Below are 57,671 nucleotides of genomic sequence, written 5' to 3'. Positions count from 1 at the left end.
GGTGCGGTTGCCTTGCTGCGACGCGCTGTCCGGTGACAGGCGATCGTAGGTCGGGTCCAGCCAGGTCGCGCCGCCGCCGACGGTCAGTGTGTCGGTCAGGTGCAGGTCGGCGCTGGCCTCGACGCCTTCGTACAGGGTGATGCCGTCCTGCACCAGGCGCTTGCCGGCGGGGGTGAGCGCATCGATGGTGGCGCCACGCTCCAGCCGGAACGCGGCTAGGTTGGCGTTCCAGCGCGACGCCTCCACCTTGGCGCCGATTTCGTACTGCTTGCTGAGGGTCGGGTCCAGCACGTCGCCGGCATTGATGTAGCCGGTGCCGACGCGGCTGCCGGCTTCCAGCGATTCGATGTAGCTGGCATACAAGGTCACGTCCTCGCGCGGCTTGAACATCAGCGCGTAGGTCGGGGTCACCGGATAGGTGTGGTAGCGGCCCTTGGTTTCGTAGTCGTTGTAGCGCCAGCCGGCCAACAGCGACCAACCGCCGCCGAGGTCGACGGTGTCGCTGGCGAACACGGCCGTCTGCACGGTTTTGTCGCCACGGCTCATCACCCGCGAGCCCACTGCATCGTGGCGCAGTGGCGAAGGCTGGTAGAGGTTGGCGCGGCCGATCAGGTTCCATTCGTACGGGCGGTCCCAGCCCAGCCCGGTCTGGTGACTGAGCCCTGCCACCAGCTGGTGCGCGAGCCGGCCGGTGCGGAAGCTGCCCTGGACCTGCGCCTGTGCCAGCTTCCACTCGCTCTTGCCGCCCAGCTCGTAGACATTGACGTCGTAGTCACCGTTGGGCGAGTCGATGTAGGCGAAGATCTTGTTGACGTCATTCCACGAGGTGGTGACGCCATAGCTGAGGCTGGCCTTCCAGGCGCTGTTGATCTGCCAGTTCAGCGCGGTCGAGAGCAGGCTGGAGCGGGTGTCGTAGTAGGTGCCGGGAACGCCGTTGTCGACGTCGCCGGCGATCGGCCGCGGTACCGAGGTCAGGCCGCGGAAGTAATACTGCGGCGCTTCGCCGCTGAGGTCACGGGCCTGGAACACGCCGTCGAAGGTCCAGGTGAGCGCGTCGCTCAGGCGCGCATCCAGCGACAGCGCACCGACCTTGCGGTCGACATGGCCACCGTTGAAGGTTTCGCCCTTTTCCCGGTACGCATTGAAGCGGTAGCCGAACATCTGCTCGTTGCCGAAGCGGCCGCCGGCATCGATGCCGCCACTGATGATGCCCTGCTCGCGCCAACCCAGTTGCGCCGAGAACGTGGGGCTGTCGGTCGGCTTCCTGGTCACGTAGTTGACGAGGCCGCCGGGGGCACCAAAGCCATACAGGAAGCCGGCGGGCCCCTTCAGCAGCTCGACCTGTTCCATCACTTCCAGCGGCCACTCGGTGCCCCACGAAGACACCTGCAGGCCGTTGACCCGATAGCTGTCGAAGTTCAGGTCGATGCCACGGTTGCGGATCGGCGAGCTCCAGCCACTGGCGTAGGCACTGACCTGGGTGGTCACCGACGGGTCGAGCGCGAACGCTTCGCCCAACGACACCACCTGGCGCTGCTCGATCTGCTCACGGCCCACTGCGGTGATGGCGAACGGCGTATCGCGCAGGGCGCGATCGCCGAGGGCGCCGGTATCGGCATGGGTGCGTTCGGCGGTGACCTTGACCGCATCCAGCTCGGTGGCGCTGCGGCCGCGGGCGCTGCGTTCGGGAGCGGACTGGGCCTGTGCGGCGCAGGCCACGGACAGGGAAACGGCAAGCAGGGCCGGGCGGCACAGCGGATGCAGGGACATGGTGGGCTGATCCTCGGCGGACGGCCACGGGCCATCCGCCCACACGTGGGGGAAAGGTCGGTGGCTGGGATCACGCAGGCTGGCCGGAGGTGGCAGCGGGGCGCCGCTCGCGGGCGCAGGACCATGGCTGGATGCGGATTGTTCTCTTTTCGCTGGGGCGCGTCAAACCTGTCGGCGTGCAGGGTGCGGACCAACGGTCCGCACCCACCAGCTCCCACCGACCATATCCACGGTAGTGCCGGCCGCTGGCCGGCGGATCCGATCAGGCCCGCTGCGCGCGCTTGAGCAGCTTCGCTTCGCGCCTGCGCGCGCGCCGTGCCCGCCAGCGTTCGGCCAGGCAGGAGAAGATCACGTACAGCGCCGGCGTGCTGAGCAGGGTCAGGCTCTGCGAGAACAGCAGACCACCGATCATCGCGATGCCCAGCGGGCGCCTCAGCTCGGAGCCCTCGCCCAGGCCGATCGCCAGCGGCACCGCCGCCAGGATCGCCACCATCGTGGTCATCATGATCGGGCGGAAGCGCACGATGCTGGCTTCGCGCGCGGCATCGCGTGGTGCCAGGCCGTGCTCGCGCTGTGCCACCAGCGCGAAGTCGATCATCATGATCGCGTTCTTCTTGACGATGCCGATCAGCAGCACCAGCGCGATCATCGAGATCACCGACAGCTCGGTGTTGGTACCGAACAAGGCCAGCAGCGCGCCCACACCCGCTGCCGGCAGCGTCGACAGGATGGTGACCGGGTGGATCAGGCTCTCGTAGAGCATGCCCAACACCAGGTACACGGTCAGGATCGCCGCCAGCACCAGGATCAGCATGTCGCTGGGGTCGGAGTTGAAGCCGAAGCCGGCATCGTCGGCCAGGCGGATGTCACCGGGCATGCGCATGCCGGCCACGGTCGCGTCGATGATCGCCTTGGCCTCGCCCATGCTCACGTCCGGGGCCAGGTTGTAGCTCAGGTCCATCGTCGTGTACTGGTTTTCATGGGTGATCTGCGACGGCGCCAGGCCCGGAACCTGGGTGGCCACCGTGGTGATCGGCACCATGTCGCCATTGCGCGCACGCACGTACACCTCGTCCAGCGCTGCCGGCGTGGCAGTCTGCGAGGGCAGGGCGTTGACCACCACGCTGTACTGGTTGATATCCGAGTAGATGGTCGAGATCTGGCGCTGGCCGAACGCACCGTACAGCGCACCGTCGATGGCGCCGACGGTGATGCCCAGGCGCGCGGCCTTGGCGCGGTCGATCTGGATGTTCTGGCGCAGGCCGGCGTTGTCCACGTCGGTGCCGACGTCGCGCAGCTTCGGGTTCTTCTTCAGTTCCGCCTGCAGCTTGGGCAGCCATTCCTGCAATGCGGCCAGGTCGTTGCCCTGCAGGGAAATGCGGTACTGCGCGCCCTGGCTGGAACCGCCGCCATCGTTGCTGGGCAGATCCTGGATCGCGCGCAGGCGCAGCTGCAGGTCGGGGTAGCGGTCGGCCTTGGCACTGAGCCGCGCCAGTGCATGCGCGGTGGTTTCGCGGCGGCCGTCGCTGCGCGACTTCAGCTCGATGTTGAACTGTGCGCTGGAGCCCTGGCGGCCACTGCCCAGGCGCACGCCCACGGTCTTCACTGCCGGGTCGGCCATCAGCATGTCGGTGATGCGGCGCTGGCGGGCGACCATGTCCTCAAAGGAAACGGTGGCGCTGGAATTGGCGCGGCCCCAGATCAGGCCGGTGTCCTGCGGCGGGAATGCACCCTTCTTCACCGCACCGAACAGGAACACGGTGACGCCGATCAGGATCAGCGGAGTCAACGACATCAGCAGTGCATGGCGCAGCGAGAAGTCGAGGAACACGGTGTACACGCGCAGCATGCGTTCGTGGCCGGCATCGAGCCAGCGCCCGAAGCGCGACGGCGGTGCGGCGTGATCGTGGGCGCTGAGGAAGCGGCTGCACAGCGCCGGGGTCAGTGTCAGCGAGACGATCATCGACACCACGATCGCCGCCACCAGGGTCACGGTGAATTCGCGGAAGAACGCGCCCATCATGCCGCTGGCGAACAGCAGCGGGATGAACACCGCCACCAGCGAGGCGGTGATCGAAACGATGGTGAAGCCGATCTCGCGTGCGCCGGTCAGCGCCGCCTGCATGCGCGGCATGCCCTCGTCGAGGTGGCGCATGATGTTCTCGATCACCACGATCGCATCGTCGACCACAAAACCAATCGCGATCACCAGCGCCAGCAGGCTCAGGTTGTTCAGGGTGAAACCCATCACGTACATCACCAGCGCGGCACCGGCCAGCGACAGCGGTACGGTCACCGCGGCGATCAGCGTCGGTGCCAGCCGGCGCAGGAACAGCGCCATGGTCAGCACCACCATCGCCAGGCTGATCAGCAGGGTGATCTGCACTTCATGCAGCGACGAGCGGATGGTCGGCGTACGGTCGAAGTACGGCGTCATCGTGGTGCCCGGCTGCAGGTAGTCGCGCAGGGTCGGGATCTGCGCCTTGACCCGGTCCACGGTCTCCACGATGTTGGCGCCGGCACGGGTGAACACGTACATCACCACGGCCGGTTTGTGGTCGAACCACGCCGCCTGGTAGGCGTCCTGCTGGCCGTCGTAGACGTTGGCGATGTCCTTCAGGCGGATCACCCGGCCATCGCCCTGGGTCTTGACCACCAGCTCGGCGAAGTCGGCGGCGCGCGCCACCGAGTCGTTGGCGATGATCGCGGTGGTGGTGTTGCCGTCGCTGAGGAAACCGGTGGGCGAGGTAACGTTGGCGGCGCGCACTGCATTGCGCAGGTCGTCGGCGGTCAGCCCCAGCGCGTTCATCAGGCGCAGGTTGACGTCCACGCGCACGGCCGGCGTCGAGGCGCCGGCGATGTCGACCGAGGCGACGCCGCTGATCTGGCGGATGCGCTGGGCCAGCAGCGAATCGGCCACGTTGTACAGCTCGTCGGCCGACTGCGTCTGCGAGGTCAGCGCGATGGCGATCACCGGGTCGTCGTTCGGGTTCGCCTTCTGGTACATCGGCGAGCCCATGCCCGAAGGCAGGTCGGCCTGCGCCGAGTTGATCGCGGTCTGTACGTCCAGTGCGGCCGAATCGATGTTGTGGCCGCTCTGGAAGATCATGAACACCAGCGAGCTGCCTTCCGAGCTCGACGAGCGCATGCGGTCGATGCCCGGAAGCTGGCCCAGATGGCGTTCCAGCGGCGCGGTGACCGTGCTGGCCATGGTCGCCGCGTCTGCACCGGACTGGCTGGCGTGCACGAAGATCACCGGGATCTCGATGTTCGGCAACGCCGATACGCCCAGGCGCAGATAGCAGATCAGGCCGACCATGAACAGGCCGATGGCCAGCAGGGCGGTGCCGATCGGGCGGCGGATGAAGGGGCCGGACAGGTTCATCGTGCGGCCCCCCGCAGCAGCGGGGCGCGGATCATGCCTGCGGCTCCTGCAGCGAACCGTTGCGCAGTGCTCGCTGTTCGCGGCGGCGCGCCAGCCACTCGGAGAAGCGCTCCATGTACAGGTAGATCACCGGCGTGGTGTACAGCGTGACCAGCTGCGACAGCAGCAGGCCGCCGACGATGGCGATGCCCAGCGGGCGGCGCAGTTCCGAACCGATGCCGGTGCCCAGTGCCAGCGGCAGTGCGCCGAGCATGGCCGCGGCGGTGGTCATCATGATCGGGCGGAAGCGCAGCAGGCAGGCGCGGCGGATCGCTTCGTGCGCGTTGGCACCGGCACGACGCGCCTCGATCGCGAAGTCCACCATCATGATGCCGTTCTTCTTGACGATGCCGATCAGCAGCACGATGCCGACGATGCCATCCACCGACAGGCTCAGACCGCACACCATCAGCGCCAGCAGCGCACCCACACCAGCCGGCGGCAGCGTCGAGATGATCGTGATCGGGTGGATGTAGCTCTCATAGAGCACGCCCAGCACGATGTAGATCACCACCAGCGAGGCCAGCAACAGCCACACCACATCGGTCTGGCTGCCGGTGAACTCGGCGGCCTTGCCGATGAACTCGGCATGCAGATGGGTCGGCATGTCCAGGCTGTCCTTGGTCTCCTGGATCGCACGCACGGCTTCGGACAGCGAATAGCCCGGCGCCACGTTGAACGAGACCGTCACCGCCGGCAGCTGCTGCTGGTGGCTGACCACCAGCGGCGCGCTGCTGACCTTGCCTTCGGCCAGCGCCGACAGCGGGATGATGTTGCCGGCGCCGACGGTGATGCCGGTGTTCTGCGCGCCGATGCCTGTGGCGGTGGACGAGTTGGACGAGGTGACCTGGCCGAAGCTGGTGGCGTTGGTGCCGGTCAGTGCGCCGGCACCGTTGGACGCGACCGCCAGCTGCTCCATCAGTGCGGTGCTGGTGCGGAACTCCGGTGCCACTTCCAGCACCACCCGGTACTGGTTGAGCTCGGTGAAAATGGTCGAGATCTGGCGCTGGCCGAACGCATCGTAGAGCGTGTCATCGATGGTCTGCATCGGCACGCCGAGCACGCTGGCCTTGTCGCGGTCGATGTTCAGCTCCAGGGCGCGGCCCTGGTTGGACAGGTTGTTGTCGACGTCGGCCAGTTCCGGGCGCTTGCGCAGCGCTTCGGTCAGGCGCGTGGCCTGGGTCGCGACCGTCGCCGAATCCGCGTCCGACAGCGAGTACTGGTACTCGGTGGCGGCCACGCGGGTATCCAGGGTCACGTCCTGCACCGGCTTGAGGTACAGGGCCACGCCCGGAATGCCGGCCACTGCCTTCTGCAGGCGCGGCAGGATCTCCTCCAGGCCATCGCGCTGGCTGCGCTCCTTCAGCACGATCGACAGCTGGCCCTGGTTGAGCGTGGGGTTCATGCTGCCGGCGCCGATGAAGGCCGATACGCCGGTCACGTCCGGGTCCTGACGCAGCGCTTCGGCCACCTGCTTGGTGCGCTGTTCCATCTGTGGGAAGGCGATGTTCTGGTCGGCCTGCACCACGCCGGTGATCAGGCCGGTGTCCTGTTCGGGCAGCAGACCCTTGGGAATCAGCACATACAGCAGTACGGTCAGCACCAGCGCGCCGCCGGCCACGGCCAGGGTGGCGCGCTGGTGGTCCAGCACCCAGTCCAGGCTGCGCTCGTACAGGCCCACGGTGCGCGTCCACAGGTTCTGCTTGCCGGCCGCCGCTGCGCGCTCGTGCGCGTCTTCGCCCTCGGGCAGCGCGTCGGGCTTGAGCAGGTAGGCGCACATCATCGGGGTGAGCGTCAGCGAGATCAGCATCGACAGCACCACGGCGATGCTCAGCACCCAGGCGAACTCGTGGAACAGGCGGCCGGTGACACCGGGCATCAGCAGCAGCGGCAGGAACACCGCCACCAGCGACACGGTCAGCGACAGCACGGTGAAGCCGATCTGGCGCGCGCCGATCTCGGCCGCTTCCTTGCCGCTCTTGCCCTGCTCGATGTAACGCACGATGTTCTCGATCATCACGATCGCATCGTCGACCACGAAGCCGGTGGCCACCACCAGCGCCATCAGCGAGAGGTTGTCCAGCGACATGCCGGCGAAGGCCATCACCGCGAAGGTGCCGGCCAGCGACAGCGGTACTGCCACCGAGGGAATGATCGTGGCCCACAGCCGGCGCAGGAACACGAAGATCACCGCCACCACCAGGCCGATGGTGAGGATCAGGGTGAACTGCACTTCATGCACCGAGGCGCGGATGGTCTCGGTGCGGTCGTTGAAGATCTCCAGGTGCACGTCGGCCGGCAGCACGCCCTGCAGCTGCGGCAGGATCGCGCGGATGCGCTCGACGGTCTGCACGATGTTGGCGCCCGGCTGGCGGCGCACTTCCAGCAGCACCGCCGGCTTGCCATCGGCCCACGCGGCCAGCTGGTCGTTCTCCACGCCATCGACCACCTGCGCCACGTCGGACAGCCGCACCGGGCGGCCGTTCTTGTAGCTGATGATGGTGTCGCGGTACTCGGCGGCGCTGGCCAGCTGGTCGTTGGTGCCGATGCTGTAGGACTGGGTCTTGCCGTTCAACGAACCCTTCGGCGCATTGACGTTGGCCTGGGTCAGCGCGCTGCGCAGCTCCTCCAGGGTCAGGCCCATGTTCGACAGCTGCGCCGGATTGACCTGGATGCGCACGGCCGGGCGCACGTTGCCGGCAATCGAGACCAGGCCCACGCCCTGCACCTGCGACAGGCGCTGGGCCAGGATCGAATCGGCGTAGTTGTTGACGTCACGCAGCGGGCGCGTGTCGGAGGTCAGCTTCAGGGTGACGATGGCCGCGTCGGCCGGATTCACCCGGTTGTAGACCGGCTGGTAGGGCAGCGACGAGGGCAGGGTGGCCTGGCGGATCGCCGCCTGCACGTCCTGCGCGGCGATGTCGATGTTCCGGTCCATCGAGAACTGCAGGATGATCGTCGACAACCCGGCCGACGAATCGGAGGTCATCAGCTCCAGTCCGGAGATCTGCCCGAACTGGCGCTCCAGCGGCGTGGTGACCAGCGAGGCCATGGTGGTGGCGTTGGCACCGGGGTACTGGGTGGTGACCACCAGGCTGGGCGCATCGATTTCCGGCAGCGCCGACACCGGCAACTGGCGGTAACCGAGGATGCCCAGCAGCAACAGCCCCGCCATCAACAGCGAGGTGGCGATCGGGCGGCGGATGAAGATCGTCGAAAAGCCCACGGACTGATCCTTGCTGGCACTTCAATGTCGGCGCCGGCAGGTGCGCCGGCGCGAGGGAGATCAGTGGCCTGCGCTCAGCGCGGGCCACCACCGCGACGGCCACCGCCGCCGGCGTTCTTCTGCTCGGCCGCCTTCAGTTCGGCCTCGGTCGGTGCGGCCGGGGTCTCGCCCGGCTTCAGCGCGGTGACCTTGCTGCCCGGCTTCAGGCGGAACTGGCCTTCGCTGACCACCCGCTCGCCGCCCTTCAGGCCTTCGGCGATCTGCACCTGGCTGTCGCCCACTTCCACGCCGCTGCGCACGGTCTGCATCTTCACCGTGTTGTCGCCCTGCACCACATAGACGTACTCGCCGTCCGGGCCACGCAGCACGGCCTGGGTCGGGATGACCACACCGCCGCCGATGGTGCGCAGCTGCATGCGCACGTTGACGAACTGGCCCGGCCACAGGCCGTTGTCGGTGTTGTCGAACAGGGCGCGTGCCTTGAACGTGCCAGTGTCGGCACTGATCAGGTTGTCGACCACATCCAGCTTGCCGTCGCCGGACAACACGTGCGAGTCGGCACGGTCCAGCGCCGCCACCGGTACCGTGCCGGCGGCCTGCGCCTGGCGCACGTCGCCGAGCTGGCGTTCGGGCAGGTTGAACAGCACGTGGATCGGATGGATCTGGGTGAGCGTGACCAGTGCAGTACCGGCGTTGACCACGTTGCCGGCATCGACCGCGCGGATGCCGGCAATACCGGTGATCGGTGCGGTGACCTTGGTGTACTGCAGCTGCACTTGTGCCGAGCGCATGCTGGCCTCGTTGGCGGCCACCGCGCTTTCGTACTGTGCCACTTGGTTTCGCTGTGTATCCAGATCGGTCTTGGCCACGAACTGGCGATACTCCGGCGCGTTCGAGCGCTGGTAGTTGGAGCGCGCTGTGGCCAGCAGCGCTTCGTTCTGGCGCTTGGCGGCCGCGGCCTGGTCGTAGCTGGCCTGTGCGGTGCGCGGATCGATCACCGCCAGCACGTCACCCTGCTTCACTTCCTGGCCTTCACGGAAATTGAGGCTCATCAGCTGGCCGCCGACCTGCGGGCTGACCGTGACGGTGTTCATCGCGGTCACCGTGCCCAGTGCGCTGGCATACACCGGCACGTCCTGGCGCGTGGCATCGACCACGGTGACCGGCACCGGGCCGGCATCCGGATCTTCACCGCCCTGGCGCGCACCCGCTGCGGGTTTTCCAGCCTTGTCCTTGCCGCCGCCCATGACGCGCAGGCCGACCACGGCCAGCACCAGCACCGCCACGACCAGCAGCACGATCTTCCAAACACGTGACATTACGAGGACTCCGAGAGGACTGGACCGGGCGGGGCGCCGGCGGCAATGCGCAAAGCATACCTGTGCCACATCGCGTTTCCTGCATGACGGATGGGACGGGCGCTAAGACCGGATCCAGCGCCGGAGGTTCCCGTGGCCGCAGTGTTGCCCTACATTCAGCTGGAACCCCCTTGCTGTGGAGATCGCGATGCGCCGTTCGTTGCTGCTGTCCGCCCTGCTGCTGGCCCTGCCGGCCCTTGCCCACGCCCAGGACGGGCAGCGCCCGGAAGTCACCGCCGCCGCACAACGGCTGCAGGCCCAGGTGGTCGAATGGCGCCGTGACTTCCACCAGCACCCGGAGCTGTCCAACCGCGAGGCGCGCACTTCGGCCGAGGTCGCCAAGCGCCTGCGTGCGATGGGCCTGAAGCCGAAGACCGGCATTGCCCATCACGGCGTGGTGGCGATCATCGAGGGCGGCAAGCCGGGCCCGAAGATCGCCCTGCGTGCGGACATGGACGCGCTGCCGGTGACCGAGCAGACCGGACTGCCGTTCGCGTCAAAGGCGACCGACCAATACCGCGGCCAGACCGTGGGCGTGATGCATGCCTGCGGCCATGACGCGCACACCGCCACGCTGCTGGGCGTGGCCCAGGCGCTGGTATCGATGAAGAAGGATCTGCCCGGCCAGGTGATGCTGATCTTCCAGCCGGCCGAGGAAGGCGCGCCGCCGCCGGAAGAGGGCGGTGCCGCGCTGATGCTGAAGGAAGGCCTGTTCGCCGACTTCAAGCCGGAGGCGGTGTTCGGCCTGCATGTGTTCTCCAGCGTGCAGGCCGGGCAGATCGCGGTGCGCGGTGGCCCGTTGATGGCCGCCTCCGACCGCTTCGGGATCAAGGTGATCGGCCGCCAGACCCACGGTTCGGCGCCGTGGAACGGCGTTGATCCGATCGTGGCCACCGCCGATCTGGTGGGGACCGCGCAGACCATCGTCAGCCGTCGCGCCAACCTGTCCAAGCAGCCGGCGGTGCTGACATTCGGCGCGATCAACGGTGGCATCCGCTACAACATCATTCCCGATGAGGTGGAGATGGTCGGCACCATCCGCACCTTCGATGAAGGCATGCGCCAGCAGATCTTCGCCGACCTGCGCAACGTGGCCGAACACACCGCCGCCGCGCACGGTGCGAAGGCGGTGACCGACATCTACGAATCGGAAGGCAACCCGGCGACGGTGAACGACCCGGCGCTGACCGCGAAGATGCTGCCGAGCCTGCAGGCGGTAGTCGGCAAGGACAACGTGTACGAGCCGCCGCTGCAGATGGGGGCGGAGGATTTCTCGCTGTACGCCAAGGAAGTGCCGGGCATGTTCTTCTTCGTCGGTTCCACCAGCGTGGGCATCGACCCGGCGACGGCGCCGGCGAATCATTCGCCGAAGTTCCTGCTGGATGAGAAGGCGCTGGATGTGGGGTTCCGGGCGTTGATGCAGGTGAGCCTGGATTACCTGCACGGTGCCGGCACCCCGGCGGGGTGAGGGGTGTTGGCAGGGCTTGCAGCCCTGCACCCGCTGCAATCAAAGGCAACATCAACGTCAACGTCAAAAGCGGGCATTCCGTGGGATGGCGGGGTGGGTCCGGTGGCAGGGGACGCTGCAAGTACGTCCATGTAAGCTCGGTCGCCGCATCCATGCGGCTCACGCCCCTGCCACCGGACCCACCCCGCCTTCGACAGTTTCCCGCGGCTGTCGGAACGGCACGGGGTCGGATCCCGTTGCTTGGCAACGGGCTCTGACCCCGGATTCGTTTCGTGGATGGCGGACGTCATGAACGTCTGAAGCATGGGTTTTTGATTTTGATTCTCCTGATCTTTCCCGTGGTGGCGACCGCGTGCAGCGAACTGTCAGAGGCCGGGTGGGTAGGCGGGGCGGGGGTGTCCGCGGCATGGATGCCGCGGCCAAGCCCCCAGGGATGGGTTTACGGCGTCCCCCGACCCGCCTACCCACCCGGCCAAGCCGATCGACCGCATTCCGCGACCAACCCAACCCCACCACGGAGGGGCTCCGCCGTTGGCCGGCCCGGCCGAAGGCCCGCCCTGCGCGCGATACAATGCCCACCATGAACACCCCCCAGGACTCCAGCCTCGGTCGCGAGGTCAGTTACCCGTCGCAGTACGATCCCGGCCTGCTGTTTCCCATCCCCCGCAGTGGCGCCCGCGCCGAGATCGGCCTGGATGACGCCGCGCTGCCGTTCGTCGGCCATGACCGCTGGCACGCCTTCGAGCTGAGCTGGCTCGACCCGCGCGGCAAGCCGCAGGTCGCCGTCGCCACCGTGCAGGTGCCGTGCACCTCGCCGCGGCTGATCGAATCGAAATCGTTCAAGCTCTACCTGAACTCCCTCAACAGCACCCGCATCGACAGCGCCGAAGCACTGCGCGCGCGCATCGCTGCCGATCTGTCAGCCTGTGCCGGTGCGCCGGTGCAGGTCGAATTCGGCCTGCCGGAACTGCGCCAGGCGCCGCTGGGCGAATCCATCGATGGGCTGGAACTGGAGATCGACTGCTACGGCCCGCCGCAGGCCGATTTCCTTGCTGCCGTTGCGGGCGAGGTAGTGGAGGAGACCCTGGTCTCGGCGCTGCTGAAGTCCAACTGCCCGGTCACCGGCCAGCCGGACTGGGCCACGGTCAGCCTGCGTTACCGTGGGCCGAAGATCGACCGTGCCGGCCTGCTGCGTTATCTGGTCAGCTACCGCGAGCACGCCGAGTTCCACGAGCAGTGCGTTGAGCGCATCTTCAGCGAGGTGTCCGCGCGCTGCCAGCCGCAGTGGCTGGAAGTGGAGGCCCGCTACACCCGCCGTGGTGGCCTGGATATCAATCCCTGGCGTGCCAGCCCCGGCATCGCCGTCCCGGCCGCGACCTACCGCGAACTGCGTCAATAACCGGTAGTGCCGGCCGCTGGCCGGCAACCGCGTGGAACCCCCATCCTGGGCAAGCCGGCCAGCGGCCGGCACTACCGGGCACCGGCTCTCCCGATTGTTCAGCCGCCCCCGGGGGCGGCTTCACATCTGCACCATCCCCATTTAACAACCGCCATGGCACCGTGCAAGCCACGTAGTCATGCAGACGGGAGTTGTGGATGAGTACCGAGAAGAAAGCCGATTTCTCCGGCGTCAGTGGCAGCGTCGACAGCACCGCCCAGCAGGTACCGAAGGCGGACTTCTCCGGCGTCAGCGCTTCGGTGGACAGTACCGCCGACGTTGTGAGCGGCGGCACCTACACCGTGCAGAAGGGCGATTCGCTGTCGAAGATCGCCAAGCAGCACCTGGGTGACGCCAATGCCTGGAAGAAGATCTTCGAAGCCAACCGCGATGTGCTCGATGACCCGGACAAGATCTTCCCGGGCCAGACCCTGAAGCTGCCGCCGAAGTAAGCCGGCGATCGAACGCCGTCCGACAATCCCTGGGAGGAACCCCGAATGATCAAGACCACCCCGCTCCAGACCGCCCTGATCGCCGCCCTGCTGGGCAGTGTTGCCCTGGTCGGTTGCAAGAAGAAGGAAGAGTCGTCCACTGACAGCACCGCTGCTCCGGCCGCGACCGCCCCGGCCGAGCCGGCGCCGGCACCGATGACCGGTGCGCCGCCGCCGATGGCTGCAGCTGTCACCGTCTCCACCGTGACCGTTGGCAAGACCGCTGCGGCTGACAAGTCGGTGGCACCGGTTGCCCTGTTCGCGCCGAAGGACGACGTGGTCGTGTCCGTACGGACCGACGGCAGTGCCAACAATGTCGCGGTTGGCGCCAAGCTGACCTTCCAGGACGGCCAGGTGGCCGGCGAGCAGAACGCCACGCTGAACACCAGTGGCGCCGAGACCACCAACATCACCTTCAAGAATGCCAATGGCTGGCCGGCGGGCAAGTACCGCGCTGAAGTCATGGTCGATGGTAAGGCGGCTGGAACGCCGCAGGAGTTCGAGGTCAAGTAAGTTCTGCCGACTCTCTCCTGGCAGGGCTCACGATGGACGCAGCCGCGAGGCTGCGTCCTTTTTATTGGGCGATGGCCAGGCCCCATCCACGCATGGCGTGGATCTACCAGGGCATGGCAGGTGGATGCACACCAGGCCGCCTCCTGTAGATCCACGCCACGCGTGGATGGATCACAGCGTTGCCGCCGTGCAGTACCGCCGCGTATGGCGCGGCTTTGCCCCGCGCGGCTGAAAACGCGACAATGCATGGGTTTCCCCGCCGCGCGCCCACCCTGACCGCGGCGGGGGAAAGCGACACGGTTGCACGTGGCCCGGCGCTGGCGCCGGCCTTCCCCTGAGCATTGCTACAGAGTCCAAGTCCCCCATGTCCAAGATTCTCTACACGCTGACCGACGAAGCCCCGTTCCTGGCGACCCAGTCGCTGCTGCCGATCGTCGACGCCTACACCGCCACCGCCGGCATCGTGGTGGAAACCCGTGACATCTCGCTGTCCGGCCGCATCCTCTCGCAGTTCCCGGAACTGCTGTCCGATGCGCAGAAGGTCAGCGACGACCTTGCCGAACTGGGCCAGCTGGCGACCACCCCGGACGCCAACATCATCAAGCTGCCGAACATCTCCGCCTCGGTGCCGCAGCTGAAGGCGGCCATCAAGGAACTGCAGGACCAGGGCTACCCGCTGCCGGATTACCCGGAAACCCCGGCCGACGACCAGCAGCGCGACTACAAGGCGCGCTACGACAAGGTCAAGGGCAGTGCGGTGAACCCGGTGCTGCGCGAAGGCAACTCCGACCGCCGCGCACCGCTGTCGGTGAAGAACTACGCACGCAAGCACCCGCACCGCATGGGCACCTGGGCGTCGGATTCGAAGTCGCACGTCGCGCACATGGCCGCCGGTGATTTCTACGGCAGCGAGAAGTCGGCCACCCTGGCCAACGCCGGTTCGCTGAAGATCACCTTCCACGGCAACGACGGCAGTACCGTCGTGCTGAAGGAAAAGACCGCGGTCAAGGCTGGCGAGATCGTCGATGCCGCGGTGATGAGCCGCAAGGCGCTGGCCGCGTTCATCGGTGAGCAGATTGCCGATGCCAAGGCGCAGGGCGTGCTGTTCTCGCTGCACCTGAAGGCGACCATGATGAAGGTCTCCGACCCGATCATGTTCGGTGTGGCGGTCAACGAGTTCTACAAGGACGTGCTGGCCAAGCACGCCGACGTGCTCAAGCAGGCCGGTTTCGATGCCAACAACGGTATCGGCGACCTGGCCGCGCGCCTGCCGTCGCTGCCGGAAGCCACCCGCGCCGCGATCGAAGCCGATCTGGCCGCCGAGTACGCACAACGTCCGGGCGTGGCCATGGTCAATTCGGACAAGGGCATCACCAACCTGCACGTGCCGAGCGATGTGATCGTCGACGCCTCGATGCCGGCGATGATCCGCGACTCCGGCAAGATGTGGAACGCCGAAGGCAAGCTGCAGGACACCAAGGCGGTGATCCCGGACCGCTGCTACGCCGGCGTGTACCAGGCCGTCATCGACGACTGCAAGGCGCACGGCGCCTTCGACCCGGCCACCATGGGCTCGGTGCCGAACGTCGGCCTGATGGCGCAGAAGGCCGAGGAATACGGCTCGCACGACAAGACCTTCCAGATCGCCGCCGACGGCGTGGTCAAGGTCACCGACGAGGCCGGCACCGTGGTGTTCGAACACGCGGTGGAAGCCGGAGACATCTGGCGCATGTGCCAGACCAAGGACGCGCCGATCCAGGACTGGGTGAAGCTGGCGGTCGAACGTGCGCGCCTGAGCAGCACCCCGGCGGTGTTCTGGCTGGATGCCGCGCGCGCCCACGACGCGCAGGTCATCGCCAAGGTCGAGACCTACCTGAAGAACCACGACACCACCGGCCTGGACATCCGCATCCTGCCGCCGGTGGAAGCCACCGCGTTCTCGCTGGACCGCATCCGCAAGGGCGAGGACACCATCTCGGTGACCGGCAACGTGCTGCGCGACTACCTGACCGACCTGTTCCCGATCATGGAACTGGGCACCAGCGCCAAGATGCTGTCGATCGTGCCGCTGATGGCCGGTGGTGGCCTGTTCGAGACCGGCGCCGGTGGTTCGGCCCCCAAGCACGTGCAGCAGTTCGTGGAAGAGGACTACCTGCGCTGGGATTCGCTGGGTGAGTTCCTGGCTCTGGCCGCGTCGCTGGAACACCTCGGCAACCGCTACGACAACGCCGCCGCCCGCGTGCTGGCCAAGGCGCTGGACGAAGCCAACGGCCAGTTCCTGGACAACGACAAGTCGCCGTCGCGCAAGCTGGGCGGCATCGACAACCGTGGCAGCCACTTCTACATCGCGCTGTACTGGGCCCAGGCCCTGGCCGCGCAGGACGAAGATGCCGCGCTGAAGGCACGTTTCGCGCCGCTGGCCAAGGCACTGACCGACAACGAGCAGAAGATCGTTGACGAGCTGATTGCGGTGCAGGGCAAGGCCGTGGACATCGGTGGCTACTACCGTCCGGACGTGGCCAAGGCGAGCAAGGCGATGCGCCCGAGCGCGACCTTCAACGCCGCGCTGGAGCAGCTGCGCGGCTGACCCATCGCCGTCCGCATGTGACTTCGGAACCCGCGCTTCGGCGCGGGTTTCTTTTTGCCTCCGGGGTCAGATCCCTTTCGCACCGCGAAAGGGATCTGACCCCGATTTTCTGGGGGTCGGACCCCTCTGCCCGCAGAGGGCTCCGACCCCATCCCCTCAGCGACCAGAACCGTGAAATCCGTCAACCGTGGTAATGCCGTCAAGAGGGCATGAAACTTGCCCATGATGGCTGTCGCAGAACGGACATGCGCGGGTTCGTAACGGCCTTCAATCTGAGCAGTCGATCACGACGACCTTCGTCGGCAATGCCCTAGCCTTGGCGACGCGAGACCACCGGGGAGGTGGTCGCTCGGGGAACACGGATGGCACGCGTGCTGGTAGTGGGAACCGACATCCAGGGCGAGCACGCCCTGCTGCAGCGGCTGCGCCTGGCCTCGGCCCTGCCGGATGGCCAGATCCGTCGCAGCCAGGATCTGGACGACTGCGATCTGCTGGTCATCCGCGATACGCCCGCGCTGCGCAATGCGGCCCAGCGCATGCGCCAGCAGCGCCCGCGCCTGCACTGCTGGATCGAGGACATCGGTGGCCAGCTGCGCGACGGCGATGGCCACCAGGATGTACTCGACGATGGTGCCATCGGCCGCGCGCTGCGTGGCATGCAGCTGGCACCGGAGCCCTTGCCCATGCACACGCCTGCACCGATCCGCCTGGCCGATGGCGCGCACGCCATCACCCGCCTGCTGCGTGAGCGGCTGCCGCTGCGCCAGGGCCAGGTGCTGCTCAGCGATGCCGGTGAACCTCTGCTGCTGATGGACCTGGAGCACGACCATGGCGTGCTGCTGCAGGAACCGGCGGCGGCGCTGGTGGAGCGCCTGGCCGATGCGTTCGAGCGACTGCAGCTGGACGCGCTGACCCCGCAGCGCCTGCAGGTGCTGGCGGGCAACCGGCCACGCCAGCCGCTGCGACCGCTGTTGTGGCAGTGGGCGCAACGCAGCCGCCACTGGCAGGCGCTGGACGAACGCCTGCGCGGTGCCCCGGTGAAGCTGCTGCGCTGGCCCGACTTCCGCGTGCTCGGCCACGATCACGATGGCTTCCGCCTGTGCTCGCTGCTGCTCAAGCGCGCCTGCACGGTTGAAGAATGCGCCACGCTGCTCGAACTGCCTGCGGCGGCGGTCCGCGATTTCATCCATGCCGCCTACCTGTGCGGCTACGCCCAACTGCAGGCGGCCCCGGCCACGCCCCGCCTGACGACAGGTGGGGCCGGCACCGGTACCGACAGCGGCCTGCTCGCCCGCCTGTGGCGACACCTGCGCGGGAGCGAGCGCAATGCGTGAGCACAAGGTGGTGGTGCTGGGCGGAATGGGCAGTGGCAAATCAACGCTGGTGCGTAGCATCGCGGCCGGCGCGGTGATCGACACCGATGTAGCCAACAGCGACCGCCTCGGCGCTGACAAGGCATCGACCACCGTCGCCCTGGACTATGCCGACATCGATCTACCCAACGGCGAGCGGCTGCGTCTGTATGGCACGCCGGGCCAGCAGCGCTTCGACTTCCTGTGGCCGATCCTGCTGCAGGGCGCGCGTGGCGCCGTGCTGCTGCTGGATGCGCGCCGCGTGGGCGTGGCGGCCGAACTGGAGGACTACCTGCAGGTGCTGCGCCCCTTCGCGCCGGCGCTGGCACTGGTGGTGGCCGTGACCCACCTTGACCAGGCGCCGCACGCCGCACCCGACGACTGGGCCGCACGCGCCTGCCTGGATGGGCAACCGCTGCCGCTGCTGGCCGTGGACGCCCGTGACCGCGAACAGGGGTTGCTGCTGATGGATGTGCTGATGGGTGAGATGGAAGCGCACGCGCTGGTGGCTGCGCATGGCTGACGGGCAGGTGGCGGTGCTGCCCGATGCCGGTCAGCGCGAGCGCCTGCAACCGCTGTTGCAGGATCTGCGGCAGCGGGTGGAGGGGGTACGCACGGTGGTGCTGGCCAGCGTGGATGGCTTCGCCCTGGTCAGCGCCGGCGCCGAGGGACGCGGCGAACGACTGGCGGCGATGACCAGCGCGATGCTGGCGCTGGCCGCAGCGGTGGGGCGGGAACTGGTGCTGGGTGATCTGCAGACGCTGATGCTGGAGGCCGCCGGCGGCAAGGTGTTGATGCTGGCCATCCAGGCCGAAGGGCGCGCACCGCTGCTGCTGATGGCGGCCTGCGACCAGCGCAGCGTGATCGGCCAGGTGCTGTGGCAGAGCAGGGAATGTGGCCAGGCGATCCTGGCCGAACTCGGCGGAGCGTGAGCCCATCCGCAGGGAACCGAGGGGCTCGAACCAACATTGAGAGGGGAGCGACGTGGCTGGATTGACTGAATCGTTGAACGCACTGATGGGCATCGACGGCGCGCAGGCGGTGGCGCTGGTCGACTACGAAAGTGGCATGCTGCTGGGCGAAGCCGGCACCGGCATGGACATGGAAGTGGCCGCCGCCGGCAACACCGAAGTGATCCGCGCCAAGATGAAGACCGCCGCGTCGCTGAACCTCAACGACACCATCGAGGACATCCTCATTTCGCTGGGCAAGGCGTATCACATCATGCGCCCGGTGGCGAAGAAGAAGGGCCTGTTCTTCTACATCGTGCTGGACCGGACCAAGTCCAACCTGGCGCTTGCGCGGCGCAAGGTGCAGGACGTGGAAGCGGAGCTGGCGATCTGAATCACCGGCATCCGTGGAGCCGAGCATGGGCTCGGCTCTACAGGAGAACGAAACGTGATGCTCGGCTGCGCTTCGCAACTGTAGAGCCGAGCCATGCTCGGCTGCTTCCGGTCGCAGTCACGGTGCCGGAAGCAGCAGCGTGGTCACGAATGAAAGCGCTTTGCTGTCGCGCGCGGCAAAATAGGCAGGCGCTTTTTCCGGCAGCCATACTTCGTTGAAGTGGCGGCGGAAGTCCTCGTAGAACTCGTTGGGGTACAGCTTGGCCTGCACCGTGCGCCCATCCGGGTAGGTGTGGTCATAGGTGGGCAGTGCGTTGGTGTCGACGCCCCGCTGGTCCCTCAGCCACTTGCAGAACAGGCGCCCTTCGGAGATGTCCGGCACCAGCGCCTGCGGCAGGGTGTAGCCGGCGTCTTCAAGCGGCGCGATCAGGTTCAACGTCAGCTCGTTGAGCATCGAGAAATGGGTATACGGCACCTTGGCCCGGTTCTGCAGGTAGCGCTCGATATGCGCGGGCATCACCGCGTTGGCGTGGCCCTGCTGCCATTCCACCACCCACTGCGCGACCTTCACCGCGAACTTGCGCGACAGCCACTGGCCCAGGTTGATGGCCAGGTAGGGGTGGATCCAGGTGCCCTGCATGGTCGGGTTGCCGCCGGAGACCACGTGGATCAGTTCATGCTCGGCCAACCCGGTCTGGACGGTCAGCTCGTGCAGGAACTCCTCCGTCGATTTCAGTGCCCGGTAGTCCGACCAGCGCTTGTTGACGGACTGGCACAGCGCGGTGGCGCTGATGTAGCCGTCACGGGCGCGCTGCGGGATCACGGTGCCTTCCTCCATGCGTGGGATCAGGGTCATTTGCTGCATGCGTCACCTCGTGCCGTTGTGGGCCTGAAAGGGTAGGCAACGCCGTGGCCCCGGGTCTGTAGGAATCGTTGCGTTTTGGGTGGGCATCTTCGTAGCGTCGAGCTTGCTCGACGGCTTCTACATGACGCCGTCGAGCAAGCTCGACGCTACGGGAGAGCCAAAAGCCGTCGAGCAAGCTCGACGCTACGGGAGAGCCAAAAGCCGTCGAGCAAGCTCGACGCTACACAAGCCACCCCACGGTGGCGTATGGTGGATGCCTGTCCTCCTGCCGAGCCGTGCATGTCCCAGCCCGACATTGCCGCCGACCTGGCACCGCGCATCGCGGTGGCCATCGCCGATGGCTTCGAGGATTACCACGCCCGTTTCGCAACCATTACCGCGCGTGCACGCCGTCGCTTCGAACAGCGTGACTGGGCCGGTGCGCGCCAGGATGCGGTCGAGCGCATCGCGTTGTACGACCTGTGCATCGCCGAACAGATGGATGCCCTGCGCCGCCTGGCCGGCGAGCGGGTGGGTGAGCGCACGCTGTGGCTGCAGGTGCATGCACGTTACAGCGCACTGCTGCAGGGGCTGATCGACGCCGAGCTGTACAAGACCTACTACAACACGCTGTCGCGTCGCCTGTTCGCCACCCGCGGCGTGGACCCGGCGTTGGAGTTCATCGCCTTCGATGTCGAGCCGTCCGATGCGATCACCCACCCGGTCGCACGGCACACCTATGCGGTTTCGCCAACGCGTCCAGTGGAAGCCCTGCAGCGGGTGCTGGCCGACTACCGCTTCGACATCCCGTATGCGCACCAGCTGCGCTGCGCGGCGGCGATCGTGGTGCGCCTGCAGGATGACCTGGCGCACTGGGGCGATACACCGGTGCGCAGCATTGAACTGCTCGACACGGTGTTCTATCGCGAGCGTCGCGCCTACCTGGTCGGTCGTGTGTTCGGCGAACACCGCTTCTCGCCCTGCGTGATCGCCCTGGTCAACGATGAGCGTGGCCTGCGTGCCGACGCGGTGCTGACCCGGCGCCGCGATGTCGCGCACCTGTTCGGTGTGTCGCGCAGCTACTTCCAGGCCGACCTGGCCACGGTCGGTGATGCGGTGGTGTTCCTGCGCAGCTTGCTGCCGGGCAAGCCCATCGACGAGATCTACACGGTGCTGGGGCGTGCCAAGCAGGGCAAGACCGAGCGCTACCGCACCTTCTTCCGCCACTTCAACGAGCATCCGCAGGAGCGCCTGGTGCCTGCCGAAGGCACCCCAGGCATGGTCATGGCGGTGTTCACCCTGCCCAGCTACCCGCTGGTGTTCAAGCTGATCCGCGACCGTTTCGCGTGGCCCAAGGCGATGTCGCGCCAGCAGGTGGAAGAGAAGTACGCACTGGTGTTCAACCTGGATCGCGTCGGCCGCCTGCTCGACGCGCAGCCGTACCGGCATCTGCGCTTCCCGCGTGGGCGCTTCGCGCCGGCGCTGCTGGATGAACTGCTGCAGCAATGCGCGCAGAGCGTCCGCCTCGATGGCGATGAGGTGGAGATCGCGCTGTGCTACGTGCAGCGCCGGTTCCGTCCGTTGAACCTGTACCTGCGCGAGCAGAGCGCGGAGGCGGTGCGGGCGGCGGTGCTCGACTACGCGCAGGCGATCACCGACATGGCGCGCAACAACATCTTCCCCGGCGACATGCTGCCGAAGAACTTCGGTGTGTCGCGGCATGGCCGTGCCGTGTTCTACGACTACGACGAACTGTGCCTGGTCAGTGACTGCGTGTTCCGCGCCTGGCCACAGCCGCGCACGCCCGAAGAGGCGCTGGCCGACGAACCCTGGTTCCATGTGGGCGCGCGCGATGTGTTCCCCGAGCGCTTCGGTCCGTTCATGGGCCTGCCCGCCGGCGAGCTGGCCGCCGTGCGCGAGCACTATCGGCATCTGTTCGATCCGGCGTGGTGGCAGGGGCTGCAGGAACGCTTCGCGCGGGGCGATTATCCCGACACGCCGCCTTATGCAGGCACCCACCGGCTGGCCTGATGCGGCTGTGATGGCGGCGGGGACTGGGGTACTCTCGCCGTTCATCACCAAGGATCCGGCAATGATGCGCTCCCCCCTGTTTCTCGCTCTCGCGTTGGCCGTTGGTGCCGGCGCCCCCCTGCTTGCTGCCGATGCCAATGCGCAGACCGCGCGCGCCGTGCGTGCCACTGCAGAGATGAGCATGGTCCTTTCCGGCCGCATCGAGGTCACAGCGGAGGGCGCGGTCAGCTCGCTGGTGCTGGATCAGAAATCGATACTGGCGCCGGGCATCGCCTCCTTCGTCGAGGGCACCATTGGCAGCTGGCGCTTCGAGCCCACGCTGCGGGATGGCAACGCGGTGGCGGTGCGTGCGCCATTGCGGGTGCGCCTGCGGGGCACGTCGAAGGCCGACGGCGGCTACGAAGTCAGCATGACCAGCGTCGACTTCAGTGAGTACGATCCCAAGGCCACCGATTCGGTGACCCGGGTGCAGATGACGCCGCCACGCTATCCCGAAGAGGTCTATCGGAGTGGTGGGCAGGGTGAAGTGCTGCTGGTGGTCAAGATCGCGCGTGACGGCACGGTGGCCGATGTCGTTGCCGAGCAGGTGAACATGACCGTGGTCGCACGCGAACGCACCCTTGCCAAGATGCGCGAGATGCTGGCCAAGGCCGCCGTCAGCAGTGCCCGCACGTGGACGTTCAACCCACCGACCACCGGCGAAGCCAGCACGCGCGACAGCTGGACGGTACACATACCGGTGAATTTCGCCCTGGGCGACGACCGCAGTGCCGGCCGGGAGCGCTATGGCCGCTGGCGCACCTTCATTCCCGGCCCGCGGCAGGCCGTGCCGTGGCGCAAGGCGGACCCGATCGAGCAGGCCGGCAGCGATCTGCTGCCCGAAGGCGGCATCTACATGGTCGACGGCGCCAAGCGCGGCCTGCGCCTGCTGACTCCGCTGGAGCAGGGCTGACGATCACTGCGGGGCCGGCCAGCCCGGCTCCGCGTCAATCGGCGTAGGGGTACACCACGACCCGGTTGCGACCCTGCTCCTTGGCCATGTACAGGGCCTTGTCGGCCAGCCGCAGCGCCTGCTCGGCATCGACGTGGAAGCTGGGGAAATGGGCCACGCCCAGCGAGACCGTGATGCTGCCGACCGCCGCGAACGGATGATCGGCAATATGCTGGCGCAGGCGTTCGGCGGCCTGCCGTGCCTGCTCGACCCCGATGCCGGGCAGCAGCAGCAGGAATTCCTCGCCACCGGCGCGGCACAGGAAATCGCTGTCGCGCGAATAGCGGCGCATCTGGTCGGCGATGTGGACGATGGCCGCATCGCCGACGTCGTGGCCATGGCCATCGTTGATCGCCTTGAAGCGGTCGATGTCCAGCGCCAGGATCGCGAAGGGGATGCCCTGCACCTGCAACGCATCCAGTGCCTGCTGCAGGCCACGACGGTTCAGCAGCCCGGTCAGCGGGTCGGTGCGGTTGGCGCGGTTGAGCGTGCCGATGCGGTCCTGCAGCGCATTGAAGCTGTGCAGCACCGCGTGCTTGAGCTGGGCCACCTCGAAGTACCAGGCGCGGATGCCACTGACGTGGTTGATCGCGTTGCCGGTGTCCTCGCCCCCCTGCACATTGCGCGCCAGCTGCCACAGCGGCAGCGAGATGCGGCGGGCAAACCACCAGGTGATCAACAGCGACAGCAGTCCCAGCGGGATCGCGTTCCAGATCACGGCGGTCATCAGCCGCGACAGCGGCTGCAGGGTCGCCTCGGTCGGGCGCTGGGCAATGATGCCCCAGCCGGTGGCGGTGACCGGCGCGTAGCCGGCCAGCATCGCCACGCCCAGATGATTGCGTACCTGCTGCGCGCCGCGCTCACCGCGCATCACCGCTTTCACCGCCGGGTTGCCGACCACGTAGTCACCCACCCGCTTGCCATCGGCGTGGTACAGCAGGCGGCCGTGGCGGTCGACCACGTACAGGTAGGACCCATCGCGGTAGTAGTGCTTGCCCAGCAGCGTGTGCAGCGCGCTGCGCTGGCGCAGGTACAGCGTGCCGCTGACGTAGCCGCGGTAGCGCCCCTGGCGGTCGAAGATCGGATGTGACAGCGAAACCAGCAGCTTGCCGGTGGCCGACTGGTACGGATCGCTGATCATCGGCTGGCGCGCCGCCAGGGCCGCATTGTTGCCGACGCTGTGCAGGATTTCGCCCTGCAGCTGCAGCGTCTGCGGCGAGGTGGCGATCACCAGGCCATCGTCATCGACCACCAGCGAGGAGTTGAAGCTGTTGGTCTGCAGCTGCAGGCGGCTGGCCTCGTCCTGGGCCTGGGCCGGGTCGAGATCGCTCTGGCCCAGCCGGGTCGCGGCGTAGGCCAGTTCCTGCTGGGCCCCCAGCAGGAAGTTCTGGGTGGTCTCGGCCAGTTTGGTGGCGTAGACGCGGTTGGCTTCCAGGGTATTGCCGACCAGCTGGTCGCGCTGCACGCGGTAGCTGGCCAGCAACGTGTTGGCCAGGGCGATGATGGCGCTGAGCAGGGCCAGGGCAAGGATCAGCTTGCCCAGGTTGAGGCGGGGCGAAATCAGGCGCATGCAGAGCTACATGAAGCGAAGGGCGTGCAGCGCCGGCGGGCGCCGCCGGGTGCGGGGCTGCATTATCGCCACAAACGCAACCGCTGCGGGTGAAGCCGGGGCCGCTGCCCGGTTCAGCGCTGCAGGCGTTGGCGCAGGGTCTGCCGGATCTGCGTGGCACTGTCGGCTGTCAGCGGCGCCAGCACACCCTGTACCTGCGCTGGAATGTGTGCGCTGGTCGACAGATCGGCGTCGAACACGTAGTGATTGAGCAGGGCGCGCCACTGCGTGCGCTGGGCCTCGGGCAGGTCGCGCAGCGCCAGGATCGACAGCATCAACGCGTTCATCGGCGAATCCATCCATGCCGGTACCGGTCGCCACCAGCTGTTGACCAGCACGTTGAACGCCTCCAGCCCCTCCATGTGGTGCCACCACAGCGAGGGGATGTAGACGGCATCGCCCGGCGCCAGTTCGGCCACCTGCGCCTGCGCCAACGCCTGGCGGAAGCGTGGAAAGCGCTCGAAGTCCGGTGCGTGGAAGTCAACCAGGCTGATCGGCTGCCCCGCCGGGGTGAAGTCCAGCGGACCGATGTACAGGTTGCGCACCTGTTCGGGAGCGAACAGGGTGACGCGGCGGCGTCCGGCGGCCACGCAGGCCAGGTTGTCCGGCACATCCTGATGGGCCGCGATGCGCGAGCGGTTGCCGATCCAGATGCTGGTGAGCGGGTCGGCCACCCCCAACTGCAGCCCATTACTGGCGGAGAAGCCGGGCAGGAAGCTGTCCAGCGTGGTCGAGGCCACGTAGATCGATGGCGGCGAGGCCACCGCGGCGTACTTCAGCAGGGTCGCCAGCAGCACTTTCAGCGGGACCTGTTCGCGGCGGAAATTGAAGCCGCTCATGTCTTCGTTGTAGAACAGCCGACCGCCCGCCTCGGGGGCCGCAGTGGTCGCGGTGACCGGCATCTGGCCGTGGTCGAAGCGGGCCAGGTGGGCCACCACGGCGGCAGGAGACACGCGCGCGGCTGCCACCACCGGCCAGTGCGAGACCAGCCCGCGTATCACCCGGGGCGTGGTCCAGCCGGGCAGCTGCGCGGCCAGATCCGCCGGATCCAGGCCGGTCACTTCTTCGATGGGACGGGGAGCAGGGAGCATGTCTGGACATCCAGCAGGGCAGGGAGCGCCGGGCCCACCCCCGGCTGTCGTCGGTGCCGCCATCATGCACCTGCGCCGGCCGCGCCGCGTGTGCGCGCGGCGCGGCAGGGCCCGCAGCGGGATCAGAACTTGTAGCGCACGCCGAACATGTAGCGCGGCCCGGTCTGCGTGGCATAGCGCAGCATGTTGGTATGCCGTGAGTACGTGCGCATGGTCTCATCGGTCAGGTTGATCGCTTCCAGGCTCAGGGTCAGCTGATCGTTGACCGCGTAGCTGATGTTCAGATCCAGCTGGCCGTAGGCGGCGGTGTAGTTCGGGTTCGGGCCCTGGCCGCCGATGCCGTTGAGGAACTTGTCGCGCCAGTTGTAGGCGGCGCGGATCTGCCAGGCGTTGCGGTCATAGAAGGCCACCACGTTGGCCGAGTCGCTCAGGCCGATCATCGGGTACTGGTCACCCAGGCTGAGGTTGTTGAAGGTCAGCCCCGACTTGACCTTGGTGTAGTTGGCGGCCACGCCGAACCCGGATTGCCCGAACAGGTGCTGCACCGCCACCTCCCAGCCATCGAGGTGATCCGAATGCTGGTTGGCAGGCACGGTGATGTCGAAGCCGGCCACCGGGTCCCCCGGCTGGCCGACGATGGTGCCGGTCTTCTGCCCGGCCGAGTTGGTTCCGGTGTAGGTCACGCCCGGGGCACCGGCGTGGTTGGTGAAGATGTAATCGCGGATGCAGGGCATGTCGGTGGTGCCGCAGCCGGAAGCCAGCGCTTCGTTCCAGTAGGCACCACCCACCGGCGTGTGCAGCGTGCCGGCGTTCTCGCGCACGATGGTATCGCTGATGAAATTCTTGATGTTCTTGCGGAAGAAGCCCACCGAAGCGTAGCTGGCCTCGCCGTAGTACCACTCCAGCGACAGATCGAAGTTGTCCGAGATCAACGGTTCCAGACCGGGATTGCCGCGCGAGCCGCTGCCGCCCTGGGTGCGCACGATGTCGGCCAGCGACTGCCCGCTCTGGATCTGCGTCCAGCTGGGCCGCCCCAGTGTACGGCTGTAGCTGCCGCGCAGCGCCAGCGATTCGCTCAGGTCCAGCTTCAGATCCAGATTCGGCAGCACGTAGTCGTACTTGCCCTTGCCAGCAGCGAAGCCGCGGTCGGCGGCATAGTCGATGTTGAACTCGTTGGCCGAGCTCCAGCTGATGCCGGTGGGAACGCGCACCAGTGCGTTGGACTCCACCTCGGTCTGCTCGTAACGCGCACCCACGGCCACATGCAACGGCATCGACCAGTCGAAGGTGGTGCGGTACTGCAGATAGGCGCTGCGGGTCTTCTCGGTGGTGCGGATGTCTTCGGAGTACTCGCTGGGTGCGTAATAGCAGCTCGGGCAGGCCGGATCGGACGCGCTGCCGACTTGCGCGGCACGGTCGATGAGGCGGTCGAAGTCGAACACCAGGAACTGGCCGGTCAGGCGTGGATCGTTGTGGCCGCTGAAGGCCTTGAAGTACCGGGCCATGTTGTCGGCGTACCAGATGTCATCGGCGTAGTCCGAGGGCGTGCCCAACCCGCCCCAGGTATTGCGCTGCATGATGGCCGACGCCGAGCGGTTCTCCACCTGGGTGTGGCCGATGCCGAAATCCAGTGCCGAGTAGTCGGCAAAGCGGAACGTGCCGCGGCCCTGGTACTGCTGCACCTTGGACTTGTTGTAGCTGTTCTGGAACACCGAGCCGGTGACCAGTGCATCGGAGGCCTGCACGCCACCGGGAGGCAGCGCGATGTTGATGATGGGCAGATCGCCGCTGTAGTCGACGGTGGTGGTGCCACGCACGAACGCGGCCACGCCCAGCACGCCGGCCGATCCGTAGGGGCTGTCCGGCTGCGATTCGGCGGTGGAGTTGTGCGCATCGAAGGACAGGTCCAGCGCGTCGTTCACTTCCCAGTCCACGTTGAAGCCCAGCGAATGCATGCCCGTCTTGGTGGCCAGCTTGGCGCCGCCCATCGACACGTCCGAGTTGGTCATGTCTTCGCTGTAGATGATCGGCGCGGCCACCGGGCCGTTGGTCCAGGTGCTGTCACCGGGGCCGTAGTTGAACCACACCGACAGTTCGCTGCGCTGCTGCTGCACCTTGTTCTCGACATAGGTGTAGTCCAGCGTCGTGGTGACATTGTCGGCCGGCTTCCACTGGAACGTAGCCTGCGCATTGGTGCGTTGGCGCTGCACGCCATTGACGTTGTAGGCGGTGTTCTGCGGCCGGCCGTAGACATCATCCGGGCCAGGGCGGTTGGTGATGCGGTTGGCATAACCCTGGCCCGGCTGTGGCAGGGCGCGCCAGTCCTCGCGCTCATTGCCCTGGAACGTGGCCCAGCCCTCGGCCACGGTGGCCTGGTTGAAGCCTGAGTCACGTTCCTGGTGGCTGGCACTGAAGGCCACGCCGAAGCGGTCATCGGCGTAGCGCTGGCTGAAGATGCCCGACAGCTCGCCGGTGATGTTCGAGCCCTGCAGCGTGCGCGGCAGGTTGTCGTTGGACGAATCGTTGACCGCTTTCAGCCCCAGGCTGATCACCGGTTCTGATTCCAGCGGGCGCAGGGTCTTGATGTTGATGGTGGCGCCGATGCCGCCGGCCGGATTGTCGGCGCGGCTGGTCTTGTAGACCTCCACCGCAGAAACCGACTCGGATGCCAGATTGGCGAAATCGAACGAACGCGAGCCGGACAGGCCGCCGCCGCCGTTGCCCAGGTTCGACGCCGGCATCTGGCGGCCATTCAACAGCACCAGATTGTAGTCGGGACCGATGCCGCGCACCGTCACCTTCGAGCCTTCGCCGCTGGAGGTGCGGTCGATCGAGACGCCGCTGATGCGTTGCAGCGACTCGGCCAGGTTGGTATCGGGGAACTTGCCGATGTCCTCGGCGACGATGCCATCGACCACGCCCTGGCTGTCGCGCTTGAGGTTCATCGAAGACTGCAGGCTGCCGCGGATGCCGGTGACCTGTACCGCATCGAGCGTGGTGGGATCGGCCGGCGCGGTGCCGGTGGCCTGCTGTGCCCAGGCCGGCGCCGACAGCACGGCGAGCAGGGCGGACGTGAGCATCGTCTTGCGAGGTACAGCCTTGTACGTCTTCATGGAAGCTCCCTCCCCAGGGAATTCGGTGGTGGCGATCCTGCGTCGTCTCGATACGGGTCACTGCGTGTGGCCGGATTGGAGCCACGGTTGACAGCGTTGTCAACAAACTGCCATCAAGAGCGTCACGCAGGCGGCCGCGCAGGTCCGCATGTAACCGTTGCCATGAACGTGCCTGCAGCAGTGAATTGCCTTGTTTGACGGCATTCGCAGCTGCTTTCATGGCATGACAGCGCTGCCAATCCGAATGCGGAAAAGCGTTGTGCGGTGCAAAACGAAACTGCGCGGAGTGGCTGCAGGCGGGGACACAGCGCACGATCCGGCAGCCTGACAGCGCTGGACAGTGCCGATGACCCGTGCATGTCCTGCGTGACCTTTTGATGGCTTCGAACACTGACCGGGAGGACAGGCTTTGGACACAGCAACGACCGTTCGCGGACACCACATCCAGGGCAACACGCGCGCACTGGCGGTGGTCACCGCGATCTTCTTCATGTGGGGATTTCTCACCTGCCTCAACGACATCCTCATTCCGCACCTGAAAGCGGCGTTCGCCCTGACCTGGGTGCAGGCAATGCTGGTCCAGTTCACCTTCTTCGGCGCCTACTTCCTGATGTCCCTGCCGGCAGGGCGGCTGGTCGCGGCGGTGGGCTACAAGCGTGGCATCGTGGCCGGGCTGGCCATCGCCGGTATCGGCGCACTGCTGTTCTGGCCGGCGGCGGCCGCGCATGTCTACGGCCTGTTCCTGACGGCACTGTTCGTGCTGGCCACCGGCATCACCGTGCTGCAGGTAGCGGCCAATCCCTACGTTGCGCTGCTGGGCGACGAGCGCACCAGTTCCAGTCGGCTGACCCTGGCGCAATCGATGAATTCGCTGGGAACCACCCTGGCGCCGCTGTTCGGCGGACTGCTGATCCTGTCGGCGCAGCCGCGCAGCGAGCAACAGCTGGCGCTGATGCCCGCGGCGGACGCACTGGCCTACCGCGCCGCCGAGGCGCAATCGGTCCAGCTGCCGTACTTCGGCCTGGCGGTGGTGCTGTTCCTGCTGGCGGCGGCGATCTGGATGTTCCGCCTGCCCACCATCGCCGGTGTTGAAGACAGTCGCAGCACGCAGGGCCGCGTGTGGGACGCGCTGCGCCACCGTCATCTGCGGCTGGGCGTGCTGGCCATCTTCTTCTACGTGGGGGCTGAAGTTTCCATCGGCAGCGTGCTGGTCAATTTCCTGTCCTCGCCGGGCATCGGCCAGGGCATGAGCGAACAGGAAGCCACCGGCTACGTATCGCTGTACTGGGGTGGCGCGCTGGCCGGACGCCTGCTGGGCGCGGCCCTGCTGGCGCGGCTGGACGCACGCCATCTGCTGGGTGGGTTCGCGCTGGTGGTGGTGCTGCTGCTGGGCATCACCGCAACCACCGGTGGCGGGCTGGCGACGTGGGCCGTAGTGAGCATCGGTCTGTTCAACTCGATCATGTTTCCCACTATCTTCGCCCTGGCCATTGCCCGCCTTGGCGAGCTCACCGGCCAGGCCTCGAGCCTGCTGGTGATGGCTATCGTCGGCGGCGCGGTCATTCCGCTGGCAATGGGCTGGCTGGCCGATCATCACGGCCTGCAGCTGTCGTTCCTGCTGCCGGCGCTGTGCTATCTGTACATCGCCTTCTACGCGTGGAATGGCTCACGGCTGCGGGCGCCATGAGCCACCCCCAGACCACCTCAGCGCCGGCGTGGCGGCGCGGTGGATTCGCGCTCCAGCACGGTGTGCTCGACGGTGATCATGCGCCCGGCCAGGTCGGCACGGATGTGCTCGATCAGTTGTTCGGTGGCCAACCGGCCCATGTGCGAGGTCGGCTGCCGCACGGTGGTCAGTGCCGGGTAGATGTGGCCGGCGATCGGCGTATCGTCGAAGCCGCACACCGACAGGTCGCGCGGGACGCGCAACCCGCGCTCGCCGGCAACACGGTACACGGCAGCGGCCATGTCATCGTTGGCGGCGAAGATCGCCGTCGGCGGAGGGTCCAGGTCGAGCAGGGCATTGGCGGCATCCACGCCGGACTCGAACGAGAACTGGCCGTTGACCACCAGCTGCGGATCGTAGGCGATGCCGGCATCACGCAGTGCCTGGCGGTAGCCGGCATGGCGCCACTGGCAGGCGCCGTGCGCACGCGGGCCCTTGATGTGGCCGATGCGGCGGTGGCCCTGTGCGACCAGATGGCCGATCAGTTCGACCACGGCGGTGGTTTCATCCATGCGCACGCCGATGCGGCCTTCAGGGTACCGCGGTGCAATGCAGGCAAACGGAATCCCGTGCTCTTCCAGGTACGACAGCACCACCTCGTCGTCGGTCAGCGGCGGGATCAGCACCACTCCATCCGGGCGCGAGTTCTCGAACAATGCCGCCAGGTCGGGCTGGGTGCGGCGGCCGGTGCCGACCGGCCCCAGGATCAGGTTGTAGTGCTGCGCATGGCAGGCTTCCAGCATGCCGCTCTGGATCTCCATCAGGTAGTTGCGCGAGGGATTGTTGTAGACCAGCGCCAGCGCGTACGAACGCTGGCCGGCCAGGCTGCGCGCCGACGGGTTGGGCTTGTAGCCCAGCCGTGCCACGGCCGCCAGCACCCGCTCGCGCGTCTGTTCGCGCACGTTGGGCTCATGGTTGAGCACGCGGGACACGGTCTTGATCGAAACCCCGGCAACGGCGGCCACATCCTCGATTCGACTGCGCATGGTGCGATGGTTCCTCCTGGAAGGCGGCGGGCACGCGGCGATGGTAGTGCGTGGCGGCCCGGTCGGTGTTGCCGAAGCAGGCGGATGTTGCCACGACATGTGGTGCGCTGGCACGTCCCGATTCCTTGTCGCGATGCAGCACCCGGGCACCACTGTAGCGCGCCTGTAACGCGCCAGGGCCCGTGGTTGCGCGACCGCCACCACCCTGCGCTCGAACAACGATTGACAGTGCGCAGGCGGACTTATATGACAGCGCTGTCAGGAACGTTGCGCGAATGCCCGCGCTGTCGTGCTGCTGCAGGCCCGCACGCCAGGAACATCATCCACGGAGGTAGAGCCCAGTGAATCGCCCCACCCAGACCCTTCTTGCCAGTTGTCTGCTGGCTGCCCTTGCCGTCCCCGCCGGTGCCGCACCGGCCAGCGGCGAACGCCTGCAGGACTGGCCGCGCGTGCACAGCGCGATCGCCACCGATTCGGATATCGAACGCCGCGTGCAGACCATCCTTGCGCAGATGACGCTGGCGCAGAAGATCGGGCAGATGACCCAGGCCGAGATCAAGACGATCACGCCGGAACAGGTACGCCAGTACTACATCGGCTCGGTACTCAACGGCGGCGGCTCCTGGCCGGACATGGACAAGCACGCCGGCGTGCAGGCCTGGCTGACGCTGGCCGATGCCTACCACGCCGCGCCGCTGGCCACCGACGCAAAGACGCCGGTGCCGGTGATCTGGGGGACCGACGCGGTGCACGGCCACAACAACGTACTGGGCGCCACCCTGTTCCCGCACAACATCGGCCTGGGCGCGGCCGGCGATGCCGAACTCATCGAGCGCATCGGCGAGGCGACCGCGCGCTCGGTGCGCGCCACCGGTATCGGCTGGGTGTTCGCGCCGACCCTGGCAGTGGCCCACGATCCGCGTTGGGGACGCACCTATGAAAGCTATTCGTCCGACCCCAGCGTGATCCGTCGCTTCGCCCATGCCTACGTCAAGGGCGCGCAGGGTACGTTCAAGGATGACGGCAACGTGGTCACCACGGCCAAGCACTACCTGGGGGATGGCGCCACCGACAATGGCCGTGACCAGGGCGAGGCGCTGGTCGACAAGACCACCATGATCAACGTTCACGCGCAGGGCTACTACGGCGCGCTGGGCGAAGGCGCACAGACGGTGATGGCCTCGTTCAACAGCTGGAACGACCGCGCGGCGGGGATCGACTACGGCAAGATGCATGGCAGCAAGGCGCTGCTGACCGATGCGCTGAAGGACAAGATGGGCTTCGACGGCTTCGTCGTCTCCGACTGGAACGGCATCGCGCAGGTGCCGGGCTGCCGCAACGACAGCTGTGCGCAGGCCATCAACGCCGGCATCGACATGGTGATGGTGCCCGATGACTGGAAGGCGTTCATTGCCAACACCACCGCGCAGGTGCAGAGCGGCGAGATTCCGATGGCGCGCATCGATGATGCAGTGACGCGCATCCTGCGGGTGAAGCTGCGCGCCGGCTTGTTCGAGCACAAGCCGTCCGACAGCCGTTATGCCGGTGATGCCACCGCCGTGCAGCACCGCGAACTGGCGCGCCGCGCGGTGCGCGAATCGCTGGTGCTGCTGAAGAACGAAGGCAAGGTGCTGCCGCTACGCCGTGATGCGCGCGTACTGGTGGTCGGCAAGGGGGCCGACAACATCGGCGACCAGTCCGGGGGCTGGTCGCTGACCTGGCAGGGTACCGAGAACAAGAACGCCGATTTCCCCAATGCCGATTCGGTGCTGGGCGCGCTGCGCGCCGAACTCGGCGCAGACAAGATCAGCTTCAGCGCCGATGGCCGGGGCATCGACCCGAAGGCCTTCGACGTGGTGCTGGCGGTGATCGGTGAAACGCCCTACGCCGAGACCAACGGCGACATCCTGCCCTCCGACACGGTCAGCCACAGCCGCGCCTACCCACGGGACCTGGCAGTGCTGAAGGCCGCCGCAGCCACCGGCAAGCCAGTGGTGACGGTCTACCTGTCCGGGCGGCCGATGTACACCAACGACCTGCTCAACCTGTCCAGCGCGTTCGTGGCGGCGTGGCTGCCCGGTACCGAAGGCAAGGGCGTGACCGATGTGCTGGTGGCCGGCAAGGATGGCAAACCCGCACACGACTTCCGTGGCCGCCTGAGCTTCCCGTGGCCGGGCGCGCCGTGCCCGGCGCCGATCGACCGCCCCGATGCGGGCAAGCCTGCGCTGTTCGCGCTCGGCTATGGCCTGAGTTACGCGAAGGGCGGCAAGGTCGCGCGGCTCGACGAGGCCACCCCGGACAGCTGCGGCGAAGTGACCGTGCTGCCGATCTTCAACCGTGCCGACACGCCGCCGTTCGCGCTGCACGTGGCCGCAGGCGGCGCCACCCAGCCACTGGGCAACGATCTGAATGCCACGCTGCGCTGGCCTGCTGGCACGCCGGTGGTGCAGGTGCGTACCGTGCAGGTGAACACCCAGCAGGATGCCAGGGAGGTGACCTGGTCGGCGCCCGCGCAGCTGATCGCGCGCAGCACCTCGCGTCGCAATCTCGGTGCACTGGCGCGCAGCAACGGCGCGTTGCAGTTCGACGTGCAGCTGGTGAAGCGCCCGGAGTCGGCGGTGAAGGTGACCATGCAGTGCGGTACCGGCTGCGAGGGCGGGGTGGACATTGCCCCGTTGCTGGGCAAGCTCTCCCCCGGCCAGAAGCAGACGGTGACCGTGCCGTTGGCCTGCTTCGCCAGGCAGGGGGTGGATCTGGGCGCGGTGGAGGCGCCGTTCGTGGTCAGCGCGGACAAGCCGTTCGCCGCGGCCTTCACCCAGGTCAAGCTGACCGCCAACACGGCCAATGCCGAGGGGGCCTTGACCTGCCCGTGATGTAGGCGGGTGCGTCCGGGCAGGCATCCACGCGTGGCGTGGATCTACTGGCCGGATCTGCTCGGGTGGGTGCCGACCGTTGGTCGGCACCGACGCCGCATTCCCCCTGCGCTCTGCAACTTCTTGCATGGCCAAGGTCGGTCCATGCCAGGGAAGATGGATGACTGTGCCCAAGGTCATCCATCATGCGACGCTTTCTCCAGGCCCTGCGGATCATTCCCTGTGCGACGCATCGGCCGCACTTCATCGAACCGCATCTGCCGCGACCTCGGCCTGGACCCGCGCGAAATCTGCCGGTAGATCCACGCCATGCGTGGATGCGCCGTTCCCGAGGCAAAAAAAAGCCCCGCAGTGCGGGGCTTTCTTCTTAGCGCTTCATCGAACCGAAGAACTCGTCGTTGGACTTGGTGTTCTTCATCTTGTCCAGCAGGAATTCCATCGCGGCCATTTCATCCATCGGATGCAGCAGCTTGCGCAGGATCCAGATCTTCTGCAGCAGCTCCGGCTCGATCAGCAGGTCTTCGCGGCGGGTGCCGGAACGGTTGATGTCGATGGCCGGGAACACGCGCTTTTCAGCGATGCGGCGGCTCAGGTGCACTTCGCTGTTGCCGGTGCCCTTGAACTCTTCGTAGATCACCTCGTCCATCTTCGAGCCGGTGTCGACCAGCGCGGTGGCGATGATGGTCAGGCTGCCGCCTTCTTCCACGTTGCGCGCGGCACCGAAGAAGCGCTTCGGGCGGTGCAGGGCGTTGGCATCCACACCACCGGTCAGCACCTTGCCCGAGCTCGGCACCACGTTGTTGTAGGCGCGGGCCAGGCGGGTGATCGAGTCCAGCAGGATCACCACGTCCTTCTTGTGCTCGACCAGGCGCTTGGCGCGCTCGATGACCATTTCGGCCACCTGCACGTGGCGCGCGGCCGGCTCGTCGAAGGTCGAGCTGATGACCTCGCCGCGCACGGTGCGCTGCATTTCGGTCACTTCTTCCGGGCGCTCGTCGATCAGCAGCACGATCAGGTGCACGTCCGGATGGTTGGTGGTGATGGCCGTGGCCACCTGCTGCATCATCATGGTCTTGCCGGCCTTCGGCTGCGACACGATGAGCGAGCGCTGGCCCTTGCCCTGCGGCGCCATCAGATCGAGGATGCGGCCGGTGATGTCTTCCGACGAACCGTTGCCACGCTCCAGGGTGAAGCGACGGCGCGGGAACAGCGCGGTCAGGTTCTCGAACAGCACCTTGTTCTTCGACGCTTCCAGCGGCTCACCATTGATGGTGTCCACGATCGACAGCGCGAAGTAGCGCTCGCCGTCCTTCGGGAAGCGGATGCGGCCGGACAGGTGGTCGCCGGTGCGCAGGTTGAAGCGGCGGATCTGGCTGGGCGAGATGTAGGTGTCGTCCGGGCCGGCCAGGTAGCTCGCTTCGGCTGCACGCAGGAAACCGAAGCCGTCGGGCAGGATTTCCAGCACGCCATCGGCGGCGACGCCATCGCCGTGGCGGGTCAGCACCTTCAGCAGCGCGAAGATCACGTCCTGCTTGCGGGCGCGGGCGACGCCTTCGGAAATCTGCAGCTGCTCGGCAATCTCCAGCAGCTTCTGCGCCGGCATGCGCTTGAGATCGCTCAGCGAGTAGACCGGGAAACCTTCCGGCACATTGGCGTGCGGGCGCGGCACGAACGGCTGCTGGTCGCCGCCATCGTTGGGCATGCCGTCATCGCGGAAGCGGCCGCCGTTGCCACCGCCATTGCGATCACGGTCGCGGCGGTTGCGGAAGCGGTCACGGCGGTTGCCCTGGCCCTGGCCTTGCTGGTTCTGGTTGTACGGATTCTGGTTCTGGTTCTGACCACCACCCTGGTGGTTCTGCTGCCGCGGCTGGCCGGATTCGCGGCCCTCACCGCCTTCGCCGCCGCCACTGCTGGCGGGGGCCTCGGCGGCGGGCGCGCTCGGCGCAGGGGGCGCAGCGGCCGGCGCCGGCGCTTCGGGCGCGGCTGCCAGCGGCAGGGTCGGCTGCGCCGGAGCGGCGCTGGTTTCGGCGGCGGCCGGAGCGGCTGCCTTGCTTACGCGGGCCTTGCGCACGCGCTTTTCGGCGGGCGCTTCAGCGCTGCCGGTTTCGGGAGTGTTATCGGACAAGAGCGTTATTCCTCGCTTGAAGGTGCGAGCGCCCGGCTGGGGCGGCGAACGTTGGGAATGGGTCTGGAAGAAACGGCGTCCAGAGGGTGCGGCACGCGAACGCGGCCGGATATGCCGACACTATCATCGGCCCGCGGCGCCGTGCAAGGGTCGCCGGGAACAGCATTCATCATGGACGCGGTGCGCCCGACGGCAGCCGCACGCGGCGGCTGCCGTGAAACAGCAGGATCAGGCCAGCGCCTTGTCCAGCAGGCCGGCCAGCTGGGCCTTGCCCACCGCACCGATCTGCTCGCCGACCTTCTCGCCGTCCTTGAACACGACCAGGTACGGAATCGAACGCACGTGGTACTTGGCGGCCAGCGCACGGTTGTGGTCGACGTTGACCTTGGCGATCTTGGCGCGGCCCTGGTAGGCATCGGCCAGTTCGTCCAGCGCCGGGGCGATCATCTTGCACGGGCCACACCACTCGGCCCAGAAATCGACCAGCACCGGTTCCTTGGAATTCAGCACTGCGCTATCAAAGTCGGCGTCGCCGACATGTACAACCTTGTCGCTCATCTTGGTTTCTCGTCTTGGATTGCACCCGGCCATGCCGGAGGTGGGTGAACTGGGCCATGCCCGGTGGCGCGACCCTCGTCGTTGCCTCGCGGCGCTCTGCCGCGGTGCGTTCGGCGGGATGCCTGGACGCTCACGGCCGGCAGTGTACCCCTATCGCAGGGCAGGGACAGGCGCCGGCTGGAACCCAGCGTATCGTGATCGCTTCGAAGCCCGGTATGTGTCGGATTTCACTGTCTTCCAGGAAATGGGGATGGCAGCCGGCGACACCAGCAGCGGCGGGCAGGGGCGTTCAAGTGCGGTGTGGCTGGGTGAAGATGGGTGTGTCTCGCAGCGCTGTGAGACGTGCCATTCCGGTTTGCCGGCTCGAGTGCGTTAAACTGGGGCATTGTGCGGCGTGCGGACCGGGTGGTCCCTGCCTGCCAACCCGCCGCAGGGGCCGCAGTTTGCGACGGTGCCCCTAGACGATGAAGTGCCGCCCGCCCCACGGGCCGACGGCCATACCAAGACGGACCCATGAGCGACAAACCGCTGACCGATTTGACCTTCTCCTCCTTCGAGCTGCATCCGGCCCTGCAGGCCGGCCTTGAAGGAGCCGGATTCACCCGTTGCACCCCGATCCAGGCACTGACCCTGCCGGTCGCGCTGGCCGGCGGTGATGTTGCCGGCCAGGCCCAGACCGGCACCGGCAAGACCCTGGCCTTCCTGGTCGCTGTCGTGAACCGCCTGCTGAGCCGGCCGGCGCTGGCCGACCGCAAGCCGGAAGACCCGCGCGCGCTGATCCTCGCGCCGACCCGCGAACTGGCCATCCAGATCCACAAGGATGCGGTGAAGTTCGGCTCCGACCTCGGCCTGCGCTTCGCGCTGGTCTACGGCGGCGTCGACTACGACAAGCAGCGCGAGATCCTGCAGCAGGGCGTGGACGTGATCATCGCCACCCCGGGCCGCCTGATCGATTACGTCAAGCAGCACAAGGTGGTCTCGCTGCACGCCTGCGAGATCTGCGTGCTGGACGAAGCCGACCGCATGTTCGATCTGGGCTTCATCAAGGACATCCGCTTCCTGCTGCGCCGCATGCCCGAGCGCACCATCCGGCAGACCCTGCTGTTCAGCGCCACGCTCAGCCACCGCGTGCTGGAGCTGGCCTACGAGCACATGAACGAGCCGCAGAAGCTGGTGGTCGAAGCCGAAACCATCACCGCCGCGCGGGTGCGCCAGCGCATCTACTTCCCGGCCGACGACGAGAAGATTCCGCTGCTGCTGGGCCTGCTCTCGCGCAGCGAAGGCGCACGCACCATGGTGTTCGTCAACACCAAGGTGTTCGTCGAGCGCGTGGCCCGTTCGCTGGAAAAGGCCGGCTACCGCGTCGGCGTGCTGTCCGGTGACGTGCCGCAGAAGAAGCGCGAGAGCCTGCTCAACCGCTTCCAGAAGGGCCAGCTGGAAATCCTGGTGGCCACCGACGTGGCCGCGCGTGGCCTGCACATCGACGGCATCAAGTACGTCTACAACTACGACCTGCCGTTCGATGCCGAAGACTACGTGCACCGCATCGGCCGTACCGCGCGCCTGGGTGAAGAGGGCGATGCGATCAGCTTCGCCTGCGAGCGCTACGCGATGGGCCTGCCGGACATCGAGGCCTACATCGAGCAGAAGATTCCGTCCGAGCCGGTCACCAAGGAACTGTTGACCGCGCTGCCGCGCCCGGAACGCCCGGCCCCGGCCGCTGGCGAGGAAGGCGAGGAGAACGAGAGCGTCGGCCAGATCTTCCGCGAAGCGCGTGAAGCCCGCGCCGCCGAGGAAGAGCGTCGTGGCGGTGGCCGCAGTGGCGGCCGCTCCGGCGGTGGTCGTGGCGAGCGTCGCGACGGTGAGCGCAGCGGCGAACGCCGTTCGCGCGGCCCGCGCAAGCCGCGCGTGGAAGGCGAACAGGCGGCCGCCGCACCGGCCGAAGGTGCCGAAGCCGCCGTGGCCCAGGCGCCGCGCCCGCCGCGTCCGCCGCGTGCCGAAGGTGCGCCGGAAGGTGCCGCCGAGGGCGATCGCAAGCCGCGCAAGCGCCGCCGTCGTCGCCACGGCCGCCCGGTCGAGGGTGCCGAGGGCGTGCAGGCCACGGCCGGCAACGGCGCCAGCCCGGTCACCCCGGTGCAGGTGGTGGCCAAGCCGGTGCGCACCGCTGCCGATACCGGCGATTCGTTCCTGACCCGCATCGGCCGCAAGATCCGCCGGATGCTGTCGGGCAACTAAGTGGTAGCGCCCGACCGTTGGTCGGGCGGCCTTGAGAGGTGTGCCGACCAACGGTCGGCACCCACCAGGCCGGACCGGTAGCACCCGACCGTTGGTCGGGTGGCTTCGCAGGGGTGTGCCGACCAGCGGTTGGCACCCACCATCTCCACGCCGTCGCGCCGCTCCTGCATAATCGGGGCATGAGTGTCCTGCGCTTCGACAATGTCAGCAAACAGTACGCCGGTGGCCACGAAGCCCTGATCGATGTCAGCTTCGAGGTCGCGCCGGGCGAGATGCTGTTCGTCACCGGCCATTCCGGTGCGGGCAAAAGCACCCTGCTCAAGTTGATCCACCTCGACGAACGGCCCAGCCGCGGCGCGGTGGTGTTCGACGAGCGCAACCTGCTGAAGGTGCGCGGTGGCGACGTCCCGCGCCATCGGCGCGCGGTCGGTGCGGTCTACCAGGACCACCGCCTGCTGATGGACCGTTCGATTGCCGAGAATGTGGCGCTGCCGCTGATCCTGCGCGGCACCCGTCGCGGCGATATCAGCAAGCGCGTGCGCTCGGTGCTCGAGCGCATGGGCCTGGGCCACCGCGAGAAGGCGCTGCCTTCGCAGCTGTCCGCGGGCGAGCAGCAGCGCGTTGGCATCGCCCGCGCCATCGTCGGCGAACCCAAGCTGCTGGTGGCCGACGAGCCGACCGGCAACCTCGACCCGACCCTGGCGGCGGAAATCATGGCGCTGTTCGCCGAACTGCCCTCACGCGGCACCAGCGTGCTGGTGGTCAGCCACGATCTGCCGCTGCTGCGCCGCATGCGCAAGCGCGTGCTGATCCTCGACCACGGCCGGCTGGTGGACGACATCTCGCCGCAGGACCTGGCGGAGTAACCCATGGCCAAGAACGAAAACAGCGAAGCCGCCGCACCCTCGCGCGTGGGCGTCTGGTTCCAGCACCACGCGCACAGCGTGGTGTTCAGCCTCGGCCGCGCCTTCCGCAAGCCGTGGGCGACCCTGCTGACGGTGATGGTCATGGCGCTGGCGCTGGCCCTGCCGCTGGGGCTGTCGATCGCGCTGGACAACCTCAAGCAGTTCGCCGGCAGCGTGCAGCAGTCGCGCGACATCAATGTGTTCCTCAAGGGCAATGTCGATGGCCCCGCTGCGCTGCGCCTGGCTGGTCAGCTGCGTGACCGCGATGACGTGGCCGAAGTAAACGTGCGCACGCCCGAGCAGGGCCTGCAGGAGCTGCGCGATGCCGGGCTCGGCGAGGCGATCGATGCGCTCAACGACAATCCGCTGCCGTCGCTGCTGGTGATCACCCCCGGCCAGGGCAAGGACGACGCACGCCTGGCACGCGCGCTGGAGAGCCTGCCCGAGGCCGACCTGGTGCAGCACGATGCGCTGTGGCGCCAGCGCCTGGACGCCTGGCTGGCGTTCGGTGCGCGGCTGGTGCAGGTGCTGTCGGTGCTGCTTGGCGCGGGTGCCGCGCTGGTGGTCGGCAACACCGTGCGCCTGGATATCCAGGCCCGTCGCGAAGAAATCGGCGTGCTGCAGCTGCTCGGTGCCAGCGATGGCTTCATCCGCCGCCCGTTCCTCTATCTGGGCGCCTGGTACGGCCTCGGCGCCGGCGCGGTGGCGCTGGCCCTGATCGGCGCGGCCGGTGCCGCGCTGCGCCTGCCGCTGGCCGAGCTGTCGCGCAGCTACGGCAGCCCGTTCGTGCTGCACGGTCTGGACCTGCTGCATGGCAGCCTGGTCCTGCTGGGCACGCTGCTGCTGGGCTGGCTGGGCGCGTGGCTGGTGACCGGCCACTTCCTCCGCCAGACCCGCCCGACCGACACCTGAGACCAGCATGCAACCGCAAGCGCTGAAGCACCTTGAAGGGCCCGCGACGCGGGTGATGGTGGTCGACGGGTCGAAGCTGGTGCGCAAGCTGATCGCCGACGTCCTGCAGCGTGACCTGCCGGGCGTGGAGGTGATCGGCTGCGACAGCATCGAGGACGCGCAGCAGGCGCTGGCACAGGGTCCGGTGGACCTGGTGACGACCTCGCTGACCCTGCGCGATGGCGACGGCCTGGCGCTGGCGCGGATGGTCCGTGAAGCCGCCGGCCAGGCCTACGTGCCGGTGATCGTGGTCTCCGGCGATGCCCAGCAGCACCTGGAACAGCGCCGCTTCACCGAGTACGTCACCGACTATTTCGACAAGGCGCTCGGCCACGAGGCGCTGGCGACCTTCATCCGCGGCTATGTGCAGCCGCAGACCATTCCCGGCGCCACCATCCTCTACATCGAGGACAGCCGCGTGGTGGCTGAGGCCACCAAGCGCATGCTCGAACGCCAGCAGCTGAACGTGCTGCACGTGGTCAGTGCCGAGGAAGCATTCACCCTGCTCACTGCCGAGTCGCTGGGCCGCAGCCGCCACCGCATCGACCTGGTGCTGACCGACGTCACCCTGAAGGGCGAACTGAGCGGCCGCGACGTGGTGCAGCGCGTACGCGTCGACTTCGGCTACGGCAAGCGCCGCCTGCCGGTGCTGGTGATGACCGGCGACGGCAACCCGCACAACCAGACCGGGCTGCTGCAGTCCGGCGCCAACGACCTGGTGCTCAAGCCGATCGAAGAACGGCTGCTGGTCACCAAGGTGCTGTTCCAGCTGCGCCTGGCCCGATTGAACGATGGACCTCTGTTGCGATGAAGTATTGCGATGATCGATGAAGTAACCGACACCCCGACGATCCAGCTCGAACCGAGCTGGAAGCAGCATGTCGGTCATTACCTGCTGCAGCCGCAGATGCGTGAGTTGTCCGCGTTCCTGCGCCAGCGCAAGGCCGGTGGTGCGGCGGTGTTCCCGCCCGGCCCGCAGATCTTCGCTGCGTTCGACGCCACGCCGTTCGAACAGGTGAAGGTGGTGATCCTTGGCCAGGACCCGTATCACGGCCGTGGCCAGGCCCATGGCCTGAGCTTCTCGGTGCAGCCGGGCGTACCGGTGCCGCCATCGCTGCTGAACATCTACAAGGAGATCGAGAGCGATCTCGGTCTCCCGCGCCCGGACCACGGCTGCCTGATTCCATGGGCACAACGCGGCGTGCTGCTGCTCAACGCCGTGTTGACGGTGGAAGAGGGCAAGGCCGGTGCGCACCAGGGCCGTGGCTGGGAGGGCTTCACCGATCACGTGGTGGATGTGCTCAACCGCGAACGCGAAGGCCTGGTGTTCATGCTCTGGGGCGCCTATGCACAGCAGAAGGGCAAGGTCATCGACACCCGCCGCCATCGCGTGCTGAAGGCGCCGCACCCGTCGCCGCTGTCGGCGCACCGGGGGTTCCTCGGCTGCCGGCACTTCTCGATGGCCAACGAGTACCTGCAGCGCCGTGGCCAGACGCCGATCGACTGGTCGCTGCCACCGCGTTCGGCGTTCTGAGCGGACCGGGCAGGGGCCCGGCACCGTCAGCGATCAATCAGTTCCCTGCTGCCGGTGCAGTGTCCGCGCGCCGGTAGTAGGCACGCGCGCCTTCGGCGATCACGCTCAGCGCCTGGACGCGGCCATCGCCGCCGCGGTGGAACAGCAGCTCCGCCCCTACACTGCCAGCCAGGAAGCGGACCGGCGTCAGCGGCAGCAGCGCGACCGGCGCATCACGCCCTGGCAGACGCAACTGCAAGCCCGCGTCGACCGCCTGCACGTCCAGGGTGGTGGCCTCGAACCAGTCGGCCAGGCTGCTGCGCACATCCATCGGCAGAGTGTCATCGAGCACGAAGCGGCCGCTGAAGCGCGCGTAGCTGTCCACCAGCAGTGCCGGATCCAGCGTGCGGATGAGCGGCTTGGCGTTATGGCCGAGTGCATCGGACAAGGCGTTGCGGATTTCTCCGCGCAATGCGGAGCCGTTGTCGCCGTTGGTCAGGATGACGAACCCGTCGCCGCTCTCCGGATAGCCTTCGATGCCGGCGTGATAGCTGTCGTTGCTGCCGTTGTGGAAGAAGCGGCGGCTGGCGCCGGCACCGGCCAGCTCCGGGCCCAGGCCGCGGCCGGCCGGCGCCACTTCGCTGACCATCTGCAGGGCCAGCGGTTGCGGCAGCCAACCTTGCTGGGTGCGGATGCTGCGCAGCAGGGCCGCGACGAACAGGCCCATATCGTTGGCGCTGGTCCACAGGCCCGACGCCGCCTGTTCGGGAAAACTCTGCCAACCGCGCGGCAGGGCCTCCGCCTGGCCCTTGCTGTCGTGCGCATGGGCGACGTTGCCGTAGCGGGCTGGCAGGGGGGTCTGGTAAGTGCTGCGCGACATGCCCAGCGGCGCGAACACCTCGCGGCGGGCGACGTCGGCGAAGGGGGCGCCGGTCAGGTCTTCGATCGCCAGCTGCACCACGGTGTAGCCGCCACCGGAGTAGTCGACCTGCTGGCCGGGTGCGTGGATCAGCCGGATCGCTTCATTCTTTGCGGGCGGTTGTCCTTCCAGGGTCTGCAGCAGGGTCGGCAGGCGCTCGGCGGGCTGATAGTCCTGGAAGCCGTGCACATTGAAGCCGGCGGTGTGCGAGAGCAGCATGCGCAGATTGATCGGCGCCTGCTGCCCCTGCGCATCAGCAGGCAGATGCCAGCGACGCAGCCGAGCATCGATGTCTTCTTCCAGCGTGACCTTGCCGGCAGCCACCAGTTTCAGGGCGGTGGCTGCCGTTCCCATCTTGCTGACCGAACCCACCGAGAACACGGTGTCGGCATCCACCGCATCGTGGGTGCCGGCCTGGCGAACGCCGAATCCCGCGGCATAGACCACCTGGCCGTTGCGGACCACTGCAACCGCCGCCCCCGGCACCTTGTGGTGGGCCAGGCGCTCGGTGATCGACCACCGTGGTGGCGCAGCGCCCAGCACGGCGGTGCCCGGTCGCAGGCCATGGGCCATCGCTTGGGCAAAACGCGCCGTGTCCTCGCCGGGGGCCTCAATGGCCATCGCGTGGAACGGTGCCAGGGCGACCAGCAGTGAACACAGCAACTGGGGTTTCATCATCGACATCCTTGCAGGAGAGGAAGAAAGGGCGGCGGTGGCGCACGCGTTGCCACGCACGCCTGCCGCGTCCGGTCGTTGCGGGTGGAACGGGGTATCGCCGCACTGCAGGAGGCAATGCGGCAGCGGCGTCAGCGTCGTTCGCGGCGGGCGCCCTGCGCCAGCAGGTAGTCGCGCACGGCGGTGGTGCCGGCCTGGTTCAGCGGTGTTCGCCAGCGTCCGAGCCAGCCGTCGGCTTCCACGCCCAGATTGATGTCGGCGCCCTGCGCGAGCAGGTACTGCACGGTGACCAGGTGGCCCTCGCGCGAGGCATTGATCAAGGGTGTCTCGTCATAGGTCACCACCCGGTTGACGTCGGCCCCGGCCTGCACCAGCCGCTCGACGATGGGTTGCAGACCCAGCGCGGAGGCGACGATCAGCGGGTTGCCTTCGCCCAGGGCGGCGCGATCGGGGTCGGCTCCCAGCCGCAGCAGGGCGTCGACCATCGCCAGGTCGCGAGCGCGGATGGCCTGGATCAGTGCCGTGCCATCGCCGAGCACGCGCGCATCGAGATCGATGCCTGCCGCAGCCAACGCGTGGACCTGGGCGATGTCATGGGTGCTGGCGGCGCGCAGAAGATCGTTGGTGCGCGTATCGGAGGACGCGGGCGCCGACGGTGGCGCCAGCCGTGGTGAGACGGCCACCGCGGTGGCCGTGCAGCCCAGCAGAAGCGTCAGCCCCAGCATCAGGCGGCTGCGCCGCCGCGGTGCCGGTGGTGCAGTCTCGACGAGCTGATCGATGCGCTGCGCCAGCTGGCTGCGCGCGCCGAACATGCCCAGCGCCAGCGTCGGCGCCTCTTCGCGCAGGGCCTGCAGCTGTTCGACACTGGCCAGCAGTGAACCCGCATAGTCCAGCGGTTCGCGTGCCTGCAGCGCGGCACGTGCATCGCAGGCCATTTCGCGCAGTACCGCCAGGCGTGCCTGGGCAACGTGCAGGAGCGGATTCCACCAGAACAGTGCAACCCCTGCGCGCAGCACTGTGCTTGCCCACAGGTCGCGGCGTTGCAGGTGTGCGACCTCATGGCGGACGATGTCGCGCAGCACGCTGTTGTCCAGCCGCGCCAGCAGCGGGCGCGGCAGCAGGATCGTTGGGCGCCACAGACCGACGACCATCGGCCCGTCGACGGCGCAGGTGGCGATCGGCACATGGTCGGGTACGACCCCGGCCAGTGCTGCGCGCAGTTCGTCGGTTGCCGGTTGTGCCAACCGCAGCAACCGGCGTGCCTGCAGCACCGCATCGAGCAGGCGCATGCCCAGCCACAGCGTGCCCAGCAGCCAAAGCGCCGCCAATACGGTCGGCAATGTCTTCGGCAGTTCGACGTAATAGATGTCGGGTTGTCGTCCGGCTTCGTAGACGGCCTCGGCCATCGTCGCCCCTTCGCCAGGCATGGGGTGAAGCGCCGGAGCCGTCGGCGCAGGCGTGGGCAGCGTGGTCGACCAGCCTGGCAGGAAGGCACTGAGCGGCAACAGCAGGGCGATCGCCATCGCGGCGGTCAGCAGCCAGGAGCGTTGTTCGGTGCTCAGGGTTGGCCGCCGTGCGAGCCACAGCGCTGGCAGCAGCACAACCGCGGACAACAGCAACTGTCGAACGCCCAGCGCCATCGCCAGGTCGATGAGGTTCATGGCTTCCTCCCGGCCCTGGCATCGCTGATGCGCTGCTGCAGTGCCTGCAGTTCGTTGCGGTCGATTTCGCGTTCGTCCACCAGGTGTTGCGCCAGCACATTCGGTGAGCCGTCGAAGAACTGCAGCAGCAGATGGTCCAGTGCCTGCCGGCGCGCCTGCTGGCGGCTGAGCGTGGCGTGGTAGATGTAGGCACGGCCTTCCTGGCGATGGCTGACGAAGCCTTTCCGCGCCAGTACGTTGAACATGGTCAGCACCGTGGTGTAGGCGACCGGCTTGTGTTCGCCGAGCACATCGGCCACTTCACGCACGGAAGCCTCGCCCTTGTCCCAGAGGATGTCCAGGATGGCCTGCTCGGCCGGCGTAGGGGTCTGGGAGACGGGACGGGCCATGGCATCTACGTATGAATTAGTTGATGCATCGGAGCATGCTGCTGCGGAGCTGTCAACGGGTTTCTTAGTAGTAACGCGCCGCCCCTGTGGGGCTCGGGCCTGAACCCCGGGCAACGTCTTGGGCCCTGAATGGGCCTTCGGGCCGGCCCGTTCAGCTCCGCTTGACCGGATTCGGCCGGTTTCCGGTGGGTAATTGCTTGAATTCCAAGGGATTGTGAATCCCGAAAAGCATGCTCGCCACTGTCATCAAATCGCGCTACGGTAGGGCTCTGTTTGAGACCAGTGTTGCATCAATAGGACGCTGGAACTTTTTCCTCCTTTAGCAGTCCAAATCCCGGACTGCTAAGATGGGTGCCTATGAGCCAGAACACCTCTACTGCCCTTGTGGCAAACAATCTCCCGATTCCCAGTGCGCTCGGTTCGCTGGACGCCTACATCGGTGCCGTGCACCAGATCCCGGTGCTGTCGGTCGATGACGAACAGGACCTGGCCCGTCGTTTCCGCGACGGCAATGATCTGGACGCCGCCCGCGAGCTGGTGCATTCGCACCTGCGCTTCGTGGTGCACGTGGCCCGTGGCTACAACGGCTACGGTCTTGCGCTGGGCGACCTGATCCAGGAAGGCAACATCGGCCTGATGAAGGCGGTCAAGCGCTTCGACCCCGAAATGGGCGTGCGCCTGGTGTCCTTCGCCGTGCACTGGATCCGTGCCGAAATGCACGAGTTCATCCTGAAGAACTGGCGCATCGTGAAGGTCGCCACCACCAAGGCGCAGCGCAAGCTGTTCTTCAACCTGCGCAAGTCGAAGACGCGCCTGGGCTGGATGAACGCGGCCGAAGTCAGCGCGGTGGCCAAGGACCTGAACGTGTCCGAGCGCGAGGTCATGGAAATGGAATCGCGCCTGTCCGGTCGCGATATCGGTTTCGATGCGCCGACCGACGAGGACAACGAACACGCGCCGCCGTCGCCGGCTGCGTTCCTGGTCGCCAACGACGAAGATCCGTCGATGGCCTATGAGCGTGCCGACAGCGAAGACAACCAGATGCAGCTGTTGCGCGAAGGCCTGGCCGAACTGGACGCACGTTCGCGCGACATCATCCGCCGCCGCTGGCTGGATGCCGACAGCAAGGTGACGCTGCAGGAGCTGGCTGACGAGTACGGCGTGTCGGCCGAGCGCATCCGCCAGGTGGAAGCGAACGCACTGAAGAAGATGAAGGCGCTGTTCACCGCGTAAGGCGGGGTGGCGTTGAAGCAATGAAAAGGCCCGGCAATGCCGGGCCTTTTTGTTTTTCGCGGCGCTCTCATCCACGCATGGCGTGGATCTACCCCAAGCCTCGCATGATCGACGTCATGCATGGATGCGGCAAGATCCAGTGGATCCACGCCATGCGTGGATGCCCTGATGCCGCGCGAGCCTCACCCCTCGCGTGCGATCGCGCGCCAGCCGATGTCGTTGCGGTGGAACTCGTTCGCCCACGTCACCTTGGCTACGCCGGCGTAGGCATTGGCCTGCGCGTCGCGCACGCTCTCGCCCAGCGCAGCCACGCACAGCACGCGACCGCCCGCGCTGAGCACCTGGCCCTGCGCGTCCAGCGTGGTGCCGGCATGGAACACCTTGGCACTGGCCGGCACGTCGCCCAGGCCGGAAATCACATCACCGATGATCGGCGCTTCCGGATAAGGCTTGGCCGCCATCACCACGCCCAGCGACGGGCGCGCGTCCCACTGCGCCTGCACCTGGTCCAGGCGGCCATCGATCGCCGCTTCCACCAGCTCCACCAGGTCCGACTGCAGGCGCAGCATCACCGGCTGGGTTTCCGGATCGCCGAAACGCACGTTGAATTCGATCACCTTCGGCGCGCCGCTGGCATCGATCATCAGGCCGGCGTAGAGGAAGCCGGTGAACGGGATGCCGTCGGCGATCATGCCCTGCACGGTCGGGTTCACCACCTCGCGCATCACCCGTGCGTGCACTTCCGCGGTGACCACCGGGGCCGGCGAGTACGCGCCCATACCGCCGGTGTTCGGGCCGGTATCGCCGTCGCCGACGCGCTTGTGGTCCTGCGAGGTGGCCATCGGCAGCGCGTGCACGCCGTCCACCATCGAAATGAAGCTGGCTTCCTCGCCGTCGAGGAACTCCTCGATCACCACGCGCGCACCGGCATCGCCGAAGGCGTTGCCCGACAGCATGTCACGCACGGCCTCTTCGGCTTCGGCCAGGGTCATCGCCACGATCACGCCCTTGCCGGCGGCCAGGCCATCGGCCTTGACCACGATCGGGGCGCCCTTGTCGCGGATGTAGGCCAGCGCCGCGTCCACCTCGGTGTGCACGGCGTAGAACGCGGTGGGAATGTTGTGGCGGGCCAGGAAATCCTTGGCGTAGGCCTTGCTGCCTTCCAGCTGGGCGGCGGCGGCGGTCGGCCCGAAGATGCGCAGGCCGGCGGCGCGGAAGCGGTCAACTACGCCGGCTACCAGCGGTACTTCCGGGCCGACCACGGTCAGCGCCACGCCTTCGGCCTGGGCCAGTGCCAGCAGGCCGTCGATGTCGGTGACCTTGACCGCCACGTTGCGGCACTTGTCTTCGCTGGCGGTGCCGGCGTTGCCGGGCGCCACGATCACTTCGGTGACACGGGAGGACTGGGCCAGCTTCCATGCCAGGGCGTGTTCGCGGCCGCCTGAGCCGATGACAAGTACGTTCATCACGAGATTCCAGATTGCGTGGGAAGGGAAGGTCGATGTCCCCGGCGGCGCGCGTGCTTCACTCGCAGCCCTCGCGTCGCAGCGACTCGGGGAAGGGATAGGCCCAGGTCTTCGGGTCCAGGGTAAAGCGGTATTCCTGCCGGACCTGCTTGCCGCCACAGGTGGTGCCGGTTTCCTCGATCAGCAGCGGCCAGACGCGCGCGCTGCGGTCGCTGTCGTCGAAACGCAGTGCGAAATCGATGCTGAAGCGGCGGTTGCGGCAGCTCTCGGCATTGTCGGGATCGGTGCCGGCGTCGACGTTCTCGCATTCGTACTGCGCGTCATTGTCGATATGGCTGCGCACGCTGCCACTGGCCACCAGGCCGTTCGGGCCCGGCAGGATCAGCGACTGCGAGAGCAGCGAGAAGCCCTGCCCGAACCAGCCGTCCTCGACCCGGAAGCCATAGAAGTCGCTGCCGGCGCGGATGATGCTGGCGGTGCCGGGCTGGCCGCCGCTGCCGAAGCGCTCGCCGGTCAGTTCACTGGTCACCTCGAAGCCATCGCCCTTGGGCCGCAGCACGAAGAAGTCGATCGTTCCCGGGTCGATGTGTGCGCCTTCGGACAGTGCGCCGCACACCGCCAGCAACTGCTGCCAGCTGTCACCGCTCACCACCGGTTGCTCGGCGCAGACCTGCCAGTCCATCGGACGGGTTTCGCCGTCGTCGACCCAGCTGCCGTGCCATTCACCGGACAGCTTGGCGTTCTTGCCGTAGCGCTGGACCAGGAAGGCCTGCAGCCGCGCGGTGCGGCTGATCTGCGCCGTCGGCTCGGCAGGCGCCGCAGGGGCGGCCTGCAGCGCAGGCGCGGGGGCCGCTGCAGGCTTGCACCCGGCCAGCATGGCGGCGCCCGCGAGGGCGAGCACGGCCAGCGATTTCAGTGAGACTGCGGACATCCGTGTCGCTCCAGCATCAGTGGCGGAAGTGGCGCACGCCGGTGAACACCATGGCCAGGCCATGTTCGTCGGCGGCGGCGATCACTTCGGCATCGCGCATCGAACCGCCCGGCTGGATCACCGCCTTGATGCCGGCGGCGGCAGCAGCATCGATGCCATCGCGGAACGGGAAGAACGCGTCGGAGGCCATCACCGAACCTTCGACCACCAGGTTCGCGTCAGCGGCCTTGATGCCAGCGATGCGCGCCGAGTACACGCGGCTCATCTGGCCGGCACCGACACCGATGGTGCGGTTGTCCTTGGCGTAGACGATCGCGTTGGACTTCACGAACTTGGCCACCTTCCAGGCGAACAGCAGGTCGGTGAACTGCTTGTCGGTCGGCGCCAGCTTGCTGACCACCTTCAGTTCGTCGCGGGTCATGCCGCGGTTGTCCGACGACTGCAGCAGCAGGCCCGAGCCGACGCGCTTGCTGTCGAAGTTGTTCAGGCCATCACCGTGCGGGATGCGCAGCACGCGCACGTTGGCCTTCTTCTGCGCGTACTCCAGCGCGGCCGGCTCGTAGTCCGGGGCGATCAGCACTTCGACGAACTGGCGGTCCAGGATCACCTTGGCGGTGGCGGCGTCCAGCGGCTTGTTGAAGGCGATGATGCCGCCGAAGGCGCTGGTCGGGTCGGTGGCATAGGCCAGCTCGTAGGCATCGCCATTGCCAGCGCCGACGGCCACGCCGCACGGGTTGGCGTGCTTGACGATGACGCAGGCCGGCGCATCGAACTGGCGCACGCATTCCCACGCCGCATCGGCATCGGCCAGGTTGTTGTAGCTCAGCTCCTTGCCCTGCAGCTGCTGGAAGGTGGCCAGCGTGCCCGGCACCGGGTACAGGTCGCGGTAGAACGCGCCGCTCTGGTGCGGGTTCTCGCCGTAGCGCAGGTCCATCACCTTGACGAAGGTGGAATTCATCTGCGCCGGGTACTCGGCACGCGCCGGTACGTCGGCGTCGGTGGCGGTGACCGCCGACAGGTAGTTGCTGATGGCCGCGTCGTACTGGGCCACGCGGTTGAACGCGGCCACCGAGAACGCGAAGCGGGTGGCAGCGCTCAGCTGGCCGTCGTTGGCTTCAAGCGAGGCCAGCAGTTCGGCGTACTGCGACGGGTCGGTGGCCACCGCCACGCGGGCGAAGTTCTTGGCTGCCGAGCGCAGCATCGCCGGGCCGCCGATGTCGATGTTCTCCACCGCGTCGGCCAGGGTGCAGTCGGCCTTGGCGGTGACCGCTTCGAACGGGTACAGGTTCAGCACCAGCAGGTCGATGGCGCCGATGCCATGCTCGGCCATCACCGCATCATCCAGGCCTGAACGGCCCAGCAGGCCGCCGTGCACCATCGGGTGCAGGGTCTTGACCCGGCCGTCCATCATTTCCGGGAAGCCGGTGACGTCGGCCACGTCCTTCACCGCCAGACCGGCATCGCGGATCGCCTTGGCGGTACCGCCGGTGGACAACAGCTCCACGCCGCGTGCCGCCAGCGCAGTGGCCAGCTCGACCAGGCCGGTCTTGTCGGAAACGGAGAGGAGGGCCCGGCGGACGGGCAACAGATCAGCAGTCATGGGACAGAATCGGCAGCGGAGCGGGGCCGATATTGTAGGCGGTGGGGGCCGGCGGCGGGCGCCGCCGGGCGAAATCGGCGGCCGGCGCGGGACTGTGGCCGCCTTCGGCACAGCCCGGTGGGCCGCAGACTGCAAGCAATCCGATGCGGCGGCACCGCCCCGATCGGGTAGGCTGTGCCCGGACTGCCAAGGATCCGCAGGGACAGATCGTGTCGATCTATGCATTGAAAGGACGTTTCCAGGACCTGTTGCGTCCGGCCGTGCGCGGCCTGTACCGCACAGGTATCACCGCCAACGCGGTGACCGTGGCCGCCGCCGTGGTCTCGCTGCTGGTGGCCGCCGCGGTGTGGTGCTGCGCGCCGGCGCAACCGTGGCTGTACCTGCTGCTGCCGCTGTGGATGTTGCTGCGCATGGCGCTCAATGCGGTGGACGGCATGCTGGCACGCGAGTTCGGCCAGCAGTCGCGGCTGGGCGCCTATCTGAACGAGTTGTGCGATGTGATCGCCGACGCGGCGCTGTACCTGAGCCTGTTGAGCGTGCCGGGCGTGCGGCCGGAGGCCCTGTGGTTGCTGGCCTGGACCGCGGCGCTGAGCGAATACGCCGGCGTACTGGGGCTGATGGCCGGTGCCAGCCGCCGCTATGACGGCCCGATGGGCAAGAGCGACCGCGCGTTCGTGATCGGTGCGCTGGGCCTGCTGCTGGCGTTCGAGTGGGTTGGCGCGATGACGGTCACTGGCGTGGCCGCAGCCATGGCGGTGCTGTGCGTGCTGACGATGATCAACCGCGTCCGTCGCGGACTGCAGGAAGCGGCGGTTTCGCCGAATTAATCAAGCAGATACAAAAAGACAATCAGGAGATTGCATGCGTCAGGCGCAGGAACGGGAATTCCACAGCTTCGACCAGGTACCGCTGTTCTACCGGTACTGGCCGGGCAGCACCGCCACCCCGGCGGCCAAGGCCATCGTGCTGCTGCATCGCGGCCACGAGCATTCCGGCCGGGTCACCCATCTGGTCGATGAGCTGGACCTGCCCGATACGGCTTTCTTTGCCTGGGATGCGCGCGGCAATGGCCGTTCGCCGGGCGTGCGTGGCGATGCCCCTGGATTCCCTGCGCTGGTACGTGACCTGGACAGTTTCATCGCGCACATCGGTGCCGAGCACGGCATCGCGGTGGAAGACATCGTGGTGATCGCGCAGAGCGTGGGTGCGGTCGTTGCCGCCACCTGGGTGCATGACTACGCGCCGCGCCTGCGCGCGCTGGTGATGGCCTCGCCGGCGTTCAAGGTGAAGCTGTACGTGCCGTTCGCACGGCCGGGCCTGGCGTTGATGCAGAAACTGCGCGGCAATTTCTTCGTCAACAGCTACGTCAAGCCGCAGTGGCTGACCCATGACCCGGCGCGGGTGGAGAGTTACCGCACCGATCCGTTGATCACCCGGCCGATTTCAGTGCGTGTGCTGCTGGGCCTGTACGAGGCCGCCGACCGCATCGTGGCCGATGCACAGGCGATCAGCGTGCCGGTGCAGCTGCTGGTATCCGGTTCGGACTTCGTGGTGCACCGTGGCCCGCAGGATCGCTTCTACGAACGCCTGTCGAGTCCGATCAAGGAGCGCGTGCACCTGCCGGGCTTCTTCCACGACACCCTGGGCGAGCGTGATCGCGCGCCCGCACTGGCGCGCATCCGCAACTTCGTCCAGGCACGTTTTGCCGAACCGCTGCGCGAAGTGTCGCGGCGCGATGCGCACCGTCATGGCCCGACCTTCGAAGAATCCGAGATTCTGTCGTGGCCGCCCGAACGCAACAGCCTGGCGGATCTGCGCTGGCGCGTGGTGCGCGGTGGCCTGCGCTTCGGTGGCACGCTGTCCGAAGGAATCGCGCTGGGCCTGCAGACCGGTTTCGATTCAGGCAGCACGCTGGATTACATCTACCGCGACCAGGCACGCGGCAAGGGCCCGTTGGGGCGCATGGTCGACCGCAACTACCTCGATGCGATCGGTTGGCGCGGCATCCGGGTGCGTGGCCAGCACCTGCAGGAACTGCTGCGCGACGCTGCCCAGCGCCTGCGCGGGCAGGGCACGCCGGTGCGTGTGCTGGACGTCGCCGCCGGTCATGGCCGCTATGTGCTGGAAGCGTTGGGCCAGGGCGAACAGCGCGCCGATCGCATCGTGCTGCGTGACTTCAGCGATCTGAACGTGACCCAGGGTCAGGCCCTGATTGAACGCCTGGGTGCGGCCGATATCGCCCGCTTCGAGCAGGGCGATGCGTTCGATCCGGCGCAGCTGGCACAGGTGGACCCGGCGCCGACGCTGGCGGTGGTGTCGGGCCTGTACGAACTGTTCCCTGACAACGACGCGGTGCTGCGCTCGCTGCAGGGCATTGCCGCAACCGTGCCGGTGGGCGGTTACCTGGCCTACACCGGCCAGCCCTGGCACCCGCAGCTGGAATTCATCGCCCGCGCGCTGACCAGCCATCGCGGTGGCGCAGCGTGGGTGATGCGTCGCCGTACCCAGCAGGAGATGGATGAGCTGGTGCGCCTGGCCGGATTCGAGAAGGTGGCCCAGCGCATCGACGAGTTCGGCATCTTCACCGTGTCGCTGGCGCGCCGGACCGCGTGATGGCGACGCTCGCCGCAACCCCGCTGGCCGCGGAAGGGCGCCCCTGGCGGCGCGCCCTGCTGTGGTTGGCCCTGCTGGGGCCGTTCTTCTTCGCCAGCTATGGCTTTGCCAACTGGATGGCTGGCCGCCATGCCGCGCTGCCCGTGGTTGCGTTCGCCTGGGAGGCCCACATTCCGTTCGTGGCGTGGACGATCGTGCCGTACTGGTCGATCGATCTGTTCTACGCCGTCTCGTTCTTCCTGTGCCGGCAGCGGCAGGAACTGGACCGGCATGCGCTGCGCCTGCTCAGTGCACAGCTGATCGCGGTGACCTGCTTCCTGCTGTGGCCGTTGCGTTTCAGCTTCCAGCGGCCAGAGATCGGTGGTGTGTTCGGCTGGCTGTTCGACGTGTTGCTGGGCTTCGACAAGCCGTTCAACCAGGCACCGTCGCTGCACATCGTGCTGCTGATCGTGCTGTGGGTGAAGTTCGCGCAGTACCTGCATGGCGTGTGGCGCTGGGTGCTGCATGTGTGGGCACTGCTGATCGGCGTCTCGGTGCTGACCACGTTCCAGCACCATTTCATCGACATCCCCACCGGCCTGCTGGCCGGTTGGTTGTGCGTCTGGCTGTGGCCGGAGCAGGGCACGCCACCGTTGCGGGCCTGGCATGCCGCACGCGAGGTGAAGCGCTGGCGCCTGGCGGTGCTGTACCTGCTCGGGGCCGCAGCGTTGCTGGTGCCGGTGGTGCTGCTGCGCGGTGCCGCGCTGTGGCTGCTGTGGCCGCTGGTGGCGCTGCTGCTGGTGGCGCTGGCCTATGCCGGGCTGGGCACGGCGGTGTTCCAGAAGCGCGCCGATGGACGCCTGAGCATGGCCGCGCGCTGGCTGCTGGCACCTTATCTGGCGGCAGCATGGATCAATTCGCGGCTGTGGACGCGACGCGCGCCGCAGCCGGTGCCGGTGCTGGATGGCGTGTGGCTGGGGCGCATTCCCTCTGAGGCATTGCCGGCACCCTTGGTGGGCGTGGTCGATGCCTGTGCCGAGCTGTCGTGCCGCGCGCCGGGCGCGGCGTATGCCAGCGTGCCGATGCTGGACCTGGTGGTGCCGAGCGCGGCACAGCTGCGTGAGGCGGCCGAGGCCATCGAGCGCCTGCGTGCGCACGGACCGGTGCTGGGGTGCTGCGCGCTGGGTTACTCGCGCAGTGCGGCCTCGGTGGCGACCTGGTTGCTGCTTACTGGCCGCGCCGTCGACGCCGATGCGGCCGTCGCGATCGTGCGTGCAGCACGTCCGGGCGTCGTGCTGGGGAAGGCGCATCTGCGCGCGATCCGCGTTGCCGCCGGAGACCTGGCATGAACACGATTCCCGATATTGCCGCCATGCAGCTGCTGCTGCGGCAAGGGCGTTGGCCGGCAAGTCTGTCGCTGGGGCTGCTGCTGGTGGCGTTGCTGCTGCTCGGCCTCGAGCCGGGGCTGGCGATGCTTGCCGCTGGCCTGTTGCTGCTCAGCGTGGTGGCAGGCGTCGCCCAGGCCTATCACGCATGGCGGGTGGCGCTGGATGCCAGCCTGCTGCAGCTGCTGTGCGATGAAGGGCTGGACGGTGAAGCCGCTGCGCGCCGGATCGATCAGCTGCTGCACGACAGTAGCCTGCGCCGCGCACGGCCCGATGCGCCGCTGCGCGGCTGGGACGCCCGCTGGGCCGGCATGCGCGGTCTGCTGCTTCGCCAGTACCTGCTGACGGCGGTGCAGCTGGTGCTGGTACTGCTGGCCGTGCTGTGGCCGCAGACGTGAACGGGAGAGATGGATGTTCGCCGAACTGATTGCCCGCGCCTGCAGTGGCGCGATCCATGTGGTGACCGGCGCGCGCGCGCTGTGGATCGGTTGCGCGCCGTCCAGCGAGCACCGCGTCTACTACGGCAACCACGCCAGCCACGGTGACTTCGTGCTGATCTGGTCGTCGATGCCACCGGCCCTGCGCCGCCAGGTGCGTCCGGTGGCGGCGGCCGAGTACTGGCAGCGCGATGGCCTGCGCCGCTACCTGATCGATGCAGTGTTCAACGGCGTGCTGGTCGAGCGCGAGGCCGGGCATCGCCAGCAGGACCCGTTGCAGGTGCTGCGCGAAGCGGTCGATGAAGGCTGTTCGCTGATCCTGTTCCCGGAAGGGACGCGCAACGTGGGCGATGAACCCCTGCTGCCGTTCAAGAGCGGCATCTACCACCTGGCCCGGCAACGGCCGGAACTGGAGTTCGTGCCGGTGTGGATCGACAACCTGAAGCGGGTGATGCCCAAGGGCCGCTTCCTGCCGCTGCCGCTGCTGTGCACGGCCACCTTCGGTACGCCGTTGCGCCTGCAGGCCGATGAGGACAAGGCTGCGTTCCTGGCGCGCAGCCGCCAGGCGCTGCTGGATCTGGCGCCGAATGGGGGGCGTGCATGAGTTTCCTGATCGATGTTTCCGGCGACCTGGCCGCGCAGAGCGTGGGCCAGCAGACCGGCCTGCTGTTCGCCGGCGTCGGTGCGGTGCTGGTACTGGCCACGCTGGTGGCCGAGACCCTTCGCTGGCGCCAGCGCGGGCAACCCAGCGCGGTCATCGCCAACCTGGTCTCGCGCATCCGCGCATGGTGGGTGATGGCCATCGTGGTCGGTGGCGCGCTGCTGTTCGGCCGTGCCGGCGTGATCGTGCTGTTTGCGATCATCTCGCTGTTCGCGCTGCGCGAGTTCATCACCCTGGCGCCGACCCGCTCGGGCGACTACTACGCGCTGCTGGCCGCGTTCTACATCGTGCTGCCGTGGCAGTACTACCTGGTGTGGATCGACTGGTATGGCATGTACACGCTGCTGATTCCGGTCTATGCGTTCCTGTTCCTGCCGATCCTGTCCACCATTGGTGGCGATACCACGCACTACCTGGAGCGTACGGCCAAGGTGCAGTGGGGGCTGATGATCTGCGTGTTCTGCATTTCGCATGTGCCGCTGCTGCTGAACCTGCATGTGCCCGGCCACGACCCGGCGCGCAACGTGCTGCTGTTCGCCTTCCTGGTGATCGTGGTGCAGTCCTCGGACGTGCTGCAGTACATCTGGGGCAAGCTGCTGGGCAAGCACCTGATCGCACCGAAGCTGTCGCCGTCGAAGACGGTGGAGGGGTTCGTCGGCGGCGTGCTGAGCGCCAGTGCGCTGGGTGCGGCGTTGTGGTGGATCACCCCGTTCACCCCGCTGCAGGCGTTCGGCCTGTCGCTGTTGATCAACCTGATGGGGTTCTGGGGCGGCCTGGTGATGTCGGCGATCAAGCGCGACCGCGGCATCAAGGACTGGGGCCACATGATCGAGGGCCATGGCGGCATGCTCGACCGGCTCGATTCGGTGTGCTTTGCCGCGCCGGTGTTCTTCCACGTGGTGCGGTACTACTGGAAGGCGGGCGGCGGCGGGTGATTCTCTGGAGCCGGTAGTGCCGGCCACTGGCCGGCAACGGCAACATCCTGCAATCGCTGATGGGGTTGCCGGCCAGCGGCCGGCACTACCCGGGCGCGCGCCTACGCGCCGGTGTTCTTCCACGTGGTGCGGTACTACTGGAAGGCGGGCGGCGGCGGGTGATTCTCTGGAGCGGTAGTGCCGGCCGCTGGCCGGCAACGGCAACATCCTGCAATCGCTGATGGGGTTGCCGGCCAGCGGCCGGCACTACCCGGGCGCGCGCCTAC

At 67.4% G+C, this 57,671-nt stretch carries 42 protein-coding genes (1 of these 42 running past the window's edge); 25 read left to right on the top strand and 17 right to left on the bottom strand.

Features of this window, described 5'->3' with window-relative positions; genetic code table 11:
- The 4 genes from C9412_RS20305 to C9412_RS20290 all read right to left on the bottom strand — a co-directional run.
- Positions 1–1,770, bottom strand: the 5' portion of a protein-coding gene (locus tag C9412_RS20305) for a TonB-dependent siderophore receptor (protein WP_107233257.1). 300 nt of this gene lie to the left of the window's left edge; 1,770 of the gene's 2,070 nt are visible here — the first part of the coding sequence; its start codon is at positions 1,768–1,770; its stop codon lies beyond the left edge, outside the window.
- A gap of 262 nt (positions 1,771–2,032) precedes the next feature.
- Positions 2,033–5,155: an efflux RND transporter permease subunit gene (locus C9412_RS20300; RefSeq protein WP_107233256.1), complete on the bottom strand. Its 3,123-nt coding sequence runs from the start codon at positions 5,153–5,155 to the stop codon at positions 2,033–2,035.
- A gap of 31 nt (positions 5,156–5,186) precedes the next feature.
- A complete protein-coding gene (locus tag C9412_RS20295; RefSeq protein ID WP_107233255.1) occupies positions 5,187–8,420 on the bottom strand; it encodes an efflux RND transporter permease subunit in 3,234 nt (1,077 codons plus the stop codon).
- A 74-nt stretch (positions 8,421–8,494) separates the two neighbouring features.
- Positions 8,495–9,739, bottom strand: coding sequence for an efflux RND transporter periplasmic adaptor subunit (locus C9412_RS20290; protein ID WP_107233254.1), 1,245 nt, complete (start codon positions 9,737–9,739; stop codon positions 8,495–8,497).
- 187 nt (positions 9,740–9,926) lie between these two features.
- Here C9412_RS20290 and C9412_RS20285 point away from each other — a divergent pair, with 187 nt between their 5' ends.
- The 9 genes from C9412_RS20285 (at position 9,927) to C9412_RS20245 (ending at position 18,971) form a co-directional block, all read left to right on the top strand.
- Complete coding sequence (locus tag C9412_RS20285) at positions 9,927–11,246, top strand: M20 family metallopeptidase (protein ID WP_107233264.1); 1,320 nt, start codon at positions 9,927–9,929, stop codon at positions 11,244–11,246.
- 580 nt (positions 11,247–11,826) lie between these two features.
- On the top strand, positions 11,827–12,645 hold the full coding sequence (gene queF, locus C9412_RS20280) for an NADPH-dependent 7-cyano-7-deazaguanine reductase QueF (protein ID WP_107233253.1): 819 nt from the start codon (positions 11,827–11,829) through the stop codon (positions 12,643–12,645).
- A gap of 197 nt (positions 12,646–12,842) precedes the next feature.
- On the top strand, positions 12,843–13,136 hold the full coding sequence (locus C9412_RS20275) for a LysM peptidoglycan-binding domain-containing protein (RefSeq protein WP_107233252.1): 294 nt from the start codon (positions 12,843–12,845) through the stop codon (positions 13,134–13,136).
- Between the two features lie 45 nt (positions 13,137–13,181).
- Entirely contained in the window at positions 13,182–13,688 is a 507-nt protein-coding gene (locus C9412_RS20270; RefSeq protein ID WP_107233251.1) for a hypothetical protein, read from the top strand.
- A gap of 364 nt (positions 13,689–14,052) precedes the next feature.
- The gene (locus C9412_RS20265) at positions 14,053–16,275 is read left to right on the top strand and encodes an NADP-dependent isocitrate dehydrogenase (RefSeq protein WP_107233250.1); all 2,223 of its coding nucleotides are present in this window, start codon (positions 14,053–14,055) and stop codon (positions 16,273–16,275) included.
- Positions 16,276–16,637: 362 nt separating this feature from the next.
- Entirely contained in the window at positions 16,638–17,609 is a 972-nt protein-coding gene (locus tag C9412_RS20260; protein WP_107233249.1) for a hypothetical protein, read from the top strand.
- A complete protein-coding gene (locus C9412_RS20255) occupies positions 17,602–18,150 on the top strand; it encodes an ATP/GTP-binding protein (protein WP_107233248.1) in 549 nt (182 codons plus the stop codon). The genes C9412_RS20260 and C9412_RS20255 overlap by 8 nt, the downstream gene beginning before the upstream one ends.
- Positions 18,143–18,559 (top strand): roadblock/LC7 domain-containing protein, encoded by a 417-nt coding sequence (locus C9412_RS20250; RefSeq protein WP_107233247.1) that lies wholly within the window; start codon positions 18,143–18,145, stop codon positions 18,557–18,559. Before C9412_RS20255 ends, C9412_RS20250 begins: the two co-directional genes overlap by 8 nt.
- Before the next feature lie 52 nt (positions 18,560–18,611).
- Positions 18,612–18,971 (top strand): hypothetical protein, encoded by a 360-nt coding sequence (locus C9412_RS20245; protein ID WP_107233246.1) that lies wholly within the window; start codon positions 18,612–18,614, stop codon positions 18,969–18,971.
- A gap of 117 nt (positions 18,972–19,088) precedes the next feature.
- On the opposite strand, the gene C9412_RS20240 is transcribed toward C9412_RS20245, so the two are convergent.
- Positions 19,089–19,826, bottom strand: a complete 738-nt coding sequence (locus C9412_RS20240; protein ID WP_258190381.1) for a KilA-N domain-containing protein — start codon at positions 19,824–19,826, stop codon at positions 19,089–19,091.
- 288 nt (positions 19,827–20,114) lie between these two features.
- Between C9412_RS20240 and aceK the strand changes: the two genes are divergently transcribed.
- Complete coding sequence (aceK, locus tag C9412_RS20235) at positions 20,115–21,845, top strand: bifunctional isocitrate dehydrogenase kinase/phosphatase (RefSeq protein ID WP_107233244.1); 1,731 nt, start codon at positions 20,115–20,117, stop codon at positions 21,843–21,845.
- Positions 21,846–21,906: 61 nt separating this feature from the next.
- Positions 21,907–22,797 carry a TonB-dependent receptor gene (locus C9412_RS20230; protein ID WP_107233243.1) on the top strand — a complete coding sequence of 297 codons (891 nt, stop codon included), beginning with the start codon at positions 21,907–21,909 and terminating at the stop codon, positions 22,795–22,797.
- A gap of 34 nt (positions 22,798–22,831) precedes the next feature.
- Here the strand turns inward: C9412_RS20230 and C9412_RS20225 are convergent, their stop codons facing one another.
- From C9412_RS20225 to C9412_RS20215, 3 genes are all read right to left on the bottom strand, one after another.
- Positions 22,832–24,406: a sensor domain-containing diguanylate cyclase gene (locus tag C9412_RS20225; protein WP_107233242.1), complete on the bottom strand. Its 1,575-nt coding sequence runs from the start codon at positions 24,404–24,406 to the stop codon at positions 22,832–22,834.
- A gap of 113 nt (positions 24,407–24,519) precedes the next feature.
- Entirely contained in the window at positions 24,520–25,536 is a 1,017-nt protein-coding gene (locus C9412_RS20220; protein ID WP_107233241.1) for a cupin-like domain-containing protein, read from the bottom strand.
- 122 nt (positions 25,537–25,658) lie between these two features.
- Entirely contained in the window at positions 25,659–28,649 is a 2,991-nt protein-coding gene (locus tag C9412_RS20215; RefSeq protein WP_107233240.1) for a TonB-dependent receptor, read from the bottom strand.
- 490 nt (positions 28,650–29,139) lie between these two features.
- On the opposite strand from C9412_RS20215, the gene C9412_RS20210 reads away from it, so the two are divergent.
- Entirely contained in the window at positions 29,140–30,336 is a 1,197-nt protein-coding gene (locus tag C9412_RS20210) for a sugar MFS transporter (RefSeq protein ID WP_181358719.1), read from the top strand.
- Positions 30,337–30,353: 17 nt separating this feature from the next.
- On the opposite strand, the gene C9412_RS20205 is transcribed toward C9412_RS20210, so the two are convergent.
- Positions 30,354–31,361, bottom strand: coding sequence for a LacI family DNA-binding transcriptional regulator (locus C9412_RS20205; protein ID WP_107233239.1), 1,008 nt, complete (start codon positions 31,359–31,361; stop codon positions 30,354–30,356).
- 341 nt (positions 31,362–31,702) lie between these two features.
- Between C9412_RS20205 and C9412_RS20200 the strand changes: the two genes are divergently transcribed.
- Positions 31,703–34,234, top strand: coding sequence for a glycoside hydrolase family 3 protein (locus C9412_RS20200; protein WP_107233238.1), 2,532 nt, complete (start codon positions 31,703–31,705; stop codon positions 34,232–34,234).
- Positions 34,235–34,601: 367 nt separating this feature from the next.
- On the opposite strand, the gene rho is transcribed toward C9412_RS20200, so the two are convergent.
- Together rho and trxA are read right to left on the bottom strand one after the other, a co-directional pair.
- The gene (gene rho, locus C9412_RS20190; protein WP_107233236.1) at positions 34,602–36,359 is read right to left on the bottom strand and encodes a transcription termination factor Rho; all 1,758 of its coding nucleotides are present in this window, start codon (positions 36,357–36,359) and stop codon (positions 34,602–34,604) included.
- 228 nt (positions 36,360–36,587) lie between these two features.
- Entirely contained in the window at positions 36,588–36,917 is a 330-nt protein-coding gene (trxA, locus tag C9412_RS20185) for a thioredoxin (protein ID WP_005411275.1), read from the bottom strand.
- Between the two features lie 513 nt (positions 36,918–37,430).
- Here trxA and rhlB point away from each other — a divergent pair.
- From rhlB to ung, 5 genes are all read left to right on the top strand, one after another.
- Positions 37,431–39,152: an ATP-dependent RNA helicase RhlB gene (gene rhlB / locus C9412_RS20175; protein WP_107233235.1), complete on the top strand. Its 1,722-nt coding sequence runs from the start codon at positions 37,431–37,433 to the stop codon at positions 39,150–39,152.
- Positions 39,153–39,331: 179 nt separating this feature from the next.
- Positions 39,332–40,018, top strand: a complete 687-nt coding sequence (gene ftsE / locus C9412_RS20170) for a cell division ATP-binding protein FtsE (RefSeq protein ID WP_014648630.1) — start codon at positions 39,332–39,334, stop codon at positions 40,016–40,018.
- A gap of 3 nt (positions 40,019–40,021) precedes the next feature.
- Complete coding sequence (gene ftsX / locus C9412_RS20165) at positions 40,022–40,969, top strand: permease-like cell division protein FtsX (RefSeq protein ID WP_107233234.1); 948 nt, start codon at positions 40,022–40,024, stop codon at positions 40,967–40,969.
- A gap of 7 nt (positions 40,970–40,976) precedes the next feature.
- Positions 40,977–41,819 carry a response regulator gene (locus C9412_RS20160; protein WP_049424094.1) on the top strand — a complete coding sequence of 281 codons (843 nt, stop codon included), beginning with the start codon at positions 40,977–40,979 and terminating at the stop codon, positions 41,817–41,819.
- Between the two features lie 9 nt (positions 41,820–41,828).
- Positions 41,829–42,542: a uracil-DNA glycosylase gene (gene ung / locus C9412_RS20155; protein WP_107233233.1), complete on the top strand. Its 714-nt coding sequence runs from the start codon at positions 41,829–41,831 to the stop codon at positions 42,540–42,542.
- 37 nt (positions 42,543–42,579) lie between these two features.
- Here the strand turns inward: ung and C9412_RS20150 are convergent, their stop codons facing one another.
- The 3 genes from C9412_RS20150 to C9412_RS20140 form a co-directional block, all read right to left on the bottom strand.
- A complete protein-coding gene (locus C9412_RS20150; RefSeq protein ID WP_258190379.1) occupies positions 42,580–44,115 on the bottom strand; it encodes a serine hydrolase domain-containing protein in 1,536 nt (511 codons plus the stop codon).
- 131 nt (positions 44,116–44,246) lie between these two features.
- Positions 44,247–45,776, bottom strand: a complete 1,530-nt coding sequence (locus C9412_RS20145) for a M56 family metallopeptidase (RefSeq protein ID WP_107233231.1) — start codon at positions 45,774–45,776, stop codon at positions 44,247–44,249.
- Positions 45,773–46,165, bottom strand: coding sequence for a BlaI/MecI/CopY family transcriptional regulator (locus C9412_RS20140; RefSeq protein WP_107233230.1), 393 nt, complete (start codon positions 46,163–46,165; stop codon positions 45,773–45,775). The genes C9412_RS20145 and C9412_RS20140 overlap by 4 nt, the downstream gene beginning before the upstream one ends.
- A gap of 357 nt (positions 46,166–46,522) precedes the next feature.
- Between C9412_RS20140 and rpoH the strand changes: the two genes are divergently transcribed.
- Positions 46,523–47,398, top strand: a complete 876-nt coding sequence (rpoH, locus tag C9412_RS20135) for an RNA polymerase sigma factor RpoH (protein ID WP_049428989.1) — start codon at positions 46,523–46,525, stop codon at positions 47,396–47,398.
- Between the two features lie 182 nt (positions 47,399–47,580).
- Here rpoH and purD read toward each other — a convergent pair whose 3' ends face one another.
- Genes purD through purH form a run of 3 tightly spaced genes read right to left on the bottom strand, consistent with a single transcriptional unit; the run spans position 47,581 to position 51,395 of the window.
- Positions 47,581–48,864, bottom strand: coding sequence for a phosphoribosylamine--glycine ligase (gene purD, locus C9412_RS20130; protein ID WP_107233229.1), 1,284 nt, complete (start codon positions 48,862–48,864; stop codon positions 47,581–47,583).
- A gap of 58 nt (positions 48,865–48,922) precedes the next feature.
- On the bottom strand, positions 48,923–49,795 hold the full coding sequence (locus tag C9412_RS20125) for a hypothetical protein (protein WP_107233228.1): 873 nt from the start codon (positions 49,793–49,795) through the stop codon (positions 48,923–48,925).
- 16 nt (positions 49,796–49,811) lie between these two features.
- The gene (gene purH / locus C9412_RS20120) at positions 49,812–51,395 is read right to left on the bottom strand and encodes a bifunctional phosphoribosylaminoimidazolecarboxamide formyltransferase/IMP cyclohydrolase (RefSeq protein ID WP_107233227.1); all 1,584 of its coding nucleotides are present in this window, start codon (positions 51,393–51,395) and stop codon (positions 49,812–49,814) included.
- 209 nt (positions 51,396–51,604) lie between these two features.
- Here purH and C9412_RS20115 point away from each other — a divergent pair, with 209 nt between their 5' ends.
- From C9412_RS20115 to C9412_RS20090, 6 genes are read left to right on the top strand one after another with little or no spacing between them, the layout of a single operon-like run.
- Entirely contained in the window at positions 51,605–52,222 is a 618-nt protein-coding gene (locus tag C9412_RS20115) for a CDP-alcohol phosphatidyltransferase family protein (RefSeq protein ID WP_107233226.1), read from the top strand.
- Between the two features lie 34 nt (positions 52,223–52,256).
- Positions 52,257–54,008 carry a bifunctional alpha/beta hydrolase/class I SAM-dependent methyltransferase gene (locus C9412_RS20110; RefSeq protein WP_107233225.1) on the top strand — a complete coding sequence of 584 codons (1,752 nt, stop codon included), beginning with the start codon at positions 52,257–52,259 and terminating at the stop codon, positions 54,006–54,008.
- A 23-nt stretch (positions 54,009–54,031) separates the two neighbouring features.
- Entirely contained in the window at positions 54,032–55,336 is a 1,305-nt protein-coding gene (locus C9412_RS20105; RefSeq protein ID WP_181358720.1) for a phosphatase PAP2/dual specificity phosphatase family protein, read from the top strand.
- Entirely contained in the window at positions 55,333–55,770 is a 438-nt protein-coding gene (locus tag C9412_RS20100; protein WP_107233223.1) for a hypothetical protein, read from the top strand. Before C9412_RS20105 ends, C9412_RS20100 begins: the two co-directional genes overlap by 4 nt.
- Before the next feature lie 13 nt (positions 55,771–55,783).
- Positions 55,784–56,413: a lysophospholipid acyltransferase family protein gene (locus tag C9412_RS20095; protein ID WP_107233222.1), complete on the top strand. Its 630-nt coding sequence runs from the start codon at positions 55,784–55,786 to the stop codon at positions 56,411–56,413.
- Complete coding sequence (locus C9412_RS20090) at positions 56,410–57,405, top strand: phosphatidate cytidylyltransferase (protein WP_107233221.1); 996 nt, start codon at positions 56,410–56,412, stop codon at positions 57,403–57,405. The genes C9412_RS20095 and C9412_RS20090 overlap by 4 nt, the downstream gene beginning before the upstream one ends.
- The last annotated feature ends 266 nt before the right edge of the window (positions 57,406–57,671 follow it).

The sequence above is a fragment of the Stenotrophomonas sp. Nf1 genome (assembly GCF_003028475.1).
Taxonomy (GTDB): domain Bacteria; phylum Pseudomonadota; class Gammaproteobacteria; order Xanthomonadales; family Xanthomonadaceae; genus Stenotrophomonas.
Note: the sequence above shows the minus strand (reverse complement) of the source record. Positions and strands in the feature narration are given on the sequence as shown.

Coding starts and splice junctions, on each gene's coding strand:
- C9412_RS20100 (WP_107233223.1), top strand. CDS start 55,333: ATGAACACGATTCCCGATATTGCCGCCATGCAGCTGCTGCTGCGGCAA.
- C9412_RS20260 (WP_107233249.1), top strand. CDS start 16,638: ATGGCACGCGTGCTGGTAGTGGGAACCGACATCCAGGGCGAGCACGCC.
- ung (WP_107233233.1), top strand. CDS start 41,829: ATGATCGATGAAGTAACCGACACCCCGACGATCCAGCTCGAACCGAGC.
- C9412_RS20300 (WP_107233256.1), bottom strand. CDS start 5,155: ATGAACCTGTCCGGCCCCTTCATCCGCCGCCCGATCGGCACCGCCCTG.
- C9412_RS20090 (WP_107233221.1), top strand. CDS start 56,410: ATGAGTTTCCTGATCGATGTTTCCGGCGACCTGGCCGCGCAGAGCGTG.
- C9412_RS20220 (WP_107233241.1), bottom strand. CDS start 25,536: ATGCTCCCTGCTCCCCGTCCCATCGAAGAAGTGACCGGCCTGGATCCG.
- rhlB (WP_107233235.1), top strand. CDS start 37,431: ATGAGCGACAAACCGCTGACCGATTTGACCTTCTCCTCCTTCGAGCTG.
- C9412_RS20230 (WP_107233243.1), top strand. CDS start 21,907: ATGATGCGCTCCCCCCTGTTTCTCGCTCTCGCGTTGGCCGTTGGTGCC.
- C9412_RS20255 (WP_107233248.1), top strand. CDS start 17,602: ATGCGTGAGCACAAGGTGGTGGTGCTGGGCGGAATGGGCAGTGGCAAA.
- C9412_RS20095 (WP_107233222.1), top strand. CDS start 55,784: ATGTTCGCCGAACTGATTGCCCGCGCCTGCAGTGGCGCGATCCATGTG.
- queF (WP_107233253.1), top strand. CDS start 11,827: ATGAACACCCCCCAGGACTCCAGCCTCGGTCGCGAGGTCAGTTACCCG.
- C9412_RS20210 (WP_181358719.1), top strand. CDS start 29,140: ATGTGGGGATTTCTCACCTGCCTCAACGACATCCTCATTCCGCACCTG.
- C9412_RS20150 (WP_258190379.1), bottom strand. CDS start 44,115: ATGAAACCCCAGTTGCTGTGTTCACTGCTGGTCGCCCTGGCACCGTTC.
- ftsX (WP_107233234.1), top strand. CDS start 40,022: ATGGCCAAGAACGAAAACAGCGAAGCCGCCGCACCCTCGCGCGTGGGC.
- C9412_RS20290 (WP_107233254.1), bottom strand. CDS start 9,739: ATGTCACGTGTTTGGAAGATCGTGCTGCTGGTCGTGGCGGTGCTGGTG.
- C9412_RS20285 (WP_107233264.1), top strand. CDS start 9,927: ATGCGCCGTTCGTTGCTGCTGTCCGCCCTGCTGCTGGCCCTGCCGGCC.
- C9412_RS20145 (WP_107233231.1), bottom strand. CDS start 45,776: ATGAACCTCATCGACCTGGCGATGGCGCTGGGCGTTCGACAGTTGCTG.
- C9412_RS20240 (WP_258190381.1), bottom strand. CDS start 19,826: ATGACCCTGATCCCACGCATGGAGGAAGGCACCGTGATCCCGCAGCGC.
- purH (WP_107233227.1), bottom strand. CDS start 51,395: ATGACTGCTGATCTGTTGCCCGTCCGCCGGGCCCTCCTCTCCGTTTCC.
- C9412_RS20160 (WP_049424094.1), top strand. CDS start 40,977: ATGCAACCGCAAGCGCTGAAGCACCTTGAAGGGCCCGCGACGCGGGTG.
- C9412_RS20225 (WP_107233242.1), bottom strand. CDS start 24,406: ATGCGCCTGATTTCGCCCCGCCTCAACCTGGGCAAGCTGATCCTTGCC.
- C9412_RS20110 (WP_107233225.1), top strand. CDS start 52,257: ATGCGTCAGGCGCAGGAACGGGAATTCCACAGCTTCGACCAGGTACCG.
- C9412_RS20275 (WP_107233252.1), top strand. CDS start 12,843: ATGAGTACCGAGAAGAAAGCCGATTTCTCCGGCGTCAGTGGCAGCGTC.
- aceK (WP_107233244.1), top strand. CDS start 20,115: ATGTCCCAGCCCGACATTGCCGCCGACCTGGCACCGCGCATCGCGGTG.
- C9412_RS20125 (WP_107233228.1), bottom strand. CDS start 49,795: ATGTCCGCAGTCTCACTGAAATCGCTGGCCGTGCTCGCCCTCGCGGGC.
- C9412_RS20215 (WP_107233240.1), bottom strand. CDS start 28,649: ATGAAGACGTACAAGGCTGTACCTCGCAAGACGATGCTCACGTCCGCC.
- rpoH (WP_049428989.1), top strand. CDS start 46,523: ATGAGCCAGAACACCTCTACTGCCCTTGTGGCAAACAATCTCCCGATT.
- C9412_RS20270 (WP_107233251.1), top strand. CDS start 13,182: ATGATCAAGACCACCCCGCTCCAGACCGCCCTGATCGCCGCCCTGCTG.
- purD (WP_107233229.1), bottom strand. CDS start 48,864: ATGAACGTACTTGTCATCGGCTCAGGCGGCCGCGAACACGCCCTGGCA.
- C9412_RS20250 (WP_107233247.1), top strand. CDS start 18,143: ATGGCTGACGGGCAGGTGGCGGTGCTGCCCGATGCCGGTCAGCGCGAG.
- C9412_RS20140 (WP_107233230.1), bottom strand. CDS start 46,165: ATGGCCCGTCCCGTCTCCCAGACCCCTACGCCGGCCGAGCAGGCCATC.
- ftsE (WP_014648630.1), top strand. CDS start 39,332: ATGAGTGTCCTGCGCTTCGACAATGTCAGCAAACAGTACGCCGGTGGC.
- C9412_RS20265 (WP_107233250.1), top strand. CDS start 14,053: ATGTCCAAGATTCTCTACACGCTGACCGACGAAGCCCCGTTCCTGGCG.
- trxA (WP_005411275.1), bottom strand. CDS start 36,917: ATGAGCGACAAGGTTGTACATGTCGGCGACGCCGACTTTGATAGCGCA.
- C9412_RS20205 (WP_107233239.1), bottom strand. CDS start 31,361: ATGCGCAGTCGAATCGAGGATGTGGCCGCCGTTGCCGGGGTTTCGATC.